At 71.4% G+C, this 56,213-nt stretch carries 52 protein-coding genes and 1 other RNA gene (1 of these 53 running past the window's edge); 39 read left to right on the top strand and 14 right to left on the bottom strand.

The features are described 5' to 3' along the window. Nucleotides 1-139: 139 nt before the first annotated feature. Nucleotides 140-334, bottom strand: a complete 195-nt coding sequence (locus ACZ4Z5_RS28625; RefSeq protein WP_468267845.1) for a hypothetical protein — start codon at nt 332-334, stop codon at nt 140-142. 249 nt (nt 335-583) lie between these two features. Between ACZ4Z5_RS28625 and ftsE the strand changes: the two genes are divergently transcribed. The 5 genes from ftsE (at nt 584) to ssrA (ending at nt 4,495) form a co-directional block, all read left to right on the top strand. Beyond that, nucleotides 584-1,273 (top strand): cell division ATP-binding protein FtsE, encoded by a 690-nt coding sequence (gene ftsE / locus ACZ4Z5_RS28630; protein WP_468267848.1) that lies wholly within the window; start codon nt 584-586, stop codon nt 1,271-1,273. 52 nt (nt 1,274-1,325) lie between these two features. Next, entirely contained in the window at nt 1,326-2,246 is a 921-nt protein-coding gene (gene ftsX / locus ACZ4Z5_RS28635; RefSeq protein WP_468267851.1) for a permease-like cell division protein FtsX, read from the top strand. A gap of 68 nt (nt 2,247-2,314) precedes the next feature. Then, nucleotides 2,315-3,502 carry a S41 family peptidase gene (locus tag ACZ4Z5_RS28640; RefSeq protein ID WP_468267854.1) on the top strand — a complete coding sequence of 396 codons (1,188 nt, stop codon included), beginning with the start codon at nt 2,315-2,317 and terminating at the stop codon, nt 3,500-3,502. An 18-nt stretch (nt 3,503-3,520) separates the two neighbouring features. Then, complete coding sequence (smpB, locus tag ACZ4Z5_RS28645; protein ID WP_468267857.1) at nt 3,521-4,000, top strand: SsrA-binding protein SmpB; 480 nt, start codon at nt 3,521-3,523, stop codon at nt 3,998-4,000. Between the two features lie 106 nt (nt 4,001-4,106). Continuing rightward, nucleotides 4,107-4,495, top strand: a transfer-messenger RNA (tmRNA) gene (gene ssrA, locus ACZ4Z5_RS28650). Nucleotides 4,496-4,581: 86 nt separating this feature from the next. Here the strand turns inward: ssrA and ACZ4Z5_RS28655 are convergent. Beyond that, complete coding sequence (locus ACZ4Z5_RS28655; RefSeq protein ID WP_468267860.1) at nt 4,582-5,865, bottom strand: MFS transporter; 1,284 nt, start codon at nt 5,863-5,865, stop codon at nt 4,582-4,584. An 84-nt stretch (nt 5,866-5,949) separates the two neighbouring features. Between ACZ4Z5_RS28655 and ACZ4Z5_RS28660 the strand changes: the two genes are divergently transcribed. From ACZ4Z5_RS28660 to ACZ4Z5_RS28700, 9 genes are all read left to right on the top strand, one after another. Beyond that, nucleotides 5,950-6,930 carry a LysR family transcriptional regulator gene (locus ACZ4Z5_RS28660; protein WP_468267863.1) on the top strand — a complete coding sequence of 327 codons (981 nt, stop codon included), beginning with the start codon at nt 5,950-5,952 and terminating at the stop codon, nt 6,928-6,930. Between the two features lie 95 nt (nt 6,931-7,025). Then, a complete protein-coding gene (locus tag ACZ4Z5_RS28665; RefSeq protein ID WP_468267866.1) occupies nt 7,026-8,369 on the top strand; it encodes a nitrate/nitrite transporter in 1,344 nt (447 codons plus the stop codon). A gap of 62 nt (nt 8,370-8,431) precedes the next feature. After that, the gene (locus tag ACZ4Z5_RS28670; RefSeq protein ID WP_468267869.1) at nt 8,432-9,580 is read left to right on the top strand and encodes a uroporphyrinogen-III synthase; all 1,149 of its coding nucleotides are present in this window, start codon (nt 8,432-8,434) and stop codon (nt 9,578-9,580) included. 183 nt (nt 9,581-9,763) lie between these two features. After that, entirely contained in the window at nt 9,764-10,327 is a 564-nt protein-coding gene (locus ACZ4Z5_RS28675; RefSeq protein WP_468267872.1) for a CGNR zinc finger domain-containing protein, read from the top strand. Nucleotides 10,328-10,466: 139 nt separating this feature from the next. Further along, nucleotides 10,467-11,030 carry a sigma-70 family RNA polymerase sigma factor gene (locus tag ACZ4Z5_RS28680; protein WP_468267874.1) on the top strand — a complete coding sequence of 188 codons (564 nt, stop codon included), beginning with the start codon at nt 10,467-10,469 and terminating at the stop codon, nt 11,028-11,030. Beyond that, a complete protein-coding gene (locus ACZ4Z5_RS28685; protein ID WP_468267877.1) occupies nt 11,027-11,800 on the top strand; it encodes an anti-sigma factor family protein in 774 nt (257 codons plus the stop codon). Before ACZ4Z5_RS28680 ends, ACZ4Z5_RS28685 begins: the two co-directional genes overlap by 4 nt. A 72-nt stretch (nt 11,801-11,872) precedes the next feature. Beyond that, entirely contained in the window at nt 11,873-14,152 is a 2,280-nt protein-coding gene (locus tag ACZ4Z5_RS28690; protein ID WP_468267880.1) for a HelD family protein, read from the top strand. 635 nt (nt 14,153-14,787) lie between these two features. After that, nucleotides 14,788-16,209, top strand: coding sequence for an NAD-dependent malic enzyme (locus tag ACZ4Z5_RS28695; protein WP_468267883.1), 1,422 nt, complete (start codon nt 14,788-14,790; stop codon nt 16,207-16,209). 338 nt (nt 16,210-16,547) lie between these two features. Continuing rightward, complete coding sequence (locus tag ACZ4Z5_RS28700; RefSeq protein WP_017947975.1) at nt 16,548-16,829, top strand: HU family DNA-binding protein; 282 nt, start codon at nt 16,548-16,550, stop codon at nt 16,827-16,829. A 219-nt stretch (nt 16,830-17,048) separates the two neighbouring features. Here the strand turns inward: ACZ4Z5_RS28700 and ACZ4Z5_RS28705 are convergent, their stop codons facing one another. Together ACZ4Z5_RS28705 and murA are read right to left on the bottom strand one after the other, a co-directional pair. Continuing rightward, entirely contained in the window at nt 17,049-17,567 is a 519-nt protein-coding gene (locus ACZ4Z5_RS28705; RefSeq protein ID WP_468267886.1) for a hypothetical protein, read from the bottom strand. A 463-nt stretch (nt 17,568-18,030) separates the two neighbouring features. Continuing rightward, on the bottom strand, nt 18,031-19,371 hold the full coding sequence (murA, locus tag ACZ4Z5_RS28710) for a UDP-N-acetylglucosamine 1-carboxyvinyltransferase (protein WP_468267889.1): 1,341 nt from the start codon (nt 19,369-19,371) through the stop codon (nt 18,031-18,033). Between the two features lie 289 nt (nt 19,372-19,660). Between murA and ACZ4Z5_RS28715 the strand changes: the two genes are divergently transcribed. The 10 genes from ACZ4Z5_RS28715 to ACZ4Z5_RS28760 all read left to right on the top strand — a co-directional run bounded on the left by ACZ4Z5_RS28715 (nt 19,661) and on the right by ACZ4Z5_RS28760 (nt 31,103). Next, nucleotides 19,661-20,221, top strand: coding sequence for a YqgE/AlgH family protein (locus tag ACZ4Z5_RS28715; protein WP_468268046.1), 561 nt, complete (start codon nt 19,661-19,663; stop codon nt 20,219-20,221). A gap of 48 nt (nt 20,222-20,269) precedes the next feature. Beyond that, complete coding sequence (locus ACZ4Z5_RS28720; protein WP_468267892.1) at nt 20,270-20,554, top strand: DUF3039 domain-containing protein; 285 nt, start codon at nt 20,270-20,272, stop codon at nt 20,552-20,554. A 426-nt stretch (nt 20,555-20,980) separates the two neighbouring features. Continuing rightward, nucleotides 20,981-21,877, top strand: a complete 897-nt coding sequence (locus ACZ4Z5_RS28725) for an FAD binding domain-containing protein (protein ID WP_468267895.1) — start codon at nt 20,981-20,983, stop codon at nt 21,875-21,877. Continuing rightward, nucleotides 21,874-23,916 carry a (2Fe-2S)-binding protein gene (locus ACZ4Z5_RS28730; RefSeq protein WP_468267898.1) on the top strand — a complete coding sequence of 681 codons (2,043 nt, stop codon included), beginning with the start codon at nt 21,874-21,876 and terminating at the stop codon, nt 23,914-23,916. Before ACZ4Z5_RS28725 ends, ACZ4Z5_RS28730 begins: the two co-directional genes overlap by 4 nt. After that, nucleotides 23,913-26,240, top strand: coding sequence for a xanthine dehydrogenase family protein molybdopterin-binding subunit (locus tag ACZ4Z5_RS28735; RefSeq protein ID WP_468267901.1), 2,328 nt, complete (start codon nt 23,913-23,915; stop codon nt 26,238-26,240). Before ACZ4Z5_RS28730 ends, ACZ4Z5_RS28735 begins: the two co-directional genes overlap by 4 nt. Before the next feature lie 49 nt (nt 26,241-26,289). Beyond that, nucleotides 26,290-26,487, top strand: coding sequence for a CopG family transcriptional regulator (locus ACZ4Z5_RS28740; protein ID WP_468268049.1), 198 nt, complete (start codon nt 26,290-26,292; stop codon nt 26,485-26,487). Continuing rightward, nucleotides 26,488-26,871 (top strand): type II toxin-antitoxin system death-on-curing family toxin, encoded by a 384-nt coding sequence (locus tag ACZ4Z5_RS28745; RefSeq protein WP_468267904.1) that lies wholly within the window; start codon nt 26,488-26,490, stop codon nt 26,869-26,871. Nucleotides 26,872-27,030: 159 nt separating this feature from the next. Next, nucleotides 27,031-28,818, top strand: a complete 1,788-nt coding sequence (locus ACZ4Z5_RS28750; RefSeq protein ID WP_468267907.1) for a DEAD/DEAH box helicase — start codon at nt 27,031-27,033, stop codon at nt 28,816-28,818. A 727-nt stretch (nt 28,819-29,545) separates the two neighbouring features. Then, nucleotides 29,546-30,187 (top strand): IclR family transcriptional regulator, encoded by a 642-nt coding sequence (locus tag ACZ4Z5_RS28755; RefSeq protein WP_468267910.1) that lies wholly within the window; start codon nt 29,546-29,548, stop codon nt 30,185-30,187. A gap of 127 nt (nt 30,188-30,314) precedes the next feature. Further along, on the top strand, nt 30,315-31,103 hold the full coding sequence (locus ACZ4Z5_RS28760) for a S16 family serine protease (RefSeq protein WP_468267913.1): 789 nt from the start codon (nt 30,315-30,317) through the stop codon (nt 31,101-31,103). Between the two features lie 377 nt (nt 31,104-31,480). Here the strand turns inward: ACZ4Z5_RS28760 and ACZ4Z5_RS28765 are convergent, their stop codons facing one another. Further along, complete coding sequence (locus ACZ4Z5_RS28765) at nt 31,481-32,593, bottom strand: ABC transporter substrate-binding protein (protein WP_468267917.1); 1,113 nt, start codon at nt 32,591-32,593, stop codon at nt 31,481-31,483. A 618-nt stretch (nt 32,594-33,211) separates the two neighbouring features. Then, nucleotides 33,212-33,685, bottom strand: a complete 474-nt coding sequence (locus ACZ4Z5_RS28770) for an Lrp/AsnC family transcriptional regulator (protein WP_468267920.1) — start codon at nt 33,683-33,685, stop codon at nt 33,212-33,214. Between the two features lie 122 nt (nt 33,686-33,807). On the opposite strand from ACZ4Z5_RS28770, the gene hppD reads away from it, so the two are divergent. Further along, nucleotides 33,808-34,953, top strand: a complete 1,146-nt coding sequence (hppD, locus tag ACZ4Z5_RS28775; RefSeq protein ID WP_468267922.1) for a 4-hydroxyphenylpyruvate dioxygenase — start codon at nt 33,808-33,810, stop codon at nt 34,951-34,953. Between the two features lie 167 nt (nt 34,954-35,120). Next, nucleotides 35,121-35,348: a hypothetical protein gene (locus ACZ4Z5_RS28780; RefSeq protein ID WP_468267925.1), complete on the top strand. Its 228-nt coding sequence runs from the start codon at nt 35,121-35,123 to the stop codon at nt 35,346-35,348. Nucleotides 35,349-35,390: 42 nt separating this feature from the next. On the opposite strand, the gene ACZ4Z5_RS28785 is transcribed toward ACZ4Z5_RS28780, so the two are convergent. Further along, nucleotides 35,391-37,202: a tetratricopeptide repeat protein gene (locus ACZ4Z5_RS28785; RefSeq protein ID WP_468267928.1), complete on the bottom strand. Its 1,812-nt coding sequence runs from the start codon at nt 37,200-37,202 to the stop codon at nt 35,391-35,393. 109 nt (nt 37,203-37,311) lie between these two features. On the opposite strand from ACZ4Z5_RS28785, the gene ACZ4Z5_RS28790 reads away from it, so the two are divergent. Then, nucleotides 37,312-38,679, top strand: coding sequence for an FAD-binding oxidoreductase (locus tag ACZ4Z5_RS28790; RefSeq protein WP_468267931.1), 1,368 nt, complete (start codon nt 37,312-37,314; stop codon nt 38,677-38,679). A gap of 50 nt (nt 38,680-38,729) precedes the next feature. Here the strand turns inward: ACZ4Z5_RS28790 and ACZ4Z5_RS28795 are convergent, their stop codons facing one another. Continuing rightward, complete coding sequence (locus ACZ4Z5_RS28795) at nt 38,730-39,206, bottom strand: SsgA family sporulation/cell division regulator (RefSeq protein ID WP_468267934.1); 477 nt, start codon at nt 39,204-39,206, stop codon at nt 38,730-38,732. 216 nt (nt 39,207-39,422) lie between these two features. Between ACZ4Z5_RS28795 and ACZ4Z5_RS28800 the strand changes: the two genes are divergently transcribed. Together ACZ4Z5_RS28800 and ACZ4Z5_RS28805 are read left to right on the top strand one after the other, a co-directional pair. Then, nucleotides 39,423-40,868 carry an RDD family protein gene (locus tag ACZ4Z5_RS28800; RefSeq protein ID WP_468267936.1) on the top strand — a complete coding sequence of 482 codons (1,446 nt, stop codon included), beginning with the start codon at nt 39,423-39,425 and terminating at the stop codon, nt 40,866-40,868. Between the two features lie 150 nt (nt 40,869-41,018). Then, nucleotides 41,019-41,708 carry an RDD family protein gene (locus tag ACZ4Z5_RS28805; RefSeq protein ID WP_468267939.1) on the top strand — a complete coding sequence of 230 codons (690 nt, stop codon included), beginning with the start codon at nt 41,019-41,021 and terminating at the stop codon, nt 41,706-41,708. Here the strand turns inward: ACZ4Z5_RS28805 and ACZ4Z5_RS28810 are convergent. Further along, nucleotides 41,694-42,023, bottom strand: a complete 330-nt coding sequence (locus ACZ4Z5_RS28810; RefSeq protein WP_468267942.1) for a hypothetical protein — start codon at nt 42,021-42,023, stop codon at nt 41,694-41,696. The genes ACZ4Z5_RS28805 and ACZ4Z5_RS28810 overlap by 15 nt on opposite strands. Before the next feature lie 368 nt (nt 42,024-42,391). On the opposite strand from ACZ4Z5_RS28810, the gene ACZ4Z5_RS28815 reads away from it, so the two are divergent. Together ACZ4Z5_RS28815 and ACZ4Z5_RS28820 are read left to right on the top strand one after the other, a co-directional pair. Then, nucleotides 42,392-44,785, top strand: coding sequence for an immune inhibitor A domain-containing protein (locus ACZ4Z5_RS28815; protein ID WP_468267945.1), 2,394 nt, complete (start codon nt 42,392-42,394; stop codon nt 44,783-44,785). 132 nt (nt 44,786-44,917) lie between these two features. Then, on the top strand, nt 44,918-45,220 hold the full coding sequence (locus ACZ4Z5_RS28820) for a hypothetical protein (protein WP_468267948.1): 303 nt from the start codon (nt 44,918-44,920) through the stop codon (nt 45,218-45,220). 82 nt (nt 45,221-45,302) lie between these two features. Here ACZ4Z5_RS28820 and ACZ4Z5_RS28825 read toward each other — a convergent pair whose 3' ends face one another. Then, on the bottom strand, nt 45,303-45,899 hold the full coding sequence (locus ACZ4Z5_RS28825; protein WP_468267951.1) for an isochorismatase family protein: 597 nt from the start codon (nt 45,897-45,899) through the stop codon (nt 45,303-45,305). 128 nt (nt 45,900-46,027) lie between these two features. Then, on the bottom strand, nt 46,028-47,356 hold the full coding sequence (locus ACZ4Z5_RS28830) for a nicotinate phosphoribosyltransferase (RefSeq protein ID WP_468267954.1): 1,329 nt from the start codon (nt 47,354-47,356) through the stop codon (nt 46,028-46,030). Between the two features lie 82 nt (nt 47,357-47,438). On the opposite strand from ACZ4Z5_RS28830, the gene clpS reads away from it, so the two are divergent. From clpS to ACZ4Z5_RS28865, 7 genes are all read left to right on the top strand, one after another. Further along, entirely contained in the window at nt 47,439-47,753 is a 315-nt protein-coding gene (gene clpS / locus ACZ4Z5_RS28835) for an ATP-dependent Clp protease adapter ClpS (RefSeq protein ID WP_468267957.1), read from the top strand. Next, on the top strand, nt 47,753-48,343 hold the full coding sequence (locus tag ACZ4Z5_RS28840; protein WP_468267960.1) for a DUF2017 domain-containing protein: 591 nt from the start codon (nt 47,753-47,755) through the stop codon (nt 48,341-48,343). Before clpS ends, ACZ4Z5_RS28840 begins: the two co-directional genes overlap by 1 nt. 569 nt (nt 48,344-48,912) lie before the next feature. Further along, nucleotides 48,913-50,367, top strand: coding sequence for an amino acid permease (locus tag ACZ4Z5_RS28845; RefSeq protein WP_468267963.1), 1,455 nt, complete (start codon nt 48,913-48,915; stop codon nt 50,365-50,367). Nucleotides 50,368-50,450: 83 nt separating this feature from the next. After that, nucleotides 50,451-50,873 carry a M67 family metallopeptidase gene (locus ACZ4Z5_RS28850; RefSeq protein WP_468267966.1) on the top strand — a complete coding sequence of 141 codons (423 nt, stop codon included), beginning with the start codon at nt 50,451-50,453 and terminating at the stop codon, nt 50,871-50,873. A 103-nt stretch (nt 50,874-50,976) separates the two neighbouring features. After that, the gene (locus tag ACZ4Z5_RS28855; RefSeq protein WP_468267969.1) at nt 50,977-51,087 is read left to right on the top strand and encodes a putative leader peptide; all 111 of its coding nucleotides are present in this window, start codon (nt 50,977-50,979) and stop codon (nt 51,085-51,087) included. 97 nt (nt 51,088-51,184) lie between these two features. Beyond that, on the top strand, nt 51,185-51,490 hold the full coding sequence (locus ACZ4Z5_RS28860; protein ID WP_468267972.1) for a MoaD/ThiS family protein: 306 nt from the start codon (nt 51,185-51,187) through the stop codon (nt 51,488-51,490). Continuing rightward, nucleotides 51,490-52,440 (top strand): PLP-dependent cysteine synthase family protein, encoded by a 951-nt coding sequence (locus ACZ4Z5_RS28865; RefSeq protein WP_468267975.1) that lies wholly within the window; start codon nt 51,490-51,492, stop codon nt 52,438-52,440. The genes ACZ4Z5_RS28860 and ACZ4Z5_RS28865 overlap by 1 nt, the downstream gene beginning before the upstream one ends. Before the next feature lie 393 nt (nt 52,441-52,833). Here the strand turns inward: ACZ4Z5_RS28865 and ACZ4Z5_RS28870 are convergent, their stop codons facing one another. Next, entirely contained in the window at nt 52,834-53,307 is a 474-nt protein-coding gene (locus ACZ4Z5_RS28870; protein ID WP_468267978.1) for a type II toxin-antitoxin system PemK/MazF family toxin, read from the bottom strand. A gap of 203 nt (nt 53,308-53,510) precedes the next feature. On the opposite strand from ACZ4Z5_RS28870, the gene ACZ4Z5_RS28875 reads away from it, so the two are divergent. Further along, the gene (locus tag ACZ4Z5_RS28875; RefSeq protein ID WP_468267981.1) at nt 53,511-54,263 is read left to right on the top strand and encodes an MBL fold metallo-hydrolase; all 753 of its coding nucleotides are present in this window, start codon (nt 53,511-53,513) and stop codon (nt 54,261-54,263) included. Nucleotides 54,264-54,530: 267 nt separating this feature from the next. Here ACZ4Z5_RS28875 and ACZ4Z5_RS28880 read toward each other — a convergent pair whose 3' ends face one another. Both ACZ4Z5_RS28880 and ACZ4Z5_RS28885 read right to left on the bottom strand, forming a co-directional pair. Next, complete coding sequence (locus ACZ4Z5_RS28880; RefSeq protein ID WP_468267984.1) at nt 54,531-55,796, bottom strand: PTS transporter subunit EIIC; 1,266 nt, start codon at nt 55,794-55,796, stop codon at nt 54,531-54,533. Nucleotides 55,797-56,068: 272 nt separating this feature from the next. Continuing rightward, a protein-coding gene (locus tag ACZ4Z5_RS28885; RefSeq protein ID WP_468267987.1) for a PTS transporter subunit EIIC crosses the window boundary here: on the bottom strand, nt 56,069-56,213 show its final stretch. Its footprint extends 1,130 nt past the window's final position; 145 of the gene's 1,275 nt are visible here — the last part of the coding sequence; its start codon lies off the right edge, out of view — the gene reads right to left on this strand; its stop codon occupies nt 56,069-56,071.

Genomic DNA, 56,213 nt, shown 5'->3' on the forward strand with positions numbered 1-56,213 from the left:
TCTGCTTGAGTACACGCGTAAGGAGGCGGAGAAGACAAAAAAGAGGAGCCGAAGACCAAAGAGCCCCACGCAATCAGGGAAGGATAAACCCCCCCCCCCCCCCCCCCCCCCCCCCCCCCCCGGGCCCCTGTGCGTACGCCTAGACGGTCTGGTGGGCCGCCAGCAGGGCCGCCGCCGCGACCAGCACCACGAGTAGTACCGCCAGCACCGCCGGGCTCAGGCCGGCGAAGGGGGCGTCGTGCTGAAGCCGCTCCCTGTTGGCCCGGCAGACCGGGCACCTTCCCTCACTGACGGGGGCCGCGCAGTTGGCGCACACCAATCGGTCGTAGGTCATGCGCTCTCCTCCTCCCGCGCGGCGGAGCCGCAGACTCTCCATCTCTCCGCACAACGCTCAGGGGAACGCGACGGTTCCCCCTACCACTGTGCCAGCTACCGGCCGATTCGGCGCGCCCCACGGGAATCCGCGCCCGCAGCGATCGAGTCGATATCGGACAAACCAGTCAACCATGGCTGCCGACTGCACGTCTCGTCCCGCTTCGCGTATGGTCACGCACACCTACTCCCGGCCGACCGTGGTGCATCCGTGATCCGATTCGACAGCGTCTCCAAGTCCTATCCCAAGCAGAGCCGCCCCGCCCTGCGGGACGTCTCCCTCGAGATCGAGAAGGGCGAGTTCGTCTTCCTTGTCGGCTCGTCCGGCTCCGGCAAGTCGACGTTCCTGCGGCTGATCCTCCGCGAGGAGCGTGCCAGTCACGGTCAGGTGCACGTCCTGGGCAAGGATCTCGCGCGCCTGTCCAACTGGAAGGTGCCGCACATGCGCCGCCAGCTCGGCACGGTCTTCCAGGACTTCCGGCTCCTGCCCAACAAGACCGTCGCGGAGAACGTCGCCTTCGCCCAGGAGGTCATCGGCAAGCCGCGCGGAGAGATCCGCAAGGCCGTGCCGCAGGTCCTCGACCTGGTCGGCCTCGGCGGCAAGGAGAACCGGATGCCCGGAGAGCTGTCCGGTGGTGAGCAGCAGCGCGTGGCGATCGCCCGGGCGTTCGTCAACCGGCCGATGCTGCTGATCGCGGACGAGCCGACCGGCAACCTCGACCCGCAGACCTCCGTGGGCATCATGAAGCTGCTGGACCGCATCAACCGGACCGGCACCACCGTGGTGATGGCCACGCACGACCAGAACATCGTCGACCAGATGCGCAAGCGCGTCATCGAGCTCGAAGGCGGCCGTCTCGTCCGCGACCAGGCGCGCGGTGTCTACGGCTACCAGAACTGAGCCCTTCGGGCCCATGGGGTCCGAAGAATCACGGAAAGGCTGATCGCACGCGATGCGCGCCCAGTTCGTCATGTCGGAGATCGGCGTCGGTCTCCGCCGCAACCTCACGATGACCATTGCGGTCGTCGTCTCGGTGGCCCTCTCGCTCGCCCTGTTCGGCGGGTCGTTGCTGATGCGCGACCAGATCAGCTCGATGAAGGGCTACTGGTACGACAAGGTCAACGTCTCCATCTTCCTCTGCAACAAGAACGACGCGGAGATCACGCCCCGGTGCGCCAGGGGTGCGGTCACCAACGAGCAGAAGAAGCAGATCGACGCCGACCTCAAGAAGCTGAGCATCGTCGAGAGCGTCCACTACGAGACGGCGGACGAGGCCTACAAGCACTACAAGGAGCAGTTCGGCAAGGACAGTCCGCTCGCCGGCTCACTGACCCCGGACCAGATGCAGGAGTCCTACCGGGTCAAGCTGAAGGACCCGGAGAAGTACAAGGTCGTGGCCACGGCCTTCTCCGGCCGGGACGGCGTGCAGTCCGTGCAGGACCAGCGCGGCATCCTGGACGACCTGTTCAAGCTGCTCAACAAGCTGAACGCGGCCGCCCTCTGCGTCATGGCGCTGATGCTGGTGATCGCGCTGATGCTGATCGTCAACACCGTGCGCGTATCGGCGTTCAGCCGGCGTCGTGAGACCGGCATCATGCGGCTGGTCGGCGCGTCCAGCTTCTACATCCAGATGCCGTTCATCATGGAAGCCGCGGTCGCCGGTCTGCTCGGCGGTCTGGTCGCCTGCGTACTGCTCGCCGGCGGACGGTACTTCCTCCTCGACAACGGTCTCGGTCTGGCCGAGGACCTCAGCGTCATCAAGTTCATCGGCTGGGACGCCGTGATCACCAAGCTGCCGCTGCTGCTGGCAGTTGGTCTGCTGATGCCCGCCCTGGCGGCTTTCTTCGCTCTGCGCAAGTACCTCAAGGTGTGACACTTGCCCCGGGAATCGTACGGTGAAGCACCCGTACGGCGCCCGGGGCTTCGCCTACACTCGCGCCTATGTCAGGACCGGAGTTCTGTCCCCGGCCCCGCCGCAATCTGCGCCGCGGGGCAGCCCTGACGTTGGTCTTCGCGACCGTCCTCGCCACGGCGGCGGCCACCAACGCCCTGCCGCTCGTGGCCGATCCGTCGCAGCCCGCCGCCCGTGCCTCCACCGTCGGCACCGCCGACCGCGACGCCGTCGCGCGTGCCGCGGCCGAGGCGATGGCGGACGGCAAGTCCGGTGCCCAGGCGGCCGAAGAGGTCGTCAGCCGCAGCGGTGACCGCTGGGGCGCGGTGTACGACGAGGACGAGTACCGCGAGTTCGAGCTGGCCCTCGACGGCCAGTACACCGGTGTCGGCCTGTGGGCCAGGCGCACCGCGGACGACCGGGTCGTGGTGGCCCGGGTGCAGCCGCGCGGCCCCGCGGACCGGGCCGGGATCAGAGCCGGTGATCTGCTGCTCACCATCGACGGGAAGTCCGTCGGGACCCAGCCGGTCACCGAGATCGTCGCCTTACTCCGCGGCCAGGGCGTGGGTGCCGGCCGCTCCGTGGCGCGGGCGGGCAGCCGGGTCGTCCTCGGCCTGGAGCGGGCGGGGCTGACCTGGACCGAGACCCTGCGCAGGGCCCGGCTGACCACGGAGGCCGTCACCGTGGAGCAGCGCGACGGGAAGGCCGTCGTCATCAAGGTCGCCTCGTTCACCCGCGGTACCGGTGAGCGGGTCAGGACGGCCGTACGCACCGCACCCGACGGCGCCGGGGTGCTGCTCGACCTGCGGGGCAACGCCGGCGGGCTGGTCTCCGAGGCGGTGGTCGCCGCCTCCGCGTTCCTCGACGGCGGCCTGGTCGCCACGTACGACGTCGACGGCGAGGAGCACGCCCTCTACGCCGAGGCAGGCGGCGACACCCGGCGGCCCGTGGTGGCCCTGATCGACGGCGGCACCATGAGCGCCGCGGAACTGCTGACCGGAGCACTGAAGGACCGCGGGCGGGCGGTCACGGTCGGCTCGCGCACCTTCGGCAAGGGCTCGGTGCAGATGCCCAGCCGACTCCCCGACGGCTCGGTCGCCGAGCTGACCGTGGGCCACTACCGCACCCCCGAGGGCCACAGCGTCGACGGCAGCGGCATCGCGCCGGACGTGTCGGCGGACGACGGTGCCGAGGATCGGGCCCGCAGAGTATTGAGTGGCCTCGGAACCGGCTCGTAGTGCGAAAATGGCCGCACTATGGCAAAGGAAAAAGGGCGCAAGCTGATCGCGCAGAACAAGAAGGCGCGGCACGACTACCTCATCCTCGACACGTACGAGTGCGGGCTCGTGCTGACCGGGACCGAGGTGAAGTCGCTGCGTCAGGGGCGGGCCTCCCTGGTGGACGGGTTCGTCCAGATCGACGGCCACGAGGCGTGGCTGCACAACGTGCACGTCCCGGAGTACAGCCAGGGCACCTGGACCAATCACGCCGCCCGGCGCAAGCGGAAGCTGCTGATGCACCGCGAGGAGATCGACAAGCTGGAGTCCAAGTCCCAGGAGACGGGGCACACGATCGTGCCGCTCTCCCTGTACTTCAAGGACGGTCGAGCGAAGGTCGAGATCGCGCTCGCGAAGGGCAAGAAGGAGTACGACAAGCGGCAGACCCTGCGGGAGAAGCAGGACCGTCGCGAGGCCGACCGCGCCATGTCGGCGGTGCGCCGCAAGCAGCGGGCGTAGCGGCACCGGCCCGCGCGGGCGGGAATACGCTGGCACGGTCCTGCGTTGATCCCGTACGATGGCACTGCCCTCACAGCAGGGCAGAACAACTCAACAGTGAGTACATGGGGATGATCGGTTTCGACAGCGGATGTCGAAGCAGGGGAAGCGAGCCGAGGAAGCGGCCATGATCTCGTAAACCACAGGCCGAAACCAATAATCGCCAACTCCAAGAGCGATAACTCCCGCTTCGCCCTCGCTGCCTGATAAGCAACGAGCGAAGCCTCTGTGAGGAGCGTCAGCCCGGGGCTGTTCCCGACCCGGTTCCTGGCGTCAGCTAGGGGACTCCACCGCTAGGCCCGGTCACGGGGTGTAGCGGAAAACCAAACAGTGACTGAGCCCGTCGGAGACTTGTTCGCGTGATCTCCGGGGCTGAGAAACTCATAGCGAACTGCGCTCGGAGAAGTCCTGGTTCCACACCGTTGGACGCGGGTTCGATTCCCGCCATCTCCACTCATCCCATGTAAAGAGGCCCGCTGACCTGCGAAGAGCAGGCGGCGGGCCTTCTTGTTCCCGGACGGCGGTGCCGGCCCACGGGCCGCTCAGCGCGGCCGCCGGGTCGCCGTCAGGCCCGTCAGGGACAGCAGCAGGGCCAGCGCCGCGGAGGCCACCGGGATCAGGTACCCCGTGCCGGCGCCGACGTGCTCCACCGTCCAGCCGCCGACGGCCGCGCCGGCTGCGATTCCGCCGAGGAGCGCGGTCACCGCGAGGGTCATCCCTTCGTTCAGCTGTCCTTCGGGGGTGACCCGCTGTACCAGGGTCATCCCGGTCACCATCGTCGGCGCGGTCGCCATGCCGGCCGCCAGCAGTGCCCCGGCAAGGGCGAGCAGGGAGCCGGTGGCGGCCGCGAACAGGGGCAGGCTCATCAGGACCGTCATCGCCGCGACGCACACCGTGAGCCGGCGCGGGACGCTGCCCGCCGGGCGGGCCCGGCCGTAGAGGAGGCCGGCGGCGCACGAGCCGGCGGCCTGGAAGGCCAGGACCACGCCCGCCAGAGGGCCGGCGCCGTGCTCGTCGATGAAGGCGATGCTGACGACCTCCATGGAGCCGAAGACGGCGCCGGTGGCGAGGAACACGACGAGCAGCGGCCGCATCCCGGGCAGCCGTACCGGGGACCGCGCGGTGTCCGTGCGCGGGGCCACCGGCGGTTCGGTCGCCCGCTGCGCGGCGAAGACCAGCATGCCGGTGAGCAGCAGGACCGCACCGACCAGCGTGCCCGCCTCGGGGAAGAGGGCCGAGCAGAGGAACGCCGCCACGACCGGGCCGATCATGAAGCACAGTTCGTCGGCGGCCTGCTCGAAGGAGTTGGCGGTGTGCAGGGCCGCCGGGTCCCCACGGTGCAGATGGGCCCAGCGGGCGCGGGACATCCCGCCCGTGTTGGGCGTGGTGGCGGTCGCGGCGTACGCGGCGAACAGGGTCCAGTCGGGTGCGCCGTAGTGGACGCACAGCAGCAGCGCCAGCGAGCCGAGCACCGCGACCACCGTGGCGGGCACGGCGACCCGGCCCTGCCCGTACCGGTCGACGAGCCGGGCCGTCCGCGGCGCCACAACGGCGGTGGTCGCCATGCCCACCGCGGTGACGGCCCCGGCGAGGGCGTAGGAGCCGCGGGATCCCGCGATCATGATGACCGCGCTCACGCTGAACATGCCCATCGGCAGCCGGGCGATGAGGTTGCCGACGGTGAAGGGGAGGGCGCCGGGCACCGCGAACAGCCTCCGGTACGGCCCGGGTGCGCGGCGCGGGCGCGGAGGGTGCGGGAGGCGGCGGTCGACGGCCACGAGGACGTCGCCGGACAGCCCGAGAACGGGGGAGGTGTCGGTCGGCATGTGATCAAGCTTCGGGGCGCGGGCCCTGCCCGGTCCAACACCTTCTGGGTGCCCATTCACGCACTTCCGTTGTAAATTCCCCGGGTGCCCCAGGAAATCGATCCCCGGCTGCTCCGTGCGTTCACCGTCGCCGCGGAGGAGCTGCACTTCACCCGCGCCGCCGCCCGGCTCTACGTCGCCCAGCAGGCGCTGAGCCGGGACATCCGCCGTCTGGAACGGCAGCTGGGCGCCGAGCTGTTCGTGCGTTCCACCCGGCAGGTGGCGCTCACCGCCGACGGCACCCGGCTGCTCCCCTACGCGCGGAGGGTGCTCGCCGCGCACGACGAACTGGTCGCCGCGTGGACCAAGGAGCAGCGGCCGCTGCTCGTCGACATCGGCGCCCCGGTCGGCACCGGACACACCGTGCTGGAGGAGACCCGGCGCTCCGCGCCCGGCCTGGAGTTCGTCGCCCGCTACCTCAGCGGTCTCACCGGCGCCGCGGCGGACATCCTGGCCGGCCGGCTCGACGTCTCCTTCGGCCGGATCGCCGGGCTGGACCCGGTCTTCACGACCGGGCTCGCCCACCAACCGGTGCGTTTCGAGCACATGGCCGTACTGCTGCGCGCGGACCATCCGCTCGCCGGGCTGCCGGAGGTGCCGGTCGGGGCCCTGGCCGGCGAGACCCTGTACGCGGCCGACGGCAATCCGGCCACCGCCGAGTGGACGGATCTCGCGGCCCGGCTGTTCGAGGGGCGGGGGATCCTCATGGCGGCGCCGTTCCCGGAGATCGCCGGCAAGGAGGAATTCGTCCGGGTCGTGCGCAAACAGGGCTGGTCGGTGCTGGCCAGCACCGAGTTCATCGAGGTCGCCGGCATGGTCGTCCGGCCGCTCGTCGACCCCGTGCCGCTGTCGCCGATCTCCCTGGTGTGGCGCAAGGGGCTGAACCACCCGGGGATCGACGCGCTGCGGGCCGTCGCGGCCCGGCTCGGTGCCGCCGGGGGCTGGCTGGACGTCCCGGAGGAAGGCTGGCTGCCGGAACCCGACCGTGCGCCGATGGGCCTCACCGCACCGGACCGCACCGGGTGAGAGCAAGGTTGCGCCGACGACACCTCGCGCCACGGGGCTGAAACCAGACATCCCTAGCGTCTGGTCGTACGAAACGACATCCGTGGAGGCGCGAGATGGCACGGCGGTGGATCGAAGTCTGGGAACCGGAGAACGAGGCGTTCTGGAAGGAGAAAGGGGAGCGGATCGCCCGGCGCAATCTCGCTTTCTCCGTGCTGTCCGAACACATCGGCTTCTCCATCTGGACCCTGTGGTCGGTGATGGTCCTCTTCATGGGACCGCAGTACGGCGTCGATCCGGCGGGGAAGTTCTTCCTCATCGCGACCGCCACCCTGGTCGGCTCGGTCATCCGGGTGCCGTACACCTTCGCCGTCGCCAAGTTCGGCGGTCGTAACTGGACGATCTTCAGCGCCCTGATGCTGCTCCTGCCGACCGTCGCCGCCTACGTCGTGATGGAACCGGGTACCTCCTACACGACCTTCATGATCGTGGCGGCCCTCACCGGCGTCGGCGGCGGCAACTTCGCCTCCTCGATGACGAACATCAACGCCTTCTTCCCCCTGCGCAAGAAGGGCTGGGCGCTCGGCATCAACGCGGGCGGCGGAAACATCGGCGTACCCGTCGTCCAGCTCGCCGGACTCCTGGTCATCAGCACCGTCGGGGCGGCCAGCCCGCGCCTGCTGCTCGGGATCTACATCCCGCTGATCATCGTCTCCGCCGTGTGCGCCGTGCTGTTCATGGACAACCTGGCGCCCGTCAGGAACGACACCGGAGCGGCGAAGGAAGCCGTCCGCGACCCGCACACCTGGATCATGTCGTTCCTCTACATCGGCACGTTCGGGTCGTTCATCGGGTACAGCTTCGCGTTCGGTCTCGTCCTGCAGACCCAGTTCGGCCGCACTCCGCTCCAGGCCGCGTCCCTGACCTTCATCGGCCCGCTGCTCGGCTCGCTCATCAGGCCGGTCGGAGGCCTGCTCGCCGACCGGTTCGGCGGCGCGCGGATCACCCTCTGGAACTTCGTCGCCATGGCCGCCGCCACCGGGGTCGTCGTCTACGCCTCGATGGAGAAGTCGCTCGGCGTCTTCCTCGTCGGATTCGTCGCCCTGTTCATCCTCTCCGGCCTCGGCAACGGCTCGACGTACAAGATGATCCCCGGCATCTTCCAGGCCAAGGCCCTCGCCCGCGGAATGACCGGCGAGGACGCCGCCTCCTACGGACGCCGGCTGTCCGGCGCCGCCATGGGTCTCATCGGTGCCGTCGGCGCACTCGGCGGGCTCGGCATCAACCTGGCCTTCCGGCAGTCCTTCCAGACCGCGGGAACCGGAACCGCCGCCTTCGTCTCCTTCCTCGCCTTCTACGCGGCGTGCCTCACCGTCACCTGGGCGGTATACCTCCGGCGCCCCGCACCCCGGCCCGTACCCGCGGAATCCGCGCCACAGCTCAGCTACGCCGAGGTGTGACGTAACCCGTGGGAAATACTCCGGAACCGAGCCCGTCACGCCCCGTTGGCACGCTCCCCTCCATGGACGAGGAACAGCGCGAGCCAGCCGGGCCCCTGGCGGGCTTCACCGTCGGCGTCACGGCCGCCCGCCGGGCGGACGAGCTCGGCGCACTGCTCCGCCGCCGCGGAGCCTCGGTACTGCACGCCCCCGCACTGCGGATCGTGCCGCTGGCCGACGACGGCGAACTGCTCGCCGCCACCGAGGAACTCATCGGCCACGCCCCCGACGTGGTCGTCGCCACCACGGCCATCGGCTTCCGCGGCTGGGTCGAGGCGGCCGAGGGCTGGGGGCTCGGCGAAGCACTCCTCGACAGGCTCCGCGGCATCGAGATCCTCGCCCGAGGCCCCAAGGTCAAGGGTGCCGTCCGGGCCGCCGGGCTCACCGAGGAGTGGTCCCCGTCCTCCGAGTCGATGGCGGAAGTGCTCGACCGGCTCCTCGCGGAGGGGGTCGCCGGCCGCCGGATCGCCGTCCAGCTCCACGGCGAACCCCTCCCCGGGTTCGTCGAGGCGCTGCGGGACGCCGGTGCCGCCGTCGTCGGCGTCCCCGTCTACCGCTGGATGCCGCCCGAGGACATCGCCCCCCTCGACCGGCTCGTCGACGCGCTCGTCGGCCGCACCGTCGACGCGCTCACCTTCACCAGTGCTCCGGCGGCCGCATCCCTGTTCTCGCGGGCCGAACAGCGCGGCCGGCTCGCCGAGGTGGTCGACGCGCTCCGCCACGACGTGCTGCCCGCCTGCGTCGGACCGGTCACCGCGGTTTCCCTCCAGGCGCACGGCCTGGACACCGTCCAGCCGGAACGCTTCCGCCTCGGGCCGCTCGTCCAGCTGCTGTGCACCGAGCTCCCCGGCCGGGCCCGCACCCTGCCCGTCGCCGGACGGCGGATCGAGATCCGCGGCCACGCCGTCCTCGTCGACGGGGAACTGCGGCCCGTACCGCCCGCCGGTATGGCCCTGCTGCGCACCCTGGCCCACCGCCCCGGCTGGGTCGTCCCCCGGGCCGACCTGCTGCGCGCACTCCCCGGTGCCGGGCGGGACGAGCACGCCGTCGAGACCGCCATGGCCCGGCTGCGCACCGCGCTCGGGGCCCCCAAGCTCATCCAGACCGTCGTCAAACGCGGTTACCGGCTCGCTCTCGACCCGACGGCGGACACCAGGTACGCCGACGCCTGACGGGTCCGTGCGGTGTCCGTGCGGTGGGTGTCCGTACGGCTTCGAACTCATCGGCACCGCACGCCGCCACCTCCGCATCGCGGGCGTAGCGCGACCACGGACTCTCTTCCAGCGGATCCCGCACGACGATCCGCCGCAGTAGCGGGGTTCCGGCGGACGGCGAACCGGGGCACTCTGGAAGGCATGCTGCGCTTCGACTCCGGACGGGTCTGCCTCGATCTGGTGGCGACCGGGGCACAGGTCGCCGACGAGCTGGACGGACCGGCACGACTAAGGCAATGGCTGCTGGGCGAGGGACTGGTGCCCCCGGACACCCCCCTCACCGGGGTCGACGCGGACTGGCTCGCCCGCTTCACCGAACTGCGAGGGCACATCACCCGTGTAGTCCAGGCCGAGTTCGACGGGGCCTCCGCGGAAGCCGCACTGGAGCGGGTCAACGCGCTCGCCGCGGCCGCCCCTCCCGGACTGCGCGCGGTGCGGACCCGGGACGGAGCGCTCGTACGCGAGTTGAGGGGCGAACCGGAATGCGCCGCGCTGCTCGCCGTCGTGGCCCGCGACGCAGTGGAACTCATCACAGACCCGGAGGCGCGGGCCCGGCTGCGACGCTGCGAGGGACACGACTGCCGGCGTCTCTACCTGGACACATCGCGCGGACGTCGCCGCCGCTGGTGCTCCAGCGAGACCTGCGGCAACCGCGAGCGTGTCGCAAGACACCGGCGCCGGACGGCAGTTGGGACAGGCTCCTGACGCCCTGGCGGATACGTCCCGTCAGACGCGCGAAAAAAACTTCGACACGCGTTGAATGACTTCCCGGACCCGCCCGTAAGAAGAGGCAGAGCCGGCACGCGACCGCGCGCCGGGCAGGGTCTCGACCGGGAGGTTCTTGGTGCGCAAGGATGCCGCCGTGGCCGATGACCGACGTCAGCGCGCCCGTCATCGCTCCGTCCCCGACGAGGAGCTGATGCGGGCGCTGTACCGCGAACACGCGGGACCGCTGCTCGCTTATGTACTCCGCCTCGTCGCCGGTGACCGCCAACGGGCCGAAGACGTGGTACAGGAGACACTCATCCGTGCCTGGAAGAACGCCGGTCAGCTCAATCGGGCAACCGGCTCTGTCCGCCCCTGGCTGGTGACGGTCGCCCGGCGTATCGTCATCGACGGCCACCGCAGCCGGCAGGCCCGGCCGCAAGAGGTCGATCCGTCGCCGCTGGAGGTCATGCCCGCGGAGGACGAGATCGACAAGGCGTTGTGGCTCATGACGCTCTCTGATGCACTCGACGACCTGACTCCCGCTCACCGGGAGGCACTGGTGGAGACGTATTTCAAGGGGCGTACGGTCAACGAGGCGGCACAGGCGCTCGGTATACCCAGCGGGACCGTGCGGTCCCGGGTGTTCTATGCACTGCGTTCGATGAAGCTCGCGCTGGAGGAGCGGGGGGTGACAGCATGACCGTGCCGGAGCAGCGGCATTCGAGCGGATCCGAGCACGATGCCGTGGGCGCGTATGTGCTCGGCATTCTGGACGACGCCGAGGCCACAGCATTCGAGATGCATCTCGCCGGCTGCGAACGGTGTGGGGCCGAGCTGGACGACCTCGCGGGCATGGAACCGATGCTGGCCGCCATGAGGGAGTTCCCCGGGCCGCCGCCGCGAGTGGTCAAGCCGCCCCCGCAGATGGTCGAGGTGCTCGTCGGGGAGGTCGCGTCGACGCGTGCGCAGCGCCGTCGCCGCAGCATGTACATGATCGCGGCCGCGGTGGCGCTGATGATCGGCGGTCCGACCGCCGTGGTCATGGCCACCTCGGACGGGGGCGCAGAGCCGAACACTCTTGCGAATCCCGACCCGCACCCGACCAGCCCGGCCGAGGACTCCTTCTTCAACCACATGCAGGAGAAGGTCCAGGGCACCGACGCCGCGACCAAGGTCAGCGCGTCCGTGGGCCTGGAGAAGAAGGCCTGGGGCACCCATGCCGTCCTGGAGCTCAAGAACGTGACGGGTCCGCAGAAGTGCAGCCTCGTCGCGGTCTCCAAGAACGGCGAGGAGGAGATCGTCACCTCCTGGTCGGTCCCGAAGTGGGGATACGGCATTCCGGGCAGCACCCACGAAAAGGCCAAGAAACCGCTCTATGTGCACGGCGGGACGGCGATGGACCGAAACGACATCGACCACTTCGAGGTCCGCACCTTCGACGGGAAGCGCCTCGTGGAGGTCGACGCCTGACGGACCGCGTGCACACCGAGGCCCCCTTCGCGTACGGTTGACGGCTGCCCAGCACGTCAGAAGGGGGCCTCGGTGGCCGCGCAGGAATCCGCACCCGACTCCGTACGCGATCGGGAGATCGGAGCGGAACAGGAGCACCTCGACCAGGTGTACCGCCGCCTGGAGGAGAAGATCCACGAGGCGGAGTTCCTGATGGAGGACGCCGCCCGACGAGCCCAGGTCGGCACGCCCGGCGCGCTCGCCGAGCGCGACGCACAGGTGTACCGGGCCGGCATCCACCTCAACCGGCTCAACAACGAGTTCGAGGACTTCCTCTTCGGCCGCATCGACATGCTGTACGGCAAGGACGGCGTACGCGGCCCCGACGGCGCGTACACCTCCGTGGAGCCCGCGGACGACGCGGTGCGCCCCGACAACACCGCCGACATCGGCGAGACCCTCCACATCGGCCGCATCGGCGTCCTCGACGCCGACTACGCCCCGCTGGTCATCGACTGGCGGGCCCCGGCGGCGGCCCCCTTCTACCGCTCCACGCCCGTCGACCCCGGCCGGGTCGTGCGGCGCCGCGTCATCCGCTCCAAGGGCCGCAAGGTCCTCGGCGTCGAGGACGACCTGATGCGCCCCGAGCTCACGGCCTTCCTGGACGGCAGGGAACTGCCCGCCATCGGCGACGGCGCTCTGATGGCCTCCCTCGGCCGGGCCCGCAGTCACACGATGCGCGACATCGTGTCGTCCATCCAGGCCGAACAGGACCTGGTGATCCGCGCCCCCGCGGCCTCGGTCACCTACGTCGAGGGCGGCCCCGGCACCGGCAAGACCGCCGTCGCCCTGCACCGCGCCGCCTACCTGCTCTACCAGGACCGGCGCCGCTACGCCGGCGGCATCCTCATCGTCTCCCCGACCCCGCTGCTCGTCGCCTACACCGAGGGCGTGCTGCCCTCCCTCGGCGAGGAGGGCCAGGTCGCGATCCGCGCGGTCGGCTCCCTGGTGGACGGCGCGGAGGCCACGGCCTACGACGATCCGGCCGTCGCCCGGATCAAGGGTTCCTCGCGGATGCTCAAGGTGCTGCGCAAGGCCGCCCGCGGCGCCCTCGAGCTGGGGGAGACCCCCGAACGGCTGCGGGTCGTCGCGTTCGGACGCCGGCTGGAACTGGAAGCGGCCGAGCTGGGCCGCATCCGGCAGGCCGTGCTCGGCGGCACCGCCCCGGTGAACCTGCTGCGGCCACGGGCCCGCAAGCTGCTCCTGGACGCCCTGTGGGCGCAGTCCGGTGCGGCGAGCCGCCACTCGGACCCGGAGCTCGCGGCCGAACTGCGGGCCGCCTTCGACGACGACGTCTCCACCGAGGACAGCTTCCTGGAGTTCCTGGCCGCCTGGTGGCCCGAGCTCACCCCCCGCGCGGTGCTCACGGCGCTGGCCGACGAGAAGCGGCTCGGCCGCTGGGCCCGCCGGGTGCTCAACCCGGGCGAGGTGCGCCGCCTGGCGCGCTCGCTGCGGCGGGACGCCCTCTCCGTGCACGACGTGGCGCTGCTCGACGAACTCCAGGTGCTGCTCGGCGCCCCGGCGCGCCCCAAGCGGCGTCGCGAGTACGACCCGCTGGACGAGCTGACGGGGCTCGAGGAGCTGATGCCGCGCCGCGAGGAGACCCAGCGGGAGCGTGCCGAGCGGCTGGCCCAGGAACGCACGGAGTACACGCACGTCATCGTCGACGAGGCGCAGGACCTCACGCCCATGCAGTGGCGGATGGTCGGCCGGCGCGGCCGCCACGCCACCTGGACGGTGGTGGGCGACCCGGCCCAGTCGTCGTGGTCGGACCCCGACGAGGCCGCCGCGGCGCGGGACGAGGCGCTGGGCACGCGGCCGCGGCGCCGCTTCACGCTCACCGTGAACTACCGGAACCCGGCGGAGATCGCCGAGCTGGCGGCGAAGGTGCTGGCCCTGGCCATGCCGGGGATGGAATCGCCGTCCGCCGTGCGTTCCACGGGCGTCCGGCCGCGGTTCGCCGCGGAGCGGGACGCGGACCTGGCCGCGACCGTGCGCGCCGAGGCCGGGCGGCTCCTCGGCGAGGTGGACGGCACCGTGGGCGTCGTAGTGGCCATGAACCGGCGCGAGCAGGCCGCAGGCTGGCTGGCGGGCCTGGGCGAGCGCGTGGTGGCCCTCGGCTCGCTGGAGGCGAAGGGCCTCGAGTACGACGCCACGGTCGTGGTGTCGCCCGCCGAGATCGCCGACGAGTCCCCGGCGGGCCTCCGGGTGCTGTACGTCGCCCTCACCCGGGCGACGCAACAGCTCACCGTGGTCTCCGGGCGGCGTGACGACGTCGACCAGGCGGGGGTGCCCGACCTGCTCCGGGACTGAGCGCCCGGGGGCCCACGGGCTCCTGGGCGGGCCGATCCCGGCTACGGGTACCTGGGGCATGGGAGACCTGCCGGGCCTCCGTGGGGCCTGGTGCTGTGGGGTGCCTGCCGGGCCTGGGGCCGTGGGGGATCTGCGGGCCCGGGTGGGGCCTGGTGCTGTGGGGGACCTGCCGGACCTGGGGCCGTGGGGGATCTGTCGGGCCCGGGTGGGGCCACGGGCCGTGAGAGACCTGCCCGGCCGGGGGCCATGAGGGACCTGCCGGGCCTGGGAGCCGCCGACGTGGGGGATCTGCCGTCCCCCGGGTGAGCCCCGCCGCGTCAACACGTCACGGGGGAATCACTTGTGGGGACGGTTTGTTAGCCTGTGTGTGGCACCGGCCCGATCCAAGCCCCCGGGCCCAACCTTCGTCGCTCAGAGCGACCACTTGCCGCGAGGCGAGCATGGCGGGTCGGTGCCACTCGTACAGCGGGAGAGGTCCGCGTCACCCACCGGTGATGCGGGCCTCTTCTTTTTGCCCACCACTTCTCGTGCGTGGAAACTCTTTTCCGTTAACTCAATGACCGCATTACCGGATACCAGCCGGTAGGTGCGACGATCGCGTGGCAAGGAAGCCACTGAAAGCAGAGGACACGGCCATGGCAACGGCGCCCAGCGTCTCGTACTCGATGACGGTCAGGCTGGAGGTGCCCGCGAGCGGAACCGCGGTCTCGCAGCTCACCACGGCCGTGGAGTCCTCGGGCGGCTCGGTCACCGGCCTCGACGTCACCGCGTCGGGTCACGAGAAGCTGCGCATCGACGTCACCATCGCGGCGACCTCCACCACCCACGCCGACGAGATCGTCGAGAAGCTGAGCGGCATCGAGGGCGTCGTCCTCGGCAAGGTCTCCGACCGTACGTTCCTGATGCACCTCGGCGGCAAGATCGAGATGGCCTCCAAGCACCCCATCCGCAACCGTGACGACCTCTCCATGGTCTACACGCCCGGCGTGGCCCGCGTCTGCATGGCCATCGCCGAGAACCCCGAGGACGCCCGCCGCCTCACCATCAAGCGCAACTCCGTTGCGGTCGTGACGGACGGCTCCGCCGTGCTCGGACTCGGCAACATCGGCCCCAAGGCCGCCCTGCCGGTCATGGAGGGCAAGGCCGCCCTCTTCAAGCGCTTCGCGGGCATCGACGCCTGGCCGATCTGCCTGGACACCCAGGACAGCGACGCGATCGTCGAGATCGTCAAGGCCATCGCCCCCGGCTTCGCCGGCATCAACCTGGAGGACATCTCCGCTCCCCGCTGCTTCGAGATCGAGGCGCGGCTGCGGGAGGCCCTCGACATCCCGGTCTTCCACGACGACCAGCACGGCACCGCGATCGTCGTCCTCGCCGCCCTGACCAACGCCCTGCGGGTGGTCGGCAAGGCCGTGGGCGACGTCCGTGTCGTGATGTCCGGCGCCGGTGCGGCCGGAACCGCCATCCTCAAGCTGCTCATCGCCGCGGGCGTCAAGCACGCCGTCGTCGCCGACATCCACGGCGTCGTGCACGCGGGCCGCGAGGACCTCGTCTCCGCCGACCCCGAGTCGCCGCTGCGCTGGATCGCCGACAACACCAACCCGGAGGGCGTCACCGGCACCCTGAAGCAGGCGGTCGTGGGCGCCGACGTCTTCATCGGGGTGTCCGCCCCCAACGTGCTCGACGGCAACGACGTCGCCGCCATGTCCGAGGACGCGATCGTGTTCGCGCTCGCGAATCCGGACCCCGAGGTCGACCCGGCAATCGCCCGCCAGACGGCGGCAGTTGTGGCCACCGGCCGCTCCGACTTCCCCAACCAGATCAACAACGTGCTGGTGTTCCCGGGCGTGTTCCGCGGTCTGCTCGACGCCCAGTCCCGCACCGTCAACACGGACATGATGCTGGCCGCGGCGACCGCCCTCGCAGGCGTCGTCACCGAGGACGAGCTCAACCCGAACTACATCATCCCGTCGGTCTTCAACGACAAGGTCGCGGGCGCCGTCGCGGGCGCCGTGCGCCAGGCGGCGAAGGCTGTGACGGGAGCCACGTCCGTCTGACCCGGCGCGTCGTGGAACCCGCCGGTGCCGGGTGCCGTCTAGGGTGGCGGGGCTGTGACTCACGGCCCCGCTCTGCCCCGAGAGCGTCCGCGAGTACCTTCTCGCAGCTCCGATGAGTTTCGGGGGAGTCGACAGAGCGTCACCGCGGCGGGGTCGTGGCGCTTTTCGTGTGACTCGAGAGGGTGCCGGATTGGCGTTCCCGCCGCAGGTGGGGGCAGGATGCCTATTCGGGCGGGAGGGTCTGACGTCAGACCCGGGTCCGGGGACTGTCCGAGGGCCCTGGCAGCATCGGCTTCGATCTCACGCCTCACAGGCAAGAAGAACACGGGAGTAACAACATGAACCGCAGTGAGCTGGTGGCCGCGCTGGCCGACCGCGCCGAGGTGACCCGCAAGGACGCCGACGCCGTGCTGGCCGCGTTCGCCGAGGTTGTCGGCGAGATCGTCGCCAAGGGCGACGAGAAGGTCACCATCCCCGGCTTCCTGACCTTCGAGCGCACCCACCGTGCCGCTCGCACCGCTCGTAACCCGCAGACCGGCGACCCCATCCAGATCCCGGCCGGCTACAGCGTGAAGGTCTCCGCGGGCTCCAAGCTCAAGGAAGCCGCCAAGGGCAAGTAAGACCCATAGGGCGTATGTGCGCGCCGCTGAGCGGCGTCGCACGGCGAAGGGCGGCCACCCGGGACGGGGTGGCCGCCCTTCGGCGTTCCCGGCGGCGTCCGGCCCCGTGCGCCCGCCCTGCCACGTGTCCGGTGCCGGGCCGCACCGGGAACGCCCGGGGAGGCCGTGTGGCGGCCACACGGACGGCGGCCGCCACACGGGATCCGCCTGTCGTCCCGATCACGGGCCCCCGGACGGGTGGACCGTCCGCCACCGCGGGGCATCGTCGTCGGGGACGTGCGGAGAGGCGAAGTGGAACGGCACTCCCAGGTGGTGGGCCAGGGCCCGTCCCGCCTCGTCGGCGGCGGTCGCCGGCGGGGGACCGCCGCGGAGGCCGTGGACGGTCGCCAGGTGGCCTTCCCCGCAAGGGGCCTCCAGGACCGCGACAAGGAGCACGAACCAGCCGTGGACCGTGTCCCCGTCCCAGAGAGCCTCGACCGCGGCCACCCGGCCCGGGTGGGCGGCAGCACGGGCCGTGAGTGAGGTGACGTCGAGCGGATCGGGCGGCTTACGCCTCACACGGTCGCCGAGGACCTCGTAGCGCCCGTGGACCACCCGTTCCGCCTCGGGCAAGCCCAGCTCCAGCGGGCGCAGCGCGTCCCATACGGCCTTGACCGCCAGGAGCCGCTTGTCGCACAGCACGTGCGCGTCGACCTCCCGGCGGGTCTGCTCCTCCAGGTAGGCCCACCACCCGCTCACCGGGCCGCCGGGGATCGCGCGAAGTGCGTCATGAGCCGAACGTACCCCAGTCGACGACGGCGTGGGCCTGCAAAGAAGGAAGGCGGAGTGCGGAGTGCCGTCGAAGCCCGCGGACGTCGCTCCTCGTTCCCAGGAGCCTCGTACCTCCCGAACCGGTCTCGAAGCCGAACGGTGTCGAAGCCGAACCGGTTTCGAGGCGACGGCCGTTCTCGCACGCGAAGCCGGTCGGCCTTCCCCGCCGCCCTGCGACCCCGGAGCGGCCGCAGCCGCGCCTGTGAACGCGTCATCGCCTCACGGGCGACGAGGCGGCCGACACCGTCGTGCCACGACCGAAGCGGAAGTGCCGTCCACGGCCGGACGCGCCGAACCGGCCTGCCCGCCAGTCGACTTGTCTTACCCCGGAAACGCCGAAGGCCCCTTCGTCGAGGGGGCCTTCGGCGGGACTCGCAGGCGTGACGTGGCGTCAGACCTTGGCTCCGCCGGGCAGTTCGACCTTCGCGCCCAGGTCCGTGAGCTTCTCCATGAAGTTCTCGTAGCCGCGGTTGATCAGCTCGATGCCGTGGACCCGGGACGTGCCCTGGGCCGCGAGCGCGGCGATCAGGTAGGAGAAGCCGCCGCGGAGGTCGGGGATGACCAGGTCGGCGCCCTGCAGCTTGGTCGGGCCGGAGACGACCGCGGAGTGCAGGAAGTTGCGCTGCCCGAAGCGGCACGCGGAGCTGCCCAGGCACTCACGGTACAGCTGGATGTGCGCCCCCATCTGGTTCAGCGCGGAGGTGAAGCCGAGCCGGGACTCGTACACGGTCTCGTGGACGATCGACAGGCCGGCGGCCTGGGTGAGCGCCACCACCAGCGGCTGCTGCCAGTCGGTCTGGAAGCCGGGGTGCACGTCCGTCTCCAGGGCGATCGACTTCAGCGAGCCGCCCGGGTGCCAGAAGCGGATGCCCTCGTCGTCGATCTCGAAGGCACCGCCCACCTTGCGGTAGGTGTTGAGGAAGGTCATCATCGACCGCTGCTGTGCGCCGCGGACGTAGATGTTGCCCTCGGTGGCCAGAGCCGCGGACGCCCAGGAGGCGGCCTCCAGGCGGTCCGAGAGGGCCCGGTGGGTGTAGCCGCCGAGCTTGTCGACGCCGGTGATCCGGATGGTGCGGTCGGTGTCCATCGCGATGATCGCGCCCATCTTCTGCAGCACGCAGATGAGGTCCTCGATCTCCGGCTCGACCGCCGCGTTGGACAGCTCGGTGACGCCCTCGGCGAGCACCGCCGTGAGCAGCACCTGCTCGGTCGCGCCGACCGACGGGTACGGCAGGCGGATCTTGGTGCCGCGCAGCCGCTGCGGGGCCTCCAGGTACTGGCCGTCCTCGCGCTTCTCGATCTTCGCGCCGAACTGGCGCAGCACGTCGAAGTGGAAGTCGATGGGACGGCCGCCGATGTCGCAGCCGCCCAGGCCCGGGATGAAGGCGTGGCCGAGGCGGTGCAGCAGCGGTCCGCAGAACAGGATCGGGATGCGGGAGGAGCCCGCGTGGGCGTCGATGTCCGCGACGTTGGCGCTCTCCACGTACGTCGGGTCGAGCACCAGCTCGCCGGGCTCGTCCCCCGGGCGGACGGTCACACCGTGCAGCTGCAGCAGCCCGCGCACCACCCGCACGTCGCGGATGTCGGGCACGTTGCGCAGCCGGCTGGGCTCGCCGCCGAGCAGAGCGGCGACCATCGCCTTCGGCACGAGGTTCTTCGCGCCGCGGACGCGGATCTCGCCCTCCAGCGGGGTGCCGCCGTGGACAAGCAGTACATCGTCTGTGCCGGTCATGGATCTCGCGTTCCGGATGCGGGTCCCCCCGGCGGAGCCAAGGGGAGTCGGGCAGGGGCCAGGCAAAAGGGTAATGGCCTTCCGGCACTTCGCTGTATGCCTGGACGGCCCCACGGCTGTCATGAATTCGCGACAACACGCTCCGCTCGGTGCCGGTCTGCGGAGCGTGACGGATCCGCCCCGCGAACCGCCCTCCCGGAGCGCGCGGCTCCCGCCGCCGTCGCCGGCCGTATGCACTCCGCCCCTGTGCGCTCCCCGTGAGGGCCCGGGATGGGGGATCATGTCTGCCATGACCGAGGTGTCCTCGCTCACCGGGCGGCTGCTCGTCGCCACCCCGTCCCTGGCCGATCCGAACTTCGACCGGGCCGTGGTGCTGCTCCTCGACCACGACGAGGAGGGCTCGCTCGGTGTGGTCCTCAACAGGCCGACACCCGTCGGCGTCGGCGACATCCTCGAACCGTGGGCGGCGCTCGCGGGGGAGCCGGGCGTGGTCTTCCAGGGCGGCCCCGTCTCCCTCGACTCCGCGCTGGGCCTCGCGGTCATCCCAGGCGACGAGGGCCCGCTGGGCTGGCGCAGGGTGTACGGCGCGATCGGGCTGGTGGACCTGGAGGCGCCCCCGGAGCTGCTGGCCGCGGCCGTGGGCTCGCTGAGGATCTTCGCCGGGTACTCGGGCTGGGGTCCGGGCCAGCTGGAGGACGAGCTCACCGAGGGCGCCTGGTACGTGGTCGAGTCCGAGCCGGGCGACGTCTCGTCCCCGAGGCCGGAGGGGCTGTGGCGGGCGGTCCTGCGGAGGCAGCGGAGCGAACTGGCGATGGTGGCGACGTACCCCGACGACCCCTCGCTCAACTGACCCCGGTGCCGTGAACCGATGCCTCGGCGTTTCAGTACCCTGGCACCTATGAGCACTCTTGAGCCCGAGCGCGGGGCAGGTACGGGGACCCTCGTAGAGCCGACGCCGCAGGTGTCGCACGGCGACGGCGACCACGAGCGCTTCGCCCATTACGTCCAGAAGGACAAGATCATGGCCAGCGCGCTCGACGGCACGCCCGTCGTGGCGCTGTGCGGCAAGGTCTGGGTGCCGGGCCGTGACCCGAAGAAGTACCCGGTGTGCCCGCTGTGCAAGGAGATCTACGACTCGATGGGTCCCGGCGGGGACAACGACAAGGGCGGCAAGGACAAGTAGTCCCCGTCCGCCGAGCAATCGGCACGGTCCCCGCGGGACGCAGGCGCGCCGCGGGGACCTTTGCTGCGCCGGGCCCCGTGCGGTGCCGGCCTCCGCGGCTCCTCGGACGCCCGATCGAGGGAGCGCCCCCGAAGGTGTGAGCCGTGTCGAACGCGCCCGTACACCTCCCCCTGGAACAGTGGGTTTCCGCAAGGAAGACGTCACACAAGGTTCATCCCCGGGTTCAGCGAGGAGTCGGCGATCCGTTCACCGTGCGAAATGTGTGCGAAAGCGGACCGACCCGCTGTCGGTGGTCGCAGGTATCCTGCGCGGACCCTCGCTTCGGCCCGCTCGCAAGATGTGCCACAGTTGCCACGTCCGGGCTGAGAGCACGTACCGTACGGCAACACAGGGGAACAGCCGGGGCACCGGGAAGGGGCAGCTGGGTTGACCACTCACGCACCGCGCGCAGGGCAGGCCGTGATGCTGCCGGCCTCGCTCGACGAGGCCGTGGCGGCACTCGTCGCCATGCCCGCCGCCGTGCCCGTCGCGGGCGGCACCGAACTGATGTCCGCGGTCAACTCCGGCCGTCTGCGCCCCGCCGGACTCGTCGGCCTCGGCCGGATCAGCGAGATCCGCAGCTGGCACTACCAGGACGGGCACGCCCTCCTCGGTGCGGGTCTCACCCACGCCCGGATGGGCCGGCCCGACTTCGCCGCACTGATCCCCGCCCTCGCCGCCGCCGCCCGTGCCGCCGGTCCCCCGCAGATCCGCAACGCGGGCACCCTCGGCGGCAACATCGCCGGAGGCGCCCCCACCGGGGACTCCCTACCCGTCCTCGCCGCCCTCGAAGCCACCCTCGAGATCGTCGGGCCCGGCGGCGCGCACCGCGAGGTCCCCGTCTCGCACCTGCTGGCCGGCCGCGAGATGCTCGCCCCCGCCGAACTCATCGGCTACGTACGGGTGCCGCTCCTGCACGCCCCCCAGGTCTTCCTCAAGGCGACCGGCCGCACCGGGCCGGGCCGGGCCAGCGCGTCCGTCGCCGTGGTCCTCGACCCGGCCAGGCGGGGGGTGCGCTGCGCGGTCGGCGCCATCGCGCCGATGCCGCTGCGGCCCCTGGAGGCCGAGCGCTGGATCGCGTCGCTCATCGACTGGGACGGGGCCCGCGAGCTCGCCCCCGAGGCACTGGCGGCCTTCGGCGAGTACGTCGCCGCCGCCTGCATCCCGGACCCGGTGCCGTCCGCCGACGGGACCGAGGCACCGCCCATGTCCCCTGCCCTACTGCATCTGCGGCGGACCGTCGCCGCACTGGCCCGACGAGCACTGGGGAGGGCGCTGTCGTGACCACCGAGGAGAACCGGCGTCCGTATCCGGGCGGCTGGGAGCCGATCCCGCAAGGCGAGTACGACGCCGACGCGACGGCCTTCGTCCAGCTGCCCGAGGGCTTCGACCTGGACGCGCCCGGCGACCCGCTGGCCGCGCCCGGCCACGGCTACGTGCCGCCGATGATCGTGCCGCTCACCCCCTCCCCGAACCCCGACCCGTCCCTCCGCCCGGACCCCGCGGCGGACTCCGGGTACAGCACCCACGCGGGCGGCGGCGCCGAGGCGTGGGCCGTCCCGCAGCAGGGCGGTCAGGCGCCCGGGGCACAGCACGGCCGGCACCGGGGCGGGGAGCCCGCGGACCCCGGCGCCACGGGCCAGTGGTCGTTCCCCGACCACGTCACCGACGGCGGGCCCTCGGCGGCGCCCACCGCCGGGTACGGGAATCCCGGCACGGCGTTCGACGACACCGAGACGCAGGCGCTGCGGCAGTGGTCCCTCCACGACGGCCCCGGCGGCCCGGGCGCCCCGCACGGCCCTGGTGCCGCGGACGGCAGGGCCGGTGCGGACGCTCCGGGCTTCCCGGGTGCCCCGCGCGCCGGGGATACGGCGAACGGTCCGGGCATGCCGGGCGAGACGGGTGCGGTCGGTGTGACCGGTGGGCCTGGTGGGATGGGTGGCACCGGAGTTCCGGGCGACCTGAGTGCGCCGGGTGCTCCGGAAGACCGGCGGCTGGCCGGGGGCACCGGTGTCACGGGGCTTCACGGGGCTTCGGACGGACCGGTACCAGGCGTTCCGTCGGCACACGGGACTGCTTCGGCTCACGGCGCTGCTTCGGCTCACGGCACTGCTTCGGTACCGGGTGACCCGGGTCGTGCCGGGGACTCGGACGCCCGGGGCCGGATGGCCGACGACTCCGTCCGCGGCGGCGAGTCCGGCGAGGACACGGGGGAGTTCAACACCTCCGCTCTCGGCTCCGCCTGGCGCGCATCGCCCACGCCCACCCTGCGCGGTGACGCGCCCGCGCCGTGGGCCGACGCCGCCCAGGAGCCCGGATCCGGGTCCGGATACGGCGACATGGCCTCCGCCGCCGGAACACCCGCCGCCGGAACGCCCCTGCCGGCCACGCTGCCCGGTGGCGCCCCGGCGCCCTGGGCGACCACGCCTGAACCGGAGGCCCCCGCGGCCGACGCCTCCGCGGAGGGAGCATCCGCCGGCGAAGGTCCGGCCGACGGCGGCCTCGCGGGCGAATCCCGGGAGCCGGACGCTCCGGACGCTCCCCGGGAGACCGCGGCTCCGCAGGCCTCCGGCTCCGCCTCCACGGATGCCTACCCGGCCCCTGGCGACGGTCACGAGTCCTCCCACGGCGGCCACGAGTCCCACGGCGGGAACCCCGAGCCCGGCGACCTGCCCCCCGCCACCGCCTCCTCCGTCCCGCTCGACGGCCACGACGGCCACGACGAGCACCCCCTCGCCTCGTACGTCCTCCGCGTCAACGGCGTCGAACGGCCCGTCACCGAGGCCTGGATCGGCGAGTCGCTGCTCTATGTGCTGCGTGAGCGCCTCGGCCTCGCCGGTGCCAAGGACGGCTGTTCCCAGGGCGAGTGCGGTGCCTGCAATGTCCAGGTGGACGGCCGCCTCGTCGCGTCCTGTCTGGTCCCCGCCGCCACGACCGCCGGCAGCGAGGTCCGTACCGTCGAGGGCCTCGCCGTCGACGGTGAACCCTCCGACGTCCAGCGCGCCCTCGCCGAATGCGGCGCAGTGCAGTGCGGGTTCTGCATCCCGGGCATGGCCATGACCGTCCACGACCTCCTGGAGGGCAACCACCGGCCCTCCGAACTGGAGACCCGTCAGGCGCTCTGCGGCAACCTCTGCCGCTGCTCCGGCTACCAGGGTGTGCTCGAAGCGGTCCGCCAGGTCGTCGCCGAGCGCGAGGCGACCGCGGAGAACGCGGCCGGCCCGCACGCGGGGGCCGACGCCGAGCCGCGCATCCCGCACCAGGCGCCCCCCGGGGCCGGCGGTGTCCAGCCCCCGCATCCGCACGAGGGAGGTATGGCGTGAGCAACGACGCGGCCACCACGACCACCACCACGACCCCGATCGTGGTCGAGGGACCCCCGACGGAAGAGGCCCCCCTCCAGGGCATCGGCGCCTCCGTGCCGCCCGCCGACGCGCGCGCCAAGGCCGAGGGGACCTTCCCGTACGCCTCGGACCTGTGGGCCGAGGGCCTGCTGTGGGCGGCCGTCCTGCGCTCCCCGCACCCCCACGCCCGTATCGTCTCGATCGACACGTCCGGCGCGGCCGAGATGCCCGGCGTACGGGCCGTCGTCACGCACGCGGACGTGCCCGGCGACACCGCCTACGGGCGGCGCATCGTCGACCGCCCGGTCTTCGCCGTCGACGTGGTGCGCCACCACGGCGAGCCCATCGCCGCCGTCGCCGCGGACCACCCCGACACCGCACGGCTGGCCGCCGCCGCGATCGTCGTCGAGTACGAGGTGCTGGAGCCGGTCACCGACCCGGAGAAGGCCTTCGAAGCCGAACCGCTGCACCCCGACGGCAATCTCATCCGTCACATCCCCCTCCGCTACGGCAACCCGGACGTGGTCGGCGACGTCGTCGTCGAGGGCCTGTACCGCATCGGCCGCCAGGACCCCGCCCCCATCGGGGCGGAGGCCGGGCTCGCGGTACCCCGTCCCGACGGTGGCATCGAGATCTACACGGCGTCCACCGATCCGCACACCGACCGCGACATCGCGGCCGGCTGCTTCGGCCTGGAGCCCGAACGCGTCAAGGTCGTCGTCACCGGCGTTCCCGGCTCCATGGGCGACCGCGAGGACTCCGGTTTCCAGCTCCCGCTCGGCCTGCTCGCGCTGAGGACCGGCTGCCCGGTCAAACTCGCCGCGACCCGCGAGGAGTCCTTCCTCGGGCACGGCCACCGCCACCCCACCCTGCTGCGCTACCGCCACCACGCCGACACCGAGGGCCGGCTGGTCAAGGTCGAGGCGCAGATCCTCCTCGACGCGGGTGCGTACGCCGACGCCTCCGCCGAGTCCCTCGCCGCGGCCGTCGCCTTCGCCTGCGGCCCGTACGTCGTCCCGCACGCCTTCGTGGAGGGCTGGGCCGTACGCACCAACAACCCGCCGTCCGGCCATGTGCGCGGCGAGGGCGCGATGCAGGTGTGCGCCGCGTACGAGGGCCAGATGGACAAGCTGGCCGCCAAGCTCGGCCTCGACCCGGCCGAGCTGCGGATGCGCAACGTCCTGGCCACCGGCGACCTGCTGCCCACCGGCCAGACCGTCACCTGCCCGGCGCCCGTCGCGGAACTGCTCGAAGCCGTACGGGACTTCCCGCTGCCGCCGCTCCCCAAGGACACCGCCGAGGAGGAGTGGCTGCTGCCCGGCGGCCTCGAAGGCGCGGGCGAGCCCGGCGCGATCCGCCGCGGTGTCGGCTACGGCGTGGGCATGGTGCACATGCTCGGTGCCGAGGGCACCGACGAGGTGTCCACCGCGACCGTGAAGGTCCAGGATGGCGTCGCGACCGTCATCTGCGCGGCCGTCGACACCGGTCAGGGCTTCTCCACGCTCGCCCGGCAGATCGTCCAGGAGATCCTGGGCATCGAGGAGGTCCATGTGGCCTCCGTCGACACCGACCAGCCCCCGGCGGGCCCGGCCGGCCACGGCCGCCACACCTGGGTCTCCGGCGGCGCGGTGGAACGCGCCGCCAAGATGGTCCGCACGCAGCTGCTCCAGCCGCTGGCCCACAAGTTCGGCATGTCCACCGAACTGCTCCAGATCACCGACGGCAAGATCACCTCCTACGACGGGGTCCTCTCCACCACCGTGACGGAGGCCATGGAGGGCAAGGAGCTCTGGGCCACCGCCCAGTGCCGTCCGCACCCCACCGAACCCCTCGACGAGTCCGGACAGGGCGACGCCTTCGTCGGACTCGCGTTCTGCGCGATCCGCGCGGTCGTCGACGTCGACATCGAGCTCGGCACGGTCCGCGTCGTCGAGATGGCGGTCGCCCAGGACGTCGGCCGGATCCTCAACCCCCGTCGGCTCGCCACCCGGATCGAGGCGGGCGTCACCCAGGGCATCGGCGCCGCACTGACCGAGAACCTCCGCACCACGCGCGGTCTCGTCCGCCACCCCGACCTCACCGGATACGTCCTGCCCACCGCCCTCGACGCCCCGGACATCCGTATCGCCAAGCTCGTCGAGGAACGCGACGTCGTGGCCCCCTTCGGCGCGAAGGCCGCCTCCGCGGTCCCCGTCGTCACCGCCCCCGCCGCCGTGGCCTCGGCGGTCCGCGCCGCCACCGGCCGCCCGGTCAACCGCCTCCCGATCCGGCCCCAGGCAGCCGTCGCCGCGGCCGGCGCCTAGCTGGCCGGTATCACTGTGATCCCCATATCGGTACCGTTCTGGTATGGCCATGAACCTCCGTCTGCGTGACGACCAGCAAGAGGCCCTCCGGCTGCGTGCCGAGCAGGAGGGCCGCAGCATGCACGCCATCGTGCTTCAGGCGATCGACCGGTACCTGGAACAGGAGGCCGACCGGGAGACCGTTCGCCGTCTCGGTGCCAAGTACGCGATGCAGCACGCCGATCTGCTGCGGCGCCTGGGGGAGTGAATGAAGTACCTGACGGTTCAGGAAGTCCTGGACCTGGCCGACCTCGCCTGTGGGGGGCAGCAGATCGCCGTGCGTGACCTGGGACTGCTCGGTTCGGCCGTGCATCGCCCGCAGTCGCAGACGTTCGGCGTGCAGGCGTATCCCGACTTCTTCGAGAAGGCCGCCGCCCTGCTCCATTCGCTCGCCGTGAACCACCCGCTTGTGGACGGCAACAAGCGGATGGCGTGGATGTGCACGGTCGTCTTCCTCGACTTCAACGGCGCGGAGATGGTCGCGGTCGACCAGGACGCCGCATACAGACTCGTGGTCGAGGTGGCCTCCGGAATCCTCGAGGACGTGGGAGAGATCGCGCGGGGTCTGCGCTCGCTGCACGACGCGATGTGACCCCGGTCGCAGTGCGGGACGCCCCGGCCTCGTCCGGTCTGGTGCGCGCCGGGCCACCGGTAGGGTGGCCCGGTTGTCGTACGTAAGCCCGCGCTCCCGCAAGCCCGCGAGCCCGTGCCTGCGCCAGTCCGTGCAGCCGAGAGCCCCGAACCGGAGACCGTGACTACTACCGCCTCCCACCACCTCTCACCCGCCTTCCCCGGCCGCGCCCCCTGGGGCACGGCCGGCAAGCTGCGTGCCTGGCAGCAGGGCGCCATGGAGAAGTACGTCCAGCAGCAGCCGCGCGACTTCCTGGCCGTCGCGACGCCCGGCGCCGGCAAGACGACCTTCGCCCTCACCCTCGCCTCGTGGCTGCTGCACCACCACGTCGTGCAGCAGGTCACCGTGGTCGCGCCGACCGAGCACCTGAAGAAGCAGTGGGCGGAGGCCGCCGCCCGGATAGGCATCAGGCTCGACCCCGAGTACAGCGCGGGCCCGCTCGGCCGCGAGTACCACGGGGTGGCCGTCACGTACGCGGGAGTCGGCGTACGCCCGATGCTGCACCGCAACCGCTCCGAACAGCGCAAGACGCTCGTCATCCTCGACGAGATCCACCACGCCGGTGACAGCAAGTCCTGGGGCGAGGCCTGCCTGGAGGCGTTCGAGCCGGCCACCCGCCGGCTCGCGCTCACCGGCACGCCGTTCCGTTCGGACACCAACCCCATCCCCTTCGTCACGTACGAGGAGGGGAACGACGGCATCCGGCGGTCGGCCGCCGACTACACCTACGGCTACGGCAGCGCGCTCCGCGACGGCGTCGTCCGGCCCGTCATCTTCCTCTCGTACAGCGGCAACATGCGCTGGCGCACCAAGGCCGGCGACGAGATCGAAGCACGGCTCGGCGAGCCGATGACCAAGGACGCCGTCTCCCAGGCCTGGCGCACCGCCCTCGACCCGCGCGGCGACTGGATGCCGAATGTGCTGCGCGCCGCCGACCAACGGCTCACCGAGGTACGGAAGTCGATCCCGGACGCGGGGGCCCTGGTCATCGCGTCCGATCAGGACTCCGCGCGGGCCTACGCCAAGCTGATCCGGGAGATCACCGGGCACGGTGCGACCGTGGTGCTCTCCGACGACACCGGAGCCTCCAAGAGGATCGACGAGTTCAGCGCCGGCGACGACCGCTGGATGGTCGCGGTCCGCATGGTGTCCGAGGGCGTCGACGTACCGCGCCTCGCCGTGGGCGTGTACGCGACGACGATCTCGACGCCGCTGTTCTTCGCGCAGGCCGTCGGGCGTTTCGTGCGGTCCAGGCGGCGGGGCGAGACCGCGTCGGTCTTCCTGCCGACGATCCCCATGCTGCTCGGCTTCGCCAACGAGATGGAGGTCGAGCGCGACCACGTCCTCGACCGGCCGAAGAAGGACGGCGAGGAGGAGGACCCGTACGCCGAGTCCGAGAAGGAGATGGACGAGGCGAACAAGCAGCAGGACGAGGACACCGGCGAACAGGACATGCTGCCGTTCGAGGCACTGGAGTCCGACGCCGTGTTCGACCGCGTGATGTACAACGGCGCGGAGTTCGGGATGCAGGCGCACCCCGGCAGCGAGGAGGAGCAGGACTACCTCGGCATCCCCGGTCTGCTGGAGCCCGACCAGGTGCAGTTGCTGCTCCAGAAGCGCCAGGCACGGCAGATCGCGCACAGCCGCCGGAAGCCCGACACCGAGGCCGACCTGCTGGAACTGCCCGCCGAACGGCGGCCGGTGGTCTCCCACAAGGAGCTGCTGGAGCTCAGGAAGCAGCTCAACACGATGGTCGGTGCGTACGTGCACCAGAGCGGGAAGCCGCACGGGGTGATCCACACCGAACTGCGCCGGGTGTGCGGGGGGCCGCCGAGCGCGGAGGCGACGGCCGGCCAGCTCCGCGAGCGGATCAAGAAGGTCCAGGAGTGGGCCACGCGCATGCGCTGACATGCGCCGCGGGCATGCGTTGACGTGCGCCACGCGCATGCGTTGACGTGCGCCGCGCGTTGACGGGACCGGGGCCGGTGCGTTGACGCCGATGGGTGCCGGGCCGGGCCTGCCGGGCTCGTCCGCGAGACGCCGGGGCCTGGTCCCGCGACGGCCGGGCGGATGTCGGCCCCCTGGTGCCTCCTCGGCTCGGAGCGGCCCTCTCAGCCGGCTCCGGCCGGCCGGGACGGCTGCCGTCGGGCCCTCGGCGTCGGGGAGCCTCGTCGGCCGGGTCAGCCGCAGGGGCCGCTCGCACGGCGGACGCGGTCGCCCGGTGTCCCAGGCCCGTTGCGGACCCCGTGCCGCCCTCGTCCGGTTGTCGTGGCGGTTGTCGTGGCGCGGACCGTGGGCACACGTGCGGACCCCATGGAACCGCGGCGGGCAGGATCGCGGGTCCGGGTCCGGCCGGGCGCGCTGACCTGCGGTCCGGGGCATGCTGCCTTTCACCCGGGTTTGCCCCGCGCACTACCACATGCACCCCTATGTGCGCCCGGATTCTGGACGAGGTCTTCCGCTGAGCGGAGCCGCTCGCTACTGTCCCCCGCAATGCAAACGCCCCGTGGCAGCGCCGCCGCGGAGCGCATCCGGTGCCATGGCTCGCCGGTGGCCTCTTCCGGGCGACGCCGACGGGACCGGTGTCGCATTCGCCTCGGGAAGAGCCGCCGCCCCACCAAAAGGAGAGGGCGTCGTGACTGCGGAGACTTCTCAGACGCTCGACAGAGGACTCAAAGTCCTCAAACTGCTCGCCGACACGGACCACGGTCTGACCGTGACCGAGCTGTCCAACAGGCTCGGGGTGAACCGCACGGTGGTGTACCGCCTGCTGGCCACCCTGGAGCAGCACGCGCTGATCCGTCGCGACCTGGGAGGCCGGGCCCGTGTCGGGCTCGGTGTGCTGCGCCTGGGACGCCAGGTGCACCCGCTGGTGCGAGAGGCCGCGCTGCCGGTGCTCAGGTCGCTGGCCGAGGACATAGGCGCCACCGCCCACCTCACCCTCGTCGACGGGGCCGACGCGCTGGCCGTCGCCGTCGTCGAACCGACCTGGACCGACTACCACGTGGCCTACCGGGCCGGCTTCCGGCACCCCCTGGACCGGGGCGCCGCCGGGAAGGCGATCCTCGCGGCCCGTCAGGGCGCGCTCGACGAGACCGGCTTCACCCTGACCCACGGGGAACTGGAGGCGGGCGCGAGCGGTGCGGCCGCACCGTTGATCGGCGTGACCGGCATCGAGGGCAGCGTCGGTGTGGTGATGCTCGCCGACGCCGTACCGGAACGGGTCGGCCCGCGCGTCGTCGACGCGGCGAGGGAGGTCGCCGACGCGCTCCGGTGACCGGCCGCCCACCACATGCAGGAGCCGACGTGGAAGAGCCACGGACACGGGCCGGAAGGGACCTGCGGAGCGTCCGACGGGGACGGACGGGCGCGGGCGGGGTGACGGGGGCGGTTACATTGGCTCGGTGCTCACTGGTCACTCGCACCTCCGCAGACTCGCTCTCCTCGGCGTGCCCGTCGCCGCGCTGCTCGCCGTAGCCGGCTTCGCGCCGTTGCCGTTCACCCTGGCCCAGCCCGGTATGACCGCGGACGTCCTGGGTGACGTCAAGGACAAGCCGGTGATCACGGTCAGCGGCGCACCGACCCGGGAGACGACCGGCCAGCTGCGTATGACCACGATCGAGGCGACCGGGCCGTCCGAGGACGTCCGGGCCGACGAGGTGTGGGACGCCTGGTTCAGGACCGACCGCGCGGTGATGCCGCGCGACGCGGTCTATCCGAGCGGCGGCAGCGACGAGGAGATCCGCGAGCACAACCTCGGCGAGATGCGGAAGTCCCAGGACGTTGCGACGCAGGCAGCCCTGGCCTACCTCGGCGAGGACCCGGGCAAGGTCAAGGTGTCGCTCAGCCTCGGCGAGGTCGGCGGGCCCAGCGCCGGACTCGTCTTCACCCTCGGCATCATCGACAAACTCGACGGCAACGGCTCGGGCGGTGACCTGACCGGCGGCCGCACCATCGCCGGTACGGGCACCATCACCCCCGACGGCAAGGTGGGCGCGGTGGGCGGCGTCGCCCTGAAGACGCAGGGTGCGAAACGGGACGGAGCGACGGTCTTCCTCGTCCCGAAGGCGGAGTGCGCAGATGCGAAGTCCGACCTTCCCGCGGGGCTGCGGCTGATCCCCGTGACCACGCTCGACGACGCGGTGTCCTCCCTCCGCGCACTCCAGAAGGGCGGCAGGATCCCGAGCTGCTAGGCGGCGTTTCAGAAGTGGATCTTGATGTGTCAAGATCCACTCCGTGGGGAGGCGTGATCTGACGAATGCGCATTGGGCGAAGCTGTGGCCGACTGCAAAGAGCGCCACGCGGTGGAGTGCGGAATAAATCGCCTCAAGCGCCACCGCGCGGTGGCAACGAGGTACGACGAACTCGCCGTCGTTACGAGGCGACCGTACTGGTCGTGGCCATCAACGAGTGGCTGTGACCAGCACGGTTGGAACACGCGCCAACGCCGATTGCCTCGCGACAGTCCGAGAATGCGGTCGTGGCTCCCGCCGCGAAGCTGAGAATCCGCATGGGCGCGTAGACAGCCTCAAGTTCGGACAGATCTGGACAGCCGGTCTTCGGTGCTTTCTCAGCCGACGTGGAGGATACGAAAGCGATCGGGTTCCGCCAGGTCCCGATCAACGACTTGGATTGGTGTCCAAGCCCATTGCCAAACGCTGATGCCCGGCGTGCGGGAGAACCGGATCGGCCCGCGGGTGCCCTCGACCGCCACGCGCGGCCACGACCCAGCGATGGCCGCCCGGTCCGTACCGTGGGAACGCAGCACCGAGGCGAGGACGGTGACCGTGTCCCAGCCCTCGAAGGCAACGAAGGAGGGCGCTTCGCCCAGCCGCTCGCGAAGCTCCTTCCCGACGCGTTCGCCAAGGGGACCGAGGCGCTCGGGCAGGTAGCGCAGGAACGGGATCCCGGAGCCGTCCTCGCCCAGCGCCGCGGCCCATTCGGCGAACTCCGGTTGTCCGGCCGGAGCGCCGATCAGGATCTCCGCGAGCCGCCGGTCGCCCCGGACGGCCCTGACGATCGGCACCGCCGGCTCCGGATGGCCGACCAGCAGGAGGAGCGCCGTCGCGCCGTGGTCGACGAGCGCGTCGCACAGGGCCTCGGGGGTGAGCGCGTTCGCGTCGAGTTCGACGACGGTGCCGCCGCGGGGAGCGAGGTGGTCCCGCAGGACGCGGGTCCCGGACGCCCAGTAGACGCTCGGCTGGGTCACCACGGCGATCCGACGCGGGCCCGCGCCGAGGAGGAAGTCCGCGTAGATCCGCCAGCCGTGGGACTGGGCCGGGGCCAGGCGCGCGACCCACTCCGTCGGCTCCTCGGTGAGCGCGTCGAGCACCGCGGACGAGCACAGGAACGGCACGCCGAGGGCGTCGGCCCGGGCAGCGGCGGCGCGGGCGACCACGCTGTGGTACTCGCCCGCCATGGCGGCCACACCCAGGCCGGCCAGTTCGTCCACGGCCGCCGCTGCCCGCTCCGGATCGGCCGCGGTATCCCGGACCACCAACTCCAGTGGTCTGCCGTCGATCCCGCCAGCGTCGTTGACCTCGCGAACGGCCAGGTCGAGTCCTGCGAGCAGGTGTCGGCCCGCCTCGGCCCAGCCGGGCCGCGTCAGCGGGACGAGAGCGCCCAGGCGGACGGACGACCCGTCTATGTGCTCGGCTCCGGATGGCGAGGGTGGCATGTTCATCGGCTGGCGTCTCCTTTGGGACGATGCGGTCGCAGTTCGCCCGGACCGTGCGCCAGCCGGGGCCGGCGGTTTGCGTTCGGCACGTCTCGCCGCGGCGGGCGCGCCCGGGTGATCATGTCGGTCATTGGATCCACGACCATCGCCAATAGGCAACCCACTATTCGTTCGCTGAGCTGCCAACCTTCATCCTCGTCGGCACCAACGAACGAGGGCCTGGACCTCAGAAGGTCACTTCTGAAACACGTCCCTAGTGGCTCGTCACGCAGCCTTGGCCGGGTAATCGGTCCATGCGCGGATGGGTGAGTCGGGCGCGAAGGTCGTCTTCGGTTCGGCGCGGGCATTGCGCCAGCCGGACGTAGGCGGTGATGGCCGCGTTCTGCTCGTCTTGACTGCGATGGTCGGTTGGTCAGAGACATGCCACCTGGGAGACCTTGGCCCGACGGGGTCGCGGTCCCGTCGTTCTCCGGCAGCCCACCTCGCCTCATCGGTGGATGTGCATCGGCCGAGGGCGATGCCACGCCTTCCCGGGCGGCGGCGTGCCCCCGCAGCGGACCCACGCAGTCCCGCCTGCTGCCGCAGCATGCCCGTCCGGCGGCCCGGTGGTCCGGTGTCTCCCGGTCAGCCCGCGTCCTGCGCGGCCTGCTCGACCAGCGGGATGATCCGCAGCGGCACCGGGTTCTCCATGACGATCGCCGTGGAGGCCCGCACGATGCCCTCGAACCGGACCACGCGGTCGATCACCCGCTGGAGATCCGCGTTGGAGCGGGCCACCAGACGGCACAGCATGTCGCCGTGCCCGGTGGTGGTGTGCAGCTCCAGCACCTCGGGCACGGTCGCCAGGTGCGCCCGTACGTCCGAGCCCTGGCCCTGCTTGATCTCCAGCGTGGCGAACGCCGTCACCGGGTAGCCGAGTGCCGCCGGGTCGACCTGTGGGCCGAATCCCCGGATCACCCCGCTCGACTGGAGCCTGTCCAGCCGCGCCTGCACCGTGCCCCGCGCCACGCCGAGCCTGCGCGAGGCCTCCAGCACACCGATCCGCGGCTCCCGCGCGAGGAGGACGATGAGCCTGCCGTCCAGTTGATCGATCGCCATGGCGGGCCTCCCAGTGGTCATCCTGTACAGAACGTCCGGACATACTCACCGGTCGCTGCACAGGTTGACCAGTGAAACAACAAACTATTGCGCACGCTGTAGAACGGCGGGACGCTCAGCGCATGACTGAGACCATCCACAACGCCCCTCACACCGCGCGCGAGGCCGATCCCTTCCCGGTCAAGGGAATGGACGCGGTCGTCTTTGCTGTCGGAAACGCCAAGCAGGCCGCCCACTATTACTCCACGGCCTTCGGCATGAAGCTCGTCGCCTACTCCGGACCGGAGAACGGCAGCCGCGAGACCGCCAGCTACGTGCTCACCAACGGCTCCGCCCGCTTTGTGTTCACCTCCGTCATCAAGGCTTCCACCGAATGGGGCCGGTTCCTCGCCGAGCACGTCGCCGAGCACGGCGACGGTGTCGTCGACCTCGCGATCGAGGTCCCGGACGCCCGCGCCGCCTACGCCTACGCCATCGAGCACGGCGCCCGCGGCATCGCGGAGCCGTACGAGGCCAAGGACGAGAACGGCACCGTCGTCCTGGCCGCCATCGCCACCTACGGCAAGACCCGCCACACCCTCGTCGACCGCTCCGGCTACGACGGCCCGTACCTGCCCGGCTTCGCCGCCGCTCGGCCGATCGTCGAGCCGCCGGCCAAGCGCACCTTCCAGGCCGTCGACCACTGCGTCGGCAACGTCGAGCTCGGCAAGATGAACGAGTGGGTGGCCTTCTACAACGACGTCATGGGCTTCACGAACATGAAGGAGTTCGTGGGCGACGACATCGCCACCGAGTACTCCGCCCTCATGTCGAAGGTCGTCGCCGACGGCACCCTGAAGGTGAAGTTCCCGATCAACGAGCCGGCGATCGCGAAGAAGAAGTCGCAGATCGACGAGTACCTCGAGTTCTACGGCGGTCCCGGCGTCCAGCACGTCGCGCTCGCCACGAACGACATCGTCGAGACGGTCCGCTACATGCGCGCCCACGGAGTCCAGTTCCTGGACACCCCGGACTCGTACTACGACACCCTCGGCGAGTGGGTCGGCGACACCCGCGTGCCGATCGACACGCTGCGCGAGCTGAAGATCCTCGCCGACCGCGACGAGGACGGCTACCTGCTGCAGATCTTCACCAAGCCCGTCCAGGACCGGCCGACCGTCTTCTTCGAACTCATCGAGCGCCATGGCTCGATGGGCTTCGGCAAGGGCAACTTCAAGGCCCTCTTCGAAGCGATCGAGCGCGAGCAGGCCAAGCGCGGAAACCTCTGACGCACACCGCACACCCGGCTGCCGGCACAGCAGTACGGCAGGCACGGCAATGCACGGCATGCGATGGGCACGCAGGCAGCCGGCGCAGCGGTACGCACGGGGCCCCCTCGAACCGATCCGAGGGGGCCGCGGGCACGTCCCGGACGGTGAACTCCTACGCTGACCGGGTGATTGACTGGATCAAGGACCTCGTCGGCGAGATCGGCACCGCGGTGTTCGGACTGCTCGTCCTCGCGTGGTGGCTCGGGGGGCCCGGCGTGACGGCGATCGTCTGGAGCGAGAACGACCGTACGCTCGCGCTGCGGTTCTTCGCCGGATGGGCTGTGGTCACCATCCTGTACTTCGTGGTCTCCCGGTCGGTGCGACGCGTCCGGCGGGCACGCCGGCACGGCTGAGCCGGCGGCCGCCCGCCCGGCGCCCTGGCTGCAGGGGCGGCGTCATCGAAGTACGCCCGGCCCGGGGCCCGTCGGCCTCGACACCCCGGGGAGTTCCCCCGGGAGTGCGGACGTCCTCTGGGAACCGCCTCCGGTCGACCCTGGCGCATCCTCCGGCTCCCCGGACACCTCCGGGACCACGTCCCGCGTCCCCTGCGACGGCCGGCGGCCCCCCTCGGCCGCCAGGGGCGAGGCCTCCGCCACGGCAGGCGCAGGCATACCGGCGGCCCGCGCCCCTGAGGAGGTCCCCGGCAATGCCTCCGACGACGCCCCCGACGACGTCCGGGGCGACGGCCCCTGCGCGGAAGGCGACGGCGACGCGCCGGGACCCGCCGCCCCCGGACGCGCCGAGGGGCTCGGGGACGGGCTCGGCTCCGGAGGCGGCGGCACGAACCCCTCCGGATGCACCTGCGCCGGACCGCCCGGCTTCGGATCGCCCAGCTCCGCCAGCACCTCCCGCGCCCGCGGCGCCCACAGCGGGGAGAAGTCGGGGTTGATGCGCAGCGCCTCCGTCAGATGCCGCCGGGCCGCCCCGTCCATCCCGAGGGCCTGCTCGATGCGCGCCAGGTGGTAGACGAACGGCGCGCTGCGCCGGCCCGCCGCCGTCGCCTTCCGCGAGAGCAGCAGTGCCCGTTCGGTGTCCCCGTTGCGGTACAGCGCCCAGGCGAGCGCGTCCGTGACGTCCATGTTCGGATGCCGCTTCCACTCCTCGCCGAGCAGCCGCACCGCCTCCTGCGAGTCGCCGTGGTCCGCCTCGAACAGCCCCAGCACCACCACGTCCTCGACGCCGTTCGCCGCGTTCCGCCGCAGCCGGTCCCGCAGCCTGCCGTACTGCGCCTCGGCTTCGCTCCGCAGCCCGAGCGACTGGTACAACTCGCCGAGCTCCACGACGTGTTCGGGCAGCGGCATCCGCTCCACGGCCTGCCGGAGGGCCGACAGCGCCTCTCCGGTGCGTTCCAGCGCCACGAGGGCGCGCGCCTTCCCGGCCAGCGCCCGGTGCGCCTGCGGATCGAGCGCCAGTGCCGCCTCGTATCCGCCCAGTGCCTCCGCCGGCTCGCCGCGCTCCCACGCCAGGTCGGCCCCCTGGCGCAGCGCCTCCGCCTTCTGCATCGGCGATTCCGCCGCCGCCGCGGTGTCCGCCGCCAGGGCCGCCGCGTCCTCCCGCCAGCCCCGGTCCCGGTAGACGTCCAGCATCACGGACTTCGTCGCCATGCCGGACGGCGCCTTCACCAGCTTGTCCAGCTTCACCAGCCGGTCGAACGCCACTGCGGCCTTCCGGTAGTTGCCGAGCCCGGTGTACGCCTCCACCAGCGCCCGGTAGGCCGCCGTCGACCCCGGCTTGGACTTCCGGGCCTGCTCGGCGTACTTCATGGCCCCGGCGAAGTCGTGGCGGGCGTTGGCCAGTGCGGCGAGCCCCAGCAGCGCCTTGGCGTTCCCGCCCGGCCGCTCGTCCAGCGACTGGCGCAGCGCCCGCTCCGCCTGCGGGAAGTCCGCGGAGTCGCCGGTCCGGCGCCCCCGCTCCAGATACGCGGAGCCCAGTTCGGCCCAGTACCGGTGGCCCGCGGAGTGGTCCCGCAACCAGGTCGTGCGCTCCGCGATGAGCGCGTTCAGATCCGCGAGCGAGGCCGGAGTGCCCGCCTTCGCCGCCGCGAGGGCCCGCCCGGCGGCCGGCCCGGGCGCGGGCGGCGGCGGATCCTCGTGCAGCAGATCCGTGGCGGCCACTGCCGCGCCCGCCAGCGCCAGCGCCCCCGCCGCCCACAGGATCACCGCACGCCGCACCGAGCGGTGCGCGAACCCTCCGTGTCTCGTCGTCATGCCGTTCACTGTGCGTCAATCAGAAGAGCACATCGAAGCGCACAGACCGGGTGGTGAACGAGAACGCGTCAGGGTTCACACCGATGGCCCCCGGTGCCACGCTGAGATCATGGACGATCTCCTCGAAGAGCTCCGCGCGGGTCTGCCGGACGAGGCCCTGATCACCGATCCCGACGTCACCGCGTCCTACTCCCACGACATGGCGAGCTTCTGCACGGCCGGGGTCCCCGCCGTGGTGGCCCTGCCGCGAACGGTGGAGCAGGTCCAGCACATCATGCGCACCGCCACCGCCCTGCGCGTCCCGGTCGTGCCCCAGGGGGCCCGTACGGGACTCTCCGGGGCCGCCAACGCCTCCGACGGCTGCATCGTGCTGTCCCTCGTCAAGATGGACCGCATCCTGGAGATCAGTCCCGTCGACCGGATCGCCGTCGTCGAGCCGGGCGTCGTCAACGCCGCCCTGTCGCGCGCCGTCGCCGAGCACGGGCTCTCCTACCCGCCGGACCCCTCCAGCTGGGAGACGTGCACCATCGGCGGCAACATCGGCACCGCCTCGGGCGGGCTGTGCTGCGTCAAGTACGGCGTCACCGCCGAGTACGTCCTCGGCCTCGACGTGGTCCTCGCCGACGGCCGGCTGCTGCGCACCGGCCGGCGCACCGCCAAGGGCGTGGCCGGCTACGACCTCACCCGGCTGTTCGTGGGCTCCGAGGGCAGCCTCGGCGTCGTCGTACGGGCCGTGCTGGCCCTCAGGCCCGGTCCGCCGCCGCGGCTCGTCCTGGTCGCCGAGTTCCCCTCCGCCACGGCGGCCTGCGACGCGGTCTGCGTGATCATGGAGCGCGGGCATGTGCCGTCCCTGCTCGAACTGATGGACCGTACGACCGTCCAGGCCGTCAACAAGCTCGCCGGCATGGGCCTCCCGGAGACCACCGAGGCCCTGCTCCTCGCCGCGTTCGACACCCCCGACCCCGCCGCGGACCTGGCGGCCGTGGGGGAGCTGTGCAGCGCCGCCGGAGCCACCCAGGTGGTCCCGGCCGAGGACGCGGCCGAGTCCGAGATGCTGCTCCAGGCGCGCCGGATGGCTCTCCCCGCGCTGGAGACCATCAAGAGCGCCACGATGATCGACGACGTGTGCGTACCGCGCTCGCGGCTCGGTGCCATGCTCGAGGGCACCGCGGCCGTCGCGGCGAAGTACGACCTCGTCATCGGTGTCTGCGCACACGCCGGTGACGGCAACACCCACCCCGTCGTCTGCTTCGACTCCGCCGACCCGGACGAGTCGCGGCGGGCCCGCGAGTCCTTCGACGAGATCATGGCCCTCGGTCTGCGCCTCGGCGGGACGATCACCGGTGAACACGGCGTGGGCGTGCTGAAGAAGGACTGGCTCGCCCGCGAACTGGGGCCGGTCGGCGTGGAGATGCAGCGAGCGGTCAAGCAGGCCTTCGACCCCCTGGGCATCCTCAACCCGGGCAAACTGTTCTGACCCGGGCGTGCCGTCCGTCCGCGCTCCCCCGCGCGGACCGCGCGGGGCCGTCACACCTCGCCCTCCCGGGACTCGTCCGCGGGCCATGCGTCGCGCAGCCACGGATCGTCGGCGGGCAGCGGCGCGAGCAGCTCCGCCAGGCCCTCGTCGAGGGCGAGATGACCGGTCTCCGTGCCCGGCGGTACCACCCGGAGCGTCCGTTCCAGCCACGCCGTGACCTGCGGCGCCGGTGCCTCCAGCACCGCGTCGCCGTCGGGGGAGGAGAGCTCCAGCAGAATCACCGGGTGCCCGTCCACCATGGCGGGCCGGATCCGGACGTCTCCTTGTCCGCACTCCCGGAACGCCCCTTCGACCAGCAGCTCACGGGCGAACGTCCAGTGCACGGGGTGTTCGGAGTGGATGTGGAAGGTGATGTGCACGGCGAAGGGGTCGTCCGCGCGGTAGACCAGGCGCGCGGGTACCGGAATGCTTCGCTCCGGTGACAGCACCAGCTTCAGTTCCAGTTCCCGTTCCACGATGGTGTACATGACGCTGTGTTTCCTTTCCTCGGGGAGGCCCAGGAGGGGGCCGCACAAGGACAGAGCGCGGGTCCCCGCCCTCAATTACGCGACTTCGGGGGTGGTTTTCTCGTTGACCGGAAAGAGGTCCTTGCGTGAGGACCGGCACAGGGCCGCGCGGCGGTCTGATAGATGTGGATGCCTCACCCCCGAACGAGGCCCTCGAGCAGATACGGGACCACTGGCATGAGCGCCCCCAACCCGGCCATCGGCGACGGCAGCCCCAGCGCGGGCTACTACCCCGACCCGTCCATCCCCGGATACGTCCGGTACTGGAACGGCGTCGCATGGGTGCCCGGTACGAGCCGGCCGGCGCCTTCCGACGCCGAGGCCGCGACGCCCGGTTCGCCCGCGGCCTCCGTACCCGCCCAGGGCGGGTACGGACCCGCCGCCGCGTCCGTGCCGCAGGCCCGGACGCCCGGCTCCGTCGAGGAGACCGGACCGATGTTCCTCGACGAGGAGCCCGCCCAGGAACCGGCGTCGGCCTGGCAGGCCGACAAGGCGCAGCAGGCCGGCTTCGGCGGGGACCGCGACCAGCGGGTGTCCTGGGGTTCGCCCGCGGACGGCGGCCAGGCGCCGGCCGACCCGCGGGCGGCCGCGCACCCCTCGATCACCGGGGAACCGGCACCCGACCCCACGGGCGGGGCCCTGCCCGGCCTCCGCCCCCAGGCGGGCGGCCCGGCACCCACCGCCTGGCCGGAGGCCCAGGGCAGTGCCTCGACCCCGGAGACCGCTGCTGCTCCGGCGCCCGGACACCAGGCACCCGCGCCGGGCCCCGCGTCCTCGTCCTGGCCGGAGCCCCCGGCCGCGGCGGGCCAGGACCGGCAGACACCACAGGCACAGGCCGCCCAGCAGGCGCAGACGGCACAACAGGCCCAGGCGGCGCAGCAGGCAGAGCAGGCCCGGCAGGCCCAGGCCGCGCAGCAGGCACAGGCCGCCCAGCAGGCACAGCCGTCACACCCCGGGCAGGAGGCGCCCGGCACGCCGTATCTGCAGCCGACGACGACCAGCGGCGTCGGCGGCGGCTCGTCGTCCTGGGCGCAGCAGGTGCACCGGCTGGCCCAGCCGGAGGGCGCGGCCCCGCCCGTACAGCCGTGGAAGCCGCCGGTCGACGATCCGTTCCTGCGGGCGGCGCGGGACCAGGCCGCGGCCCGTCCGGCCGGGCTCGGCAGGCGGCTGGTGGCGCGTCTGCTCGACAGCGTGGTGCTGGGCGCGGTCGTCGGCGCGGTCGCCGTGCCGTTCCTGACGAAGGCCGTCGACCACATCGACGCGAAGATCGAGGCGGCGAAGCTCTCCGGCCGCACCGTCACCGTCTGGCTGGTGGACGGCACGACCGGCACCTATCTCGCGATCGTGCTGGGCGCGCTGCTGGTGTTCGGCCTGCTCTACGAGGTGCTGCCCACCGCCAAGTGGGGGCGCACGCTGGGCAAGAAGCTGTGCGGCGTGGAGGTGCGCGGCATCGAGACGCACGAGCCGCCGACGTTCGGGGAGTCCCTGCGCCGCTGGCTGGTCCACAGTGTGCTGGGTCTGCTCGTCGTGGGTGTGGTCAACGTGCTGTGGTGCGTGTTCGACAAGCCCTGGCGCCAGTGCTGGCACGACAAGGCGGTCCGCACCTTCGTGGCGGCTCCCTGACGGCGGCCCCCTGACGGTGGCACCCGCGGCTGCCCGCCGACGCGGCCGGCGGCCGGTGTCGGTCCCCCCTCGGGCCCGTCCCCGGGCCTGGCGTACCCCGAACGCACCTGAGCCGTTGCGACGCCCCGGCGGGCGGGGTGCACTACGGCCATGAGCACCGATCAGCCACCGCCCGGTCCGCCTCCCGGTGACGACGACCCGCTCCGTAAGAGACCGGAGGGCGAGCAGCCCCCGCCGGCCGGCGGCGGGCCGCCGCCCCCGGGCTCGCCCTACGACCAGCCGTACGGCACTCCGCCCCCGCCGTACGACCCGAGTGCCCACGGGGGCGGCGGCCCCTACGGGGGTACCGATCCGCTCTCCGGGATGCCGCCGCTCGCGGATCCGGGCAGACGGGTCCTGGCGCGCATCATCGACTTCCTGATCATCGTCATCCCGTTGTGGCTGATCTCCCTGCCGTTCGGCGGCGCGGTGGAGGTCACCTCGGACCGCAACGAGGACTTCGGCGAGGTCCTCACCCGGACGTACACCGGGGGCCAGTTCGTCTGGTCGCTCATCGCGATCGTCGCCTACGTGGGCTACGACACCTTCTTCGTCCACCGGAACGGCCAGACGCTCGGCAAGAAGCTGCTGAACCTGCGGGTGGCGACGCTCAGCGACGGGAGCGTGCCCGACCTGGGCTCCTCGCTGAGCCGGGCCGTGGTGCTGTGGCTGCCCGCGCTGCTGTGCTGCCCCTGCCTGTGGTGGCTGATCATTCTGATCATGATCCTGGTCGACAAGCCCTACAAGCAGGGCCTGCACGACAAGGCCGGCAGGACGGTGGTCGTCTCAGCCGGACACTGAGTGCTCGCCGATCCGCGAGGGTTCCCGTGCCGCGGGGACCCTCGCTCCTGCTGTCGGCAGGGGAGAGGCGGACCCGCCCGGCACGGCCGCCGCAACGGTCTGCGCGGCGGCACCCGCGACGGCCGCGGAACCGTGGGACGCGCCCCTCGGCATCGGGAAGGTGAGGGCCACCAGGAGGCCGAGCGCGAGAGCGGCAATCGCTATGACCGCGACCCCCACGCCCGAACCGGTCCGGGAGAGCAGCAGCATGGCGATGGTCGAGCTGACGACGGTCGCCGAACCGTAGACGAGCTGTGCGGCAGTCGGACGAGGCATGACGGTATCCGTCCTGGAAGCAGCGGGGTGGGGTGTCTCTCAACCGGGTCGCACTGTCGAGGAACTCTACGACGGTCCATGCCCGAGCGGAACTACTGGTAAGCGTGACCTAACCCACGGTGCCGGTGCACGGGGGGCGCACGGAGTCATTCCGTCTCGCACCGGACAGGACGGGACCGACGGCGCGGACGGCGACGCGTCCGCAATGCAGAAGGGTGCCTCCGCATAGTGCACTTGGCTTGTTCAAGTCAAGATCTGGTTTTCCCTGCGCAACTCAGGTCGAATGTCGTCACTTGATACGCGTGCCGCGCCGGAACCCCTCACACTTCGGTCCGTGCCTGCGGCACGCGGGGGAGGAAACAAATCAAGTGACCACCAATCGCAGGGCGATGAGAGCTGCCGCCGTATTCGTGGCCCTTGCCGCGACGACCGCCACGGCTTCCGCTTTCGCCACCGCCCAGGCCGACCCCAAGGGTCCGGCCACCGCCCAGCGCCATGACCCGGCGCCGGCCAAGGGCCACGTCGAGCACGACCTCGAAGGCCCGTTCAGCAAGCAGCAGGAGCAGCAGCGCGAGGCCGCGCTGGAGCAGGTGCTGTCGGGCGACGCCAAGCTCGAGAAGCGCGGCGCCTCCAAGGTCGTCAAGCTCGACGACCGCAAGTACGTCGAACTCGCCCGGGAGAAGACCGACAAGATCTTCACCATCCTGGTCGAGTTCGGCGACAAGGTCGACAGCACCACGATGTTCGACCCGGACGGTCCCGAGGGCCCCAAGCCGGCCGTGCCGAAGTACGGCGGCACCCCCGGTCCGCTCCACAACCAGATAGCCCAGCCCGACCGGAAGCAGGACAACTCCACGGCCTGGCGCAAGGACTACGACCGCAAGTACTTCCAGGACCTGTACTTCGGTACCGGCAAGGGCGAGCACTCGCTCAAGACCTACTACGAGAAGGCGTCCTCGGGCCGCTACTCGGTCGAGGGCGAGGTCTCCGACTGGGTCAAGGTCCAGTACAACGAGGCCCGTTACGGCTCCAACTACTGCGGCCAGTCCAACTGCTCCAACGTGTGGGACACCGTCCGCGACGGTGTGACCGCGTGGGTCGCCCAGCAGAAGGCCGCGGGCAAGACGGACGCCCAGATCAAGGCGCTGCTGGCCCAGTACGACCAGTGGGACCGCTACGACTTCGACGGCGACGGCAACTTCAACGAGGCCGACGGCTACATCGACCACTTCCAGATCGTGCACGCCGGTGAGGACGAGTCCGCGGGCGGCGGCGTCCAGGGTGAGACCGCCCTGTGGGCGCACCGCTGGTACGCGTACGGCACCGACGCCGGCAAGACCGGCCCGGCGAGCAACAAGGCCGGCGGTACCCAGATCGGCGACACCGGCATCTGGGTCGGCGACTACACCATGCAGCCCGAGAACGGCGGCCTGGGCGTCTTCGCCCACGAGTACGGCCACGACCTGGGCCTGCCCGACCTGTACGACACCACGGGCAAGGGCGAGAACTCGGTCGGCTTCTGGTCCCTGATGTCGTCCGGCTCCTGGCTGGGCGAGGGCAAGGACTCCATCGGCGACCTGCCGGGCGACATGACCGCCTGGGACAAGCTCCAGCTGGGCTGGCTCGACTACGACAAGGCCAAGGCCGCGACGAAGTCGACGCACAAGCTGGGCGTCGCGGAGTACAACACCAAGAACCCGCAGGCGCTCGTCGTCGATCTGCCGAAGAAGGCCGTCACCACCGCCGTCGTGAAGCCCGCCGAGGGCTCCAAGCAGTGGTGGAGCGACATGGGCGACGACCTCAAGAACACCCTCACCCGGTCCGTCGACCTCACCGGCAAGAGCAAGGCGTCGCTGGAGCTCCAGGGCTGGTGGGACATCGAGGCGGACTACGACTACCTCTACACCGAGGTGTCGACCGACGGCGGCGCCAGCTGGACGCCGGTCGACGGTACCGCCGACGGCAAGGCGATCACCCGTGACGCCAGCGACAAGCCGGCCCTGACGGGTGTCTCCGAGTCCTACAAGAAGCTGGTCTTCGCGCTGGACGCCTACGCCGGCAAGAAGATCGACGTCCGGTTCCGCTACCAGACGGACGGCGGCGCGGGCGGCAAGGGCTTCGCGGCCGACGCCATCGCCGTGACCGCCGACGGTGCCGCGCTGTTCTCGGACGGCGCCGAGGGCGACGACAACGGCTGGACCGCCAAGGGCTTCTCCCGCATCGGCGAGTCCTTCACCGACGAGTACCCGCAGTACTACATCGCGGAGAACCGCCAGTACGTGTCGTACGACCAGACCCTCAAGGTCGGCCCGTACAACTTCGGCTTCGCCAACAGCCGGCCGAACTGGGTGGAGCACTACGCGTACCAGACCGGTCTGCTGGTCTGGCTGTGGGACACCTCGCAGAAGGACAACAACGTCGGCGAGCACCCCGGCAAGGGCCTGATCCTTCCGGTCGACGCCCACGCCAAGCCGCTGAAGTGGGCGGACGGCACCCTGATGCGCAGCCGCATCCAGGCGTACGACTCGCCGTTCAGCTGGTACCCGAGCCGCGGCATGACGCTGCACAAGGCCGACGTCGCGACCAAGGTCCGGGGTCACCTCGGTGCGCCGGTCTTCGACGACCGCAAGGGCGTCTACTGGTACAAGGAGAACCCGGAGGCGGGTGTCCAGGTTCCTGACACCAACACCCGGATCTCGATCGTGAAGCAGCCGCTGAACGGTCAGACGATCACCGTCAAGGTCGGACGCTCGACCAAGTAACGGGAGTATCCCCAGGTCAGACCATGATCGGCCGTTGCCCCCTGGCGGGCGACGGCCGATCGTGTTTAGGTGCGTCTGACCAGTCTTTGTTGACGCGACGTCTCACACGACGTCCTGGGGGGAGACGCAAGCATGCCCGGTGGTGGTTTCAGCAAGCTTCCGAACGGAAGCGTGGTGGTCGCGCTCGCACTGCCGAGTCCGGCCTCCGACGGGGACACGGTCCGTGTCCTCGTCCACGCCGCGAACCGGGCCCGGGCCCTGACCCGGCTGCGGAACCTGGGGCTGCGGGCCGTCTATCTGCGCGGCAACAGCGAACCGCCGACCCCGGACGAGATCACCGCGGTGCTCCACCACCCCGACGGCCTGCTGTGGCGCACCACGCCGCAGGCCGCCCAGGAGCTCTGGCACCCGATAGGCGCACTGCTCCGCCGCTGACGATGCCGCCCGGCGGGTGCGGGTGGCAGGCGGCGGCGGGCGGCCCCGTCGGCGGCTGCCCGGCCCGGTGCCGGCCGCGACGCTACTCCGCAGCCGACAGCACCGGCTTGCCGGACAGCTCCACACCGGCCGCCCGCATCGCGTCCAGGGCCCGGGCCGTGGTCGCCTCGGCGACTCCGGCGGTCAGGTCGAGCAGCACATGCGTGGTGAAGCCCTCACGGACCGCGTCCAGGGCCGTGGCGCGCACGCAGTGGTCCGTGGCGATGCCGACCACGTCGACCTCGGTGACCTTGCGGGCGCGCAGCCAGTCGGCCAGCGGGGTGCCGTTCTCGTCGTGGCCCTCGAAGCCGCTGTACGCGGCCTCGTGGGCACCCTTGTCGAACACGGCGTCTATGGCGCCCGATGCGACAGCGGGGGCGAAGTTCGGGTGGAAGCCCGCCCCTTCGGTCCCGGCGACGCAGTGCGGCGGCCAGGAGTCCACGTAGTCGGGGTGCTCGGAGAAGTGGCCGCCCGGGTCCACGTGGTGGTCACGGGTGGCGACCACGTGCCGGTAGCACGGGGCCGTCTGCCCGATCAGGTCGGTGATCGCGGCCGCGACGTCGGCACCCCCCGCGACCGCGAGGCTGCCGCCCTCGCAGAAGTCGTTCTGGACATCGACGACGATCAATGCGCGGTGCATGGGGGGTGTCCTTCGGTCGGAGGGTGTCCGTCGAGCCTAGAGACTCGGCGGGAGTTGCGGCAGAGGGCGGACCCCTTCGTGCCGGGCCCGCGGACGGCGGCCGGAGCAGCCACCACACACCTCCTCGGTCACACGTACTCGGTCGGGATGACCGGTTCGCCGCGGGAGAGCTGCACGGCGGACAACGGCAGCCCGTCCCGGGCCGCGACGTGCCGCCGGCGGGCGGCGTCCAGCGGCTCCCGGGCCACGGTCGTGCCGCCCTTGACCAGCTCCACCAGCAGCTGCCGGTCCGCCAGCCCGGCCGGTACCGGACCGGTGCCTATGACCTCGGCCTCGGCCACCCCGGCCGCGTCCAGCCGTCGCGCGGCCCACTTGCGGCCGGCGACCGACGCCTTCCCGCCGACGGACTTCTTCGCGACCGGCTCCAGCGGGGCCTCCGGGTCGGCCGACGCGGCGCGGGCGACCAGCTTGTAGACCATCGAGCACGTCGGGTGGCCGCTGCCGGTGACCAGCTGGGTGCCCACCCCGTAGGCGTCGACGGGTGCCGCGGCCAGCGAGGCGATCGCGTACTCGTCCAGGTCCGAGGTGACCACGATCTTCGTCGTGGTGGCGCCGAGCGCGTCGAGCTGCTGCCGCACCCGGTGGGCGACGAGCAGCAGGTCCCCGGAGTCGATGCGGACCGCGCCCAGCCCCGGGCCGGCCACCTCGACCGCGGTGCGCACGGCCTCGGCGACGTCGTAGGTGTCCACGAGCAGGGTCGTCCCCCGGCCCAGCGTCGCGACCTGTGCCTGGAAGGCGTCCCGCTCGGTGTCGTGCAGCAGGGTGAAGGCGTGCGCGGAGGTGCCGACGGTGGGGATGCCGTAGCGGAACCCGGCCGCCAGGTCCGAGGTGGCGTCGAAACCGCCGACGTGGGCGGCACGGGACGCAGCCACCGCGGCCAGTTCGTGGGTGCGCCGTGCGCCCATCTCGATCAGCCGCCGGCCGCCGGCCGCCGCGGCCATCCGGGAGGCGGCCGCCGCGATCGCCGAGTCGTGGTTGAGGATCGACAGGATCACGGTCTCCAGCAGCACGCACTCGGCGAAGGTGCCCTCGACGCGCAGGACGGGTGACCCGGGGAAGTACACCTCGCCCTCGGGGTATCCCCAGATGTCGCCGGAGAACCGGTAGCCGGCCAGCCATTCGAGGGTGGACGCGTCGACGATGCCGCGCTCGTCCAGGAAGCCGAGCACCCGGTCGTCGAACCGGAAGTTCTCCACGGCGTCCAGGACCCGGCCGGTGCCCGCCACGACTCCGTACCTGCGGCCTTCGGGGAGCCGCCGGGTGAAGACCTCGAAGACCGAGCGCCGTTCGGCGGTGCCCGTCTTCAGGGCGGCCTGGAGCATCGTCAGCTCGTACTGGTCGGTGAAGAGGGCCGTCGACGGGACGTCCACCGGGAGGCCAAGGTCCGCAGTGTTCATACGGGGATGCTACCCCGAATACTCGTCAGAGTGACGATTTCTCGTGAGTCCGTTTGTGCGACTGCCCCCTTGAGGTGGCAGCATGGGTTCAGTGAGCGTTGCCCCCACTGAGATCACCCGCCCGGAATCGGCGGAAGAGGCCTATGCCGTACCCGAACCCGACGTGCCATGGGTGACGATCGTCCACAACGACCCGGTCAACCTCATGAGCTACGTGACGTATGTCTTCCAGGCGTATTTCGGCTATCCCAAGGACAAGGCCACCAAGCTGATGCTCGACGTCCACCACAAGGGGAGGGCCGTGGTCTCCAGCGGCACTCGTGAGGAGATGGAACGCGACGTGCAGGCGATGCACGGATACGGACTGTGGGCGACCCTCTCCCAGGACCGCGTCTGATGGCGGGCCGTTTCGAAGCGCTGCCCGAGGGTGGCGCCGCGGTGGCGCTCGACGAGGTCGAGATCTCCATCCTGCGCTCCCTCGCCGTCCAGCTGCTGGAGATGATCGGCCCCGGCACCGGGCCCGCCGAGGGCGAGGACCCGCTCGCCGCGCTGTTCGCCGAAGGACCCAGCGAGGCCCCCACCGACCCGGCGCTCGCCCGGCTCTTCCCCGACGCGTACGCCGACCCGGAGAAGGAGGCCGACGACGAACAGCGGGCCGCCTCCGCGGAGTTCCGTCGCTACACCGAGAACGACCTGCGCGCCCGCAAGCGCGAGGACGCCCTCGTCGTGGTGCGCAGCCTCGACGCCCTCCGCTCGGCGGGGGAGGGCGGCGCGGTCCTCAAGCTCGGCCCCGACGACTGCCTCCGCTGGCTCGGCGCGCTCAACGACCTGCGGCTGACCATCGGCACCCGGCTGGAGGTCACGGACGACGACGACAGCGGTGAGCTCTACCGGCTGCCCGACAGCGATCCGCGCAAGCCGATGGTGATGGCGTACCTCTGGCTCGGCGCGCTCCAGGAGACCCTCGTCGAGACGCTGATGCCCTGACGCGCCGGACGGCGCGCCGGCCTGCCGTGGACGGTCCGCCGACGTCGCGCCTCCGGACCGGCGTACCGCCTCCCGACTGGGACCTGTTTCCCGTACGGGGTTCCGCCTCCTGCTCGGGGCCGTCTCCTGCTCGGCCCCTGCTCGGCGTGGTGCCGCCGAAGATCCGGCGAGAGGCTGTCGACGCGCTGTCGGTGTGCTGGTGATGTGCCTGTCGACGGCCGCCGACTCTCCGTTGAGGGGCCGTCGGCGGCCCTTTCGTCTCCGTTCGCTCAGCGGACGCTCAAATCCGGATAACGATCTTGTCACCGAGTCGCCATCTTTTGCGGCTCGGTGAACTTTTTGCCCGGTTCTTCCGGTGAGTCCTGTCATATTGCCCCGAATTGATCATTGTGAACAGCGTGATAAATCTTCACGACCACCCGAAGGGCGCCACCCCTGTCCTCGGGGGCGCCACGGCCGGCTGACCGCCGGGGGCACTCCATCCATCCCGGGGCTCCGCCCCACAGGATCGTCACAGTCGATCCGACGCCACGCAGGGCTCGGGTCGGCATGGAGAAAGGCGCACCACCATGACCTCAGTGCAGGTCGACAAAAAGCACGACACGTCTTCCGGCAATGAGGCCGCGGCTGCCTCGGGTGAGGGTTACGAGCGGGGACTCGGCCCCCGCCAGGTCCAGATGATCGCCATCGGCGGCGCCATCGGCGTGGGCCTGTTCCTGGGAGCCGGAGCCAACATCGCCAAGGCGGGCCCCAGCCTCATCCTGATGTACGCCCTCGCCGGCGTGATCATCTTCTTCATCATGCGGGCCCTCGGCGAACTGCTGCTCTACCGGCCCGTCTCGGGCTCCTTCGCGGAGTACTCCCGGGAGTTCCTCGGCCCGTTCTTCGGCTACGTCACGGGCTGGACGTACTGGCTGATGTGGATCGTCACCGGCATGGCGGAGCTCACCGCCGCCGCGATCTACGTCAACTACTGGTTCCCGTCCGTCCCGCAGTGGGTCACGGCGCTGGTCTTCCTCGTCGTCCTGTACGTCGCCAACCTGATCTCGGTGAAGCTCTTCGGCGAGATCGAGTTCTGGTTCTCGATGGTCAAGGTGACGGCGCTCATCGGCATGATCGTCATCGGTCTCGGTGTGCTGACCTTCGGCTTCAGCGCCGCCGGTGACACCGCCGCCGTCTCCAACCTGTGGGCGTTCGACGGCTTCTTCCCCAAGGGCATCGGCTCCAGCCTGATGACCCTCCAGGGCGTCATGTTCGCGTACCTGGCCGTCGAGCTGGTCGGCGTCACCGCCGGCGAGTCCGAGGACCCCGAGAAGACCCTCCCCAAGGCCATCAACACGCTGCCGTGGCGGATCGCCCTCTTCTACGTCGGTGCACTCACCGTCATCCTGTGCGTGGTCAAGTGGACCGAGTTCGCGCCCGGCGTGAGCCCGTTCGTCGCCGCGTTCGCCAAGATCGGCATCCCGGCCGGTGCGGCCATCGTCAACTTCGTCGTGCTCACCGCGGCACTGTCGTCCTGCAACTCCGGTATGTACTCCACCGGCCGCATGCTGCGCGACCTGGCCACCAACGGCGAGGCCCCGCGGATCCTCGGCAAGCTCGCGGCGAGCAAGACCCCGGCGATCGGCATCACCGTCTCCGTCGCCCTCATGGGCATCGGCGTCGTCCTCAACTACCTCGTTCCGGAGAAGGCCTTCGCGTACGTCACCTCGGTGGCCACCGTCGCCGGTATCTGGACCTGGATGATGATCCTCGTCAGCCACATCCTCTACCGCCGCGCCGTCGACGCCGGCCGTCTGCCCGCGTCCTCGTTCCCGGCGCCCGGCGGCTCGGTCTGCAGCTGGATCGCCCTGGTGTTCCTGCTCGGCGTGACCGGCATGGTCGCGCTCGACAGCGAGGCCCGCATCAGCCTGTACGTCGGCGCCGCCTGGACCGTCGCGCTGGCCATCGGCTGGGCCGTGATGAAGGCCCGCAAGCCGAAGGGCGCGGCCGACGCCGAGCCCGCCGTCGAGCGCGTCGGCTGACCCCAGCCGACCCCGTCCCGGCATACGGACCGGCCCGTACCACTCCTCGGTACGGGTCGGTCCTTCTGCTTATCCTGTCGCTCATGCTGACCCTGACCCAGGCCCTCTACGACCAGATCGTCGCGCACGCCCGCGCCGACCACCCCGACGAGGCCTGCGGCGTCGTCGCCGGCCCCGCTGGATCCGACCGCCCCGAGCGGTTCATCCCGATGCTCAACGCGGCCCGCTCGCCCACGTTCTACGAGTTCGACTCCGGGGATCTGCTCAAGCTGTACCGCGAGATGGACGAACGGGACGAGGAGCCCGTGATCATCTACCACTCGCACACGGCGACCGAGGCCTATCCGTCCCGGACCGACCTGTCGTACGCCAACGAGCCCGGCGCCCACTACGTCCTCGTCTCCACCGCCGACACCGACGGCGCCGGTCCGTTCCAGTTCCGGTCGTTCCGGATCGTCGAGGGAGAGGTCACCGAGGAAGAGGTCAAGGTCGTCGAGGCCTGCTGACGCACCCTCTCCGCACGCGGTGCGGTCCGCATGGCGAACGCCGGGGGTCCGGGATATGAGATCACATTCCGGACCCCGGACCGGGAATCGATACGATGACCGCATGGTTCTCCACGACGTGAGCGACAAGACGCCGGGCATGCTGCTCGTGGCGCGGCTGCACGTCGACCTGTGCCGGCTGGCCAGCGCGATCTGTACCTCCCGCGCCGTCTGAACAGCGCCACCCGGACCCCGAGCACCACCCCGCGTCACCCCGCACCACGCGCCCGAGCCGCGCGACCCCTGCCTTCCTTCCGACAGGAGCCCACCCCATGGCCATCGAGGTCAGCATCCCGACCATCCTCCGCACCTACACCGACGGCGCCAAGACCGTCCAGGGCGCCGGAGCGACCCTCGCCGAGCTCCTCGCCGACCTCGAGACCCGCCACGCCGGCATCCTGGACCGCGTCGTCGACGCCGGCAAACTCCGCCGCTTCGTGAACGTCTACCTCAACGACGAGGACGTGCGCTTCCTCGACGGCATCGACACCAAGCTCACCGACGGCGACAAGATCACGATTCTTCCGGCCGTCGCCGGCGGCTCGGCTGAGTTCTCCGGCCCCGCCGGGCGACGCTGATGCGGTACGACTCCCCGCTGGCAGCCGTGGGCAACACGCCCCTCGTACGGCTGCCGCGGCTCTCCCCCTCCGAGGACGTCCGTATCTGGGCGAAGCTGGAGGACCGCAACCCGACCGGCTCGGTCAAGGACCGCCCCGCGCTCCACATGATCGAGCAGGCCGAGAAGCAGGGCAGGCTCACCCCCGGCTGCACCATCCTGGAACCCACCAGCGGCAACACCGGCATCTCCCTCGCCATGGCCGCCAAGCTCAAGGGCTACCGCATCGTGTGCGTGATGCCCGAGAACACCTCCCAGGAGCGCCGCGACCTGCTCACCATGTGGGGAGCGGAGATCATCTCCTCCCCGGCCGCCGGCGGCTCCAACACCGCCGTGCGCGTCGCCAAGGAGCTCGCGGAGCAGCACCCCGACTGGGTGATGCTCTACCAGTACGGCAACCCCGACAACGCCGGTGCCCACTACGCCACCACCGGCCCGGAGATCCTCGCCGACCTGCCCTCCGTCACCCACTTCGTGGCCGGCCTCGGCACCACCGGCACCCTCATGGGGGTCGGCCGCTACCTCCGCGAGCACAAGCCGGACGTGAAGATCGTCGCCGCCGAGCCCCGGTACGACGACCTGGTGTACGGGCTGCGCAACCTCGACGAGGGCTTCGTCCCCGAGCTGTACGACGCCTCCGTCCTCACCACCCGCTACTCCGTCGGCTCCGCCGACGCCGTCACCCGCACCCGCGAACTCCTCCAGCAGGAAGGCATCTTCGCGGGCGTCTCCACCGGTGCGGCGCTCCACGCGGCGATCGGCGTCGGCAACAAGGCGGTCAAGGCCGGCGAGAGCGCCGACATCGTCTTCGTCGTCGCCGACGGCGGCTGGAAGTACCTCTCCACCGGGGTGTACACCGCGCCCACTACGGAAGCGGCCATCGAGACGCTCCAGGGCCAGCTCTGGGCCTGACGGGTCGAGGCCCCGGAGGCGTCGGCCCCGGCCCGATGGCCCCACCCGGCGTCCGGTCGGGCGGACCGGCAGGCGGACCGGCCGTCCGGGGCAGGCCCGATCCGTGACGGGCTCGGGGCGGTCGGCAGCCCAGGGAGTCGGCAGCGCGGGGAGTCGGCGGGCTCGGGCCTCCCGCAGCCCATCCGGACCGCGGGAGCCGGCGGGTCGGCGCGCGTCGCGGAATCGCCGCGTTCCGCTCGACATCGGCCGGCCGTAGGTTCCTTGCTTCATCGGCCGGCCGATCGCGACCGCCTGTACGGCGCCGCGGTCGCACAGTCGCGTGGGCGGGCGTACGCGCAGAGACCCACGCCCCCCGGGGCACCCGCGCGCCGAGCGTCGCGCGGCCGCCGGGCGTCACGCGGCCAGGTGGCGCACCTGGTCCCAGACGGCCGGATCCACCACGCCCACCCGGCGGCGGAACCCCCACAGCGGTACGTCCCGCAGCTCGCCGGTCTCCAGGAAGCTGGGGCGGCCCCGGGCGTCCCCCACCGAACCGGGCGGCAGCGGGATCACCGCCTCCCGCTCGTCGTGGTAGCGGGTCGTGATCTTGGCGACCACGGCCGTGGCACCATGGACGGACAACACAAGGCACGGCCGGTCCTTGGATCCCGGCCCGTCCTCGTAGGGCACGTCGGCCCACCAGATCTCACCCGGTGCCGGTCCGCCCTTCCGGCTCGTACGCCGGCCCGCAGGACGCCTCGGCGGTCCGACCCGGCCGGCCGGCCGCGTCCTCGACCGGGTACGAGCCCTCGCCCACCCGTCCGCGACCGCGGCCGCCAGAGCGATCACCACGACCGCCGCCAGTGCGAGCCACCACGAAGTGTCCATGGGACGACGGTACCGGCGCCCGGCCCGGCGCGCCCGCGACGCCCGAACCGGTGACAGAGCAGGTGAGTTCCCCCACAACCACCCCCCGTGGAGGAGCGACCGACCCGTTCGCGCCTTACTCTCGACGGACCGTACGACCACCCCTACGCACGACCCCCGTCGCCCATCGCCCTCCCGATTCCCGCCACGGAGGTTCACGCTCCATGAAGCTCACCGTCGTCGGTTGCTCGGGGTCGTTCCCGTCCGCGGATTCGGCCTGCTCGAGCTACCTCGTCGAGGCCGACGGCTTCCGGCTGCTCCTCGACATGGGCAACGGCGCCCTCGGCGAGCTGCAGCGCCACATCGGTCTCTACGACCTCGACGCGATCTTCCTCAGCCATCTGCACGCGGACCACTGCATCGACATGTGCGCGTACTTCGTCGCCCGTTACTACCGGCACGACGGCGGACGCTGCGGCGCCATCCCGGTGTACGGTCCCGAGGGCACCGAGCAGCGGCTGACCACGGCGTACGCGGACACACCGTCCGACAAGTCCATGAGCGAGGTCTTCGACTTCCAGACGCTCAAGCCCGGCGCCTTCGAGATCGGCCCCTTCTCGGTCCGCACGGACCGGGTCAGCCACCCCGTCGAGTCGTACGGCATCCGGATCGAGCACGACGGCCGCAGCCTGGCCTACTCCGGGGACACCGGAGAGGCGGACTCCCTCCTCGACCTGGCGGCCGGCGTCGACCTGTTCCTCTGCGAGGCCTCCTTCACCCACGGCAAGGAGGACATCCCCGACCTGCACCTCAACGGCCGGGAGGCGGGGGCGTACGCCCAGCGCGCCGGGGTCGGACGGCTGATCGTCACCCATATCCCGCCCTGGACGGACGCCGAGCAGAACCTCGCGGACGCCCGTGCGGTCTACGACGGCCCGGCGGAGCTGGCCCGGCCGGGCGCCGTCTACCAGCTCTGATCGCCCGGCCCGGCTCCCGGCCCGTCGGGACCACCGGGCAGCACGTGCGGAGCCGCGCGAGCCCCGTGCGCCCGACGGGACGGTGCCGCGTGACGGGCGGGTTCCCTGAGGCACCGCCGGCGGCCTCCCGCCGATGGCAACCGGCACGCGTCCTTCGCCGCCGGCCGAGCGCCGGACGGGGCAGCCCGGCAGCCGGTGGACGACTGCCGGGCTGCCCCGTCATGACGGCCGGATGCGGCGGGATGCGGCCGGGTACGGTGCCGGAGCCTACTTGGCCTCGGCCTTCTGGAGCTCCGCCAGCTCCTCGTCGGACTCACGGCCCGGCGTGGGGAGGTTGAACTTGGTGATGGCGAAGCGGAACACCACGTAGTACAGGGCGGCGAAGCACAGGCCGACCACGGCCAGGCCCCACGGGTTCGTGGCGATGCCGAGGTTCAGCAGGAAGTCGATCGCGCCGGCCGAGAAGCCGAAGCCGTCCTTCATGCCGAGCGCCCAGGTCAGGGCCATGGAGACACCGGTCAGTACGGCGTGGATCGCGTACAGCACCGGTGCGATGAACATGAAGGTGAACTCGATCGGCTCGGTCACACCGGTGACGAAGGACGTGAGCGCGAGGGAGAGCATCATGCCGCCGACGACCTTGCGGCGCTCGGGGCGGGCGCAGTGGACGATGGCGAGGCAGGCCGCCGGCAGGGCGAACATCATGATCGGGAAGAAGCCGGTCATGAACTGGCCGGCGGTCGGGTCCCCGGCCAGGAAGCGGGCGATGTCGCCGTTCTTGCCCTCGAACTCGCCGGCCTGGAGCCACGGGAAGGAGTTCAGCAGGTGGTGCATGCCCACGGGGATCAGTGCGCGGTTGGCGACGCCGAAGATGCCCGCGCCCACGGCGCCGGAACCGACCAGCCACTCGCCGACGTGGTGCAGGCCCGCGCCCAGGACCGGCCAGACGAAGCCGAAGACGATGCCCGTGAACAGGCCGGCGAAGGCCGCCAGGATCGGGACCAGGCGGCGGCCGCCGAAGAAGCCCGCCCAGTCGGGCAGCTTGGTGCGGTAGAAGCGCTGGTAGAGCAGGGCCACGATGATGCCCATGACGACACCGCCGAGGACGCCGGCGTTGACGGCCTTCTCCACCATGACGATCTTGCCGTCGACCACCGTGGCCTCCTTGGGGAGGTTCGGGTCGGTGAACGTGGCGAGGACCTTCTGGAAGACCAGGTAGCCGGTGACGGCCGCGAGTGCGGTCGAGCCGTCCGACTTCTTGGCGAAGCCGATGGCGATGCCGACGGCGAAGAGCAGCGCCATGTTGTCGAGGATGGCGCCGCCGCCGGCGGCCATGTAGCCGGCGATCCTGGTGACGAACTCCGGGAACGAGTCCCGGCCCAGCATGTCGGCGTTGCCGAGGCGGACCAGGAGCGCGGCTGCGGGCAGCACCGCGACCGGCAGCATGAGGCTGCGGCCGATGCGCTGCGCGACAGCCATCGCGCCGGAACCCTTCTTCTTCTCTGCCGCGGGAGCGACGCTGGCCGTAGTCATGATCTTCCTCCTGTGGGCACAAGGCGCCGCCTGGGGACCGTTTGTGCGGAGGGGACGGCGGCGTCTCAAAAGGGGGCATGCGGTGAGAGCCCGCATGGTCTACACCAGTGACTGGTGTAGACCAGTTTTAGCATGCGGGAGTTCGTTAAGGAACCTGTAAATGTCTGCCTTCTTGCGTTCGGAGGTCACAGAAAGGAAACCCCTGCGCGGGGAGCGCCCGCCGCCCCGTCCGGAGCCCTCCGGGGCCGGGCACGGACCGCCCGGCGGCGCCGTCAGGCCCTGGTCGCGTCCTTTTCCATCTCCTCCTGCAGTTCCTCCGGTTCACGGCCCGGGGTGGGAAGGTCGAATGCGGTGATCGCGAAACGGAACACCACGTAATAGACGACCGCGAAACAGGCGCCGATCGGCACGATCAGC

It is taken from the genome of Streptomyces sp. NPDC030222 (assembly GCF_055573115.1).

Bases quoted from the DNA above. Each gene is read 5' to 3' on its own strand.
- ACZ4Z5_RS28625 (WP_468267845.1), bottom strand. From the start codon at position 334: ATGACCTACGACCGATTGGTGTGCGCCAACTGCGCGGCCCCCGTCAGT.
- ftsX (WP_468267851.1), top strand. From the start codon at position 1,326: ATGCGCGCCCAGTTCGTCATGTCGGAGATCGGCGTCGGTCTCCGCCGC.
- ACZ4Z5_RS28640 (WP_468267854.1), top strand. From the start codon at position 2,315: ATGTCAGGACCGGAGTTCTGTCCCCGGCCCCGCCGCAATCTGCGCCGC.
- smpB (WP_468267857.1), top strand. From the start codon at position 3,521: ATGGCAAAGGAAAAAGGGCGCAAGCTGATCGCGCAGAACAAGAAGGCG.
- ACZ4Z5_RS28655 (WP_468267860.1), bottom strand. From the start codon at position 5,865: ATGCCGACCGACACCTCCCCCGTTCTCGGGCTGTCCGGCGACGTCCTC.
- ACZ4Z5_RS28665 (WP_468267866.1), top strand. From the start codon at position 7,026: ATGGCACGGCGGTGGATCGAAGTCTGGGAACCGGAGAACGAGGCGTTC.
- ACZ4Z5_RS28670 (WP_468267869.1), top strand. From the start codon at position 8,432: ATGGACGAGGAACAGCGCGAGCCAGCCGGGCCCCTGGCGGGCTTCACC.
- ACZ4Z5_RS28675 (WP_468267872.1), top strand. From the start codon at position 9,764: ATGCTGCGCTTCGACTCCGGACGGGTCTGCCTCGATCTGGTGGCGACC.
- ACZ4Z5_RS28685 (WP_468267877.1), top strand. From the start codon at position 11,027: ATGACCGTGCCGGAGCAGCGGCATTCGAGCGGATCCGAGCACGATGCC.
- ACZ4Z5_RS28695 (WP_468267883.1), top strand. From the start codon at position 14,788: ATGGCAACGGCGCCCAGCGTCTCGTACTCGATGACGGTCAGGCTGGAG.
- ACZ4Z5_RS28700 (WP_017947975.1), top strand. From the start codon at position 16,548: ATGAACCGCAGTGAGCTGGTGGCCGCGCTGGCCGACCGCGCCGAGGTG.
- murA (WP_468267889.1), bottom strand. From the start codon at position 19,371: ATGACCGGCACAGACGATGTACTGCTTGTCCACGGCGGCACCCCGCTG.
- ACZ4Z5_RS28715 (WP_468268046.1), top strand. From the start codon at position 19,661: ATGACCGAGGTGTCCTCGCTCACCGGGCGGCTGCTCGTCGCCACCCCG.
- ACZ4Z5_RS28720 (WP_468267892.1), top strand. From the start codon at position 20,270: ATGAGCACTCTTGAGCCCGAGCGCGGGGCAGGTACGGGGACCCTCGTA.
- ACZ4Z5_RS28740 (WP_468268049.1), top strand. From the start codon at position 26,290: ATGAACCTCCGTCTGCGTGACGACCAGCAAGAGGCCCTCCGGCTGCGT.
- ACZ4Z5_RS28745 (WP_468267904.1), top strand. From the start codon at position 26,488: ATGAAGTACCTGACGGTTCAGGAAGTCCTGGACCTGGCCGACCTCGCC.
- ACZ4Z5_RS28765 (WP_468267917.1), bottom strand. From the start codon at position 32,593: ATGAACATGCCACCCTCGCCATCCGGAGCCGAGCACATAGACGGGTCG.
- ACZ4Z5_RS28770 (WP_468267920.1), bottom strand. From the start codon at position 33,685: ATGGCGATCGATCAACTGGACGGCAGGCTCATCGTCCTCCTCGCGCGG.
- hppD (WP_468267922.1), top strand. From the start codon at position 33,808: ATGACTGAGACCATCCACAACGCCCCTCACACCGCGCGCGAGGCCGAT.
- ACZ4Z5_RS28785 (WP_468267928.1), bottom strand. From the start codon at position 37,202: ATGACGACGAGACACGGAGGGTTCGCGCACCGCTCGGTGCGGCGTGCG.
- ACZ4Z5_RS28790 (WP_468267931.1), top strand. From the start codon at position 37,312: ATGGACGATCTCCTCGAAGAGCTCCGCGCGGGTCTGCCGGACGAGGCC.
- ACZ4Z5_RS28795 (WP_468267934.1), bottom strand. From the start codon at position 39,206: ATGTACACCATCGTGGAACGGGAACTGGAACTGAAGCTGGTGCTGTCA.
- ACZ4Z5_RS28800 (WP_468267936.1), top strand. From the start codon at position 39,423: ATGAGCGCCCCCAACCCGGCCATCGGCGACGGCAGCCCCAGCGCGGGC.
- ACZ4Z5_RS28805 (WP_468267939.1), top strand. From the start codon at position 41,019: ATGAGCACCGATCAGCCACCGCCCGGTCCGCCTCCCGGTGACGACGAC.
- ACZ4Z5_RS28810 (WP_468267942.1), bottom strand. From the start codon at position 42,023: ATGCCTCGTCCGACTGCCGCACAGCTCGTCTACGGTTCGGCGACCGTC.
- ACZ4Z5_RS28820 (WP_468267948.1), top strand. From the start codon at position 44,918: ATGCCCGGTGGTGGTTTCAGCAAGCTTCCGAACGGAAGCGTGGTGGTC.
- ACZ4Z5_RS28825 (WP_468267951.1), bottom strand. From the start codon at position 45,899: ATGCACCGCGCATTGATCGTCGTCGATGTCCAGAACGACTTCTGCGAG.
- ACZ4Z5_RS28830 (WP_468267954.1), bottom strand. From the start codon at position 47,356: ATGAACACTGCGGACCTTGGCCTCCCGGTGGACGTCCCGTCGACGGCC.
- clpS (WP_468267957.1), top strand. From the start codon at position 47,439: ATGGGTTCAGTGAGCGTTGCCCCCACTGAGATCACCCGCCCGGAATCG.
- ACZ4Z5_RS28840 (WP_468267960.1), top strand. From the start codon at position 47,753: ATGGCGGGCCGTTTCGAAGCGCTGCCCGAGGGTGGCGCCGCGGTGGCG.
- ACZ4Z5_RS28845 (WP_468267963.1), top strand. From the start codon at position 48,913: ATGACCTCAGTGCAGGTCGACAAAAAGCACGACACGTCTTCCGGCAAT.
- ACZ4Z5_RS28850 (WP_468267966.1), top strand. From the start codon at position 50,451: ATGCTGACCCTGACCCAGGCCCTCTACGACCAGATCGTCGCGCACGCC.
- ACZ4Z5_RS28855 (WP_468267969.1), top strand. From the start codon at position 50,977: ATGGTTCTCCACGACGTGAGCGACAAGACGCCGGGCATGCTGCTCGTG.
- ACZ4Z5_RS28860 (WP_468267972.1), top strand. From the start codon at position 51,185: ATGGCCATCGAGGTCAGCATCCCGACCATCCTCCGCACCTACACCGAC.
- ACZ4Z5_RS28865 (WP_468267975.1), top strand. From the start codon at position 51,490: ATGCGGTACGACTCCCCGCTGGCAGCCGTGGGCAACACGCCCCTCGTA.
- ACZ4Z5_RS28870 (WP_468267978.1), bottom strand. From the start codon at position 53,307: ATGGACACTTCGTGGTGGCTCGCACTGGCGGCGGTCGTGGTGATCGCT.
- ACZ4Z5_RS28875 (WP_468267981.1), top strand. From the start codon at position 53,511: ATGAAGCTCACCGTCGTCGGTTGCTCGGGGTCGTTCCCGTCCGCGGAT.
- ACZ4Z5_RS28880 (WP_468267984.1), bottom strand. From the start codon at position 55,796: ATGACTACGGCCAGCGTCGCTCCCGCGGCAGAGAAGAAGAAGGGTTCC.